The sequence below is a fragment of the Bacillus sp. BML-BC051 genome (assembly GCF_019656175.1).
In the GTDB taxonomy this organism is placed as follows: Bacteria; Bacillota; Bacilli; order Bacillales; family Bacillaceae_G; genus Bacillus_A; species Bacillus_A mobilis.
The window spans coordinates 115,343-173,013 of record NZ_BPLI01000009.1 but is presented as its reverse complement, the minus strand read 5'-3'; the positions used below and the strand labels follow the sequence as shown (position 1 = coordinate 173,013).

General features: G+C 36.2%; 63 protein-coding genes, 1 pseudogene and 2 other annotated features (2 of these 66 running past the window's edge). Of the genes and pseudogenes, 14 read left to right on the top strand and 50 right to left on the bottom strand.

All coding sequences use genetic code 11. The annotated features are described in order from the left end of the window. From K5S59_RS03395 to gpr, 26 genes are all read right to left on the bottom strand, one after another. On the bottom strand, window positions 1–417 hold the 5' portion of the coding sequence (locus K5S59_RS03395) for a pyruvate, water dikinase regulatory protein (RefSeq protein WP_000368939.1). It extends 396 nt beyond the left edge of the window; the window shows 417 of its 813 coding nt (coding positions 1–417); it begins with the start codon at window positions 415–417; its stop codon lies beyond the left edge, outside the window. A gap of 29 nt (window positions 418–446) precedes the next feature. Next, complete coding sequence (gene ccpN / locus K5S59_RS03390) at window positions 447–1,079, bottom strand: transcriptional regulator CcpN (RefSeq protein WP_000583755.1); 633 nt, start codon at window positions 1,077–1,079, stop codon at window positions 447–449. A gap of 107 nt (window positions 1,080–1,186) precedes the next feature. After that, complete coding sequence (recO, locus tag K5S59_RS03385) at window positions 1,187–1,933, bottom strand: DNA repair protein RecO (RefSeq protein WP_000487012.1); 747 nt, start codon at window positions 1,931–1,933, stop codon at window positions 1,187–1,189. A gap of 33 nt (window positions 1,934–1,966) precedes the next feature. Continuing rightward, the gene (locus K5S59_RS03380; protein ID WP_000883924.1) at window positions 1,967–2,110 is read right to left on the bottom strand and encodes a YqzL family protein; all 144 of its coding nucleotides are present in this window, start codon (window positions 2,108–2,110) and stop codon (window positions 1,967–1,969) included. Between the two features lie 176 nt (window positions 2,111–2,286). Then, on the bottom strand, window positions 2,287–3,192 hold the full coding sequence (gene era, locus K5S59_RS03375) for a GTPase Era (RefSeq protein ID WP_001080235.1): 906 nt from the start codon (window positions 3,190–3,192) through the stop codon (window positions 2,287–2,289). Then, on the bottom strand, window positions 3,185–3,583 hold the full coding sequence (locus K5S59_RS03370; RefSeq protein ID WP_001086294.1) for a cytidine deaminase: 399 nt from the start codon (window positions 3,581–3,583) through the stop codon (window positions 3,185–3,187). The genes era and K5S59_RS03370 overlap by 8 nt, the downstream gene beginning before the upstream one ends. Window positions 3,584–3,682: 99 nt before the next feature. Continuing rightward, on the bottom strand, window positions 3,683–4,036 hold the full coding sequence (locus K5S59_RS03365) for a diacylglycerol kinase family protein (RefSeq protein WP_000715483.1): 354 nt from the start codon (window positions 4,034–4,036) through the stop codon (window positions 3,683–3,685). Next, window positions 4,033–4,503: an rRNA maturation RNase YbeY gene (ybeY, locus tag K5S59_RS03360; protein ID WP_000054696.1), complete on the bottom strand. Its 471-nt coding sequence runs from the start codon at window positions 4,501–4,503 to the stop codon at window positions 4,033–4,035. The genes K5S59_RS03365 and ybeY overlap by 4 nt, the downstream gene beginning before the upstream one ends. Further along, window positions 4,500–6,644 (bottom strand): HD family phosphohydrolase, encoded by a 2,145-nt coding sequence (locus K5S59_RS03355; RefSeq protein ID WP_000942638.1) that lies wholly within the window; start codon window positions 6,642–6,644, stop codon window positions 4,500–4,502. The genes ybeY and K5S59_RS03355 overlap by 4 nt, the downstream gene beginning before the upstream one ends. Before the next feature lie 193 nt (window positions 6,645–6,837). Next, on the bottom strand, window positions 6,838–7,797 hold the full coding sequence (locus K5S59_RS03350; RefSeq protein ID WP_000840507.1) for a PhoH family protein: 960 nt from the start codon (window positions 7,795–7,797) through the stop codon (window positions 6,838–6,840). A gap of 3 nt (window positions 7,798–7,800) precedes the next feature. Continuing rightward, window positions 7,801–9,000: a sporulation protein YqfD gene (yqfD, locus tag K5S59_RS03345; protein WP_120450875.1), complete on the bottom strand. Its 1,200-nt coding sequence runs from the start codon at window positions 8,998–9,000 to the stop codon at window positions 7,801–7,803. A gap of 178 nt (window positions 9,001–9,178) precedes the next feature. Continuing rightward, entirely contained in the window at window positions 9,179–9,472 is a 294-nt protein-coding gene (gene yqfC, locus K5S59_RS03340) for a sporulation protein YqfC (RefSeq protein ID WP_000732264.1), read from the bottom strand. Between the two features lie 108 nt (window positions 9,473–9,580). After that, window positions 9,581–10,024 carry a GatB/YqeY domain-containing protein gene (locus K5S59_RS03335; RefSeq protein WP_000054579.1) on the bottom strand — a complete coding sequence of 148 codons (444 nt, stop codon included), beginning with the start codon at window positions 10,022–10,024 and terminating at the stop codon, window positions 9,581–9,583. Window positions 10,025–10,039: 15 nt separating this feature from the next. Further along, window positions 10,040–10,213: a 30S ribosomal protein S21 gene (gene rpsU, locus K5S59_RS03330; RefSeq protein ID WP_000048061.1), complete on the bottom strand. Its 174-nt coding sequence runs from the start codon at window positions 10,211–10,213 to the stop codon at window positions 10,040–10,042. A gap of 361 nt (window positions 10,214–10,574) precedes the next feature. Beyond that, window positions 10,575–11,927 carry a tRNA (N(6)-L-threonylcarbamoyladenosine(37)-C(2))-methylthiotransferase MtaB gene (mtaB, locus tag K5S59_RS03325; RefSeq protein WP_120450876.1) on the bottom strand — a complete coding sequence of 451 codons (1,353 nt, stop codon included), beginning with the start codon at window positions 11,925–11,927 and terminating at the stop codon, window positions 10,575–10,577. A 6-nt stretch (window positions 11,928–11,933) separates the two neighbouring features. Then, window positions 11,934–12,683, bottom strand: a complete 750-nt coding sequence (locus tag K5S59_RS03320; protein WP_120450877.1) for a 16S rRNA (uracil(1498)-N(3))-methyltransferase — start codon at window positions 12,681–12,683, stop codon at window positions 11,934–11,936. A 144-nt stretch (window positions 12,684–12,827) separates the two neighbouring features. Then, window positions 12,828–13,766: a 50S ribosomal protein L11 methyltransferase gene (gene prmA, locus K5S59_RS03315; protein ID WP_000872119.1), complete on the bottom strand. Its 939-nt coding sequence runs from the start codon at window positions 13,764–13,766 to the stop codon at window positions 12,828–12,830. A gap of 28 nt (window positions 13,767–13,794) precedes the next feature. Beyond that, a complete protein-coding gene (dnaJ, locus tag K5S59_RS03310; RefSeq protein ID WP_000043954.1) occupies window positions 13,795–14,910 on the bottom strand; it encodes a chaperone protein DnaJ in 1,116 nt (371 codons plus the stop codon). Between the two features lie 193 nt (window positions 14,911–15,103). Then, the gene (dnaK, locus tag K5S59_RS03305; protein ID WP_000034698.1) at window positions 15,104–16,939 is read right to left on the bottom strand and encodes a chaperone protein DnaK; all 1,836 of its coding nucleotides are present in this window, start codon (window positions 16,937–16,939) and stop codon (window positions 15,104–15,106) included. A 26-nt stretch (window positions 16,940–16,965) separates the two neighbouring features. After that, the gene (gene grpE, locus K5S59_RS03300; RefSeq protein ID WP_000392717.1) at window positions 16,966–17,532 is read right to left on the bottom strand and encodes a nucleotide exchange factor GrpE; all 567 of its coding nucleotides are present in this window, start codon (window positions 17,530–17,532) and stop codon (window positions 16,966–16,968) included. A 114-nt stretch (window positions 17,533–17,646) separates the two neighbouring features. After that, window positions 17,647–18,663, bottom strand: a complete 1,017-nt coding sequence (hrcA, locus tag K5S59_RS03295) for a heat-inducible transcriptional repressor HrcA (RefSeq protein ID WP_120450878.1) — start codon at window positions 18,661–18,663, stop codon at window positions 17,647–17,649. Between the two features lie 133 nt (window positions 18,664–18,796). Further along, a complete protein-coding gene (gene hemW / locus K5S59_RS03290) occupies window positions 18,797–19,936 on the bottom strand; it encodes a radical SAM family heme chaperone HemW (RefSeq protein WP_033656207.1) in 1,140 nt (379 codons plus the stop codon). Window positions 19,937–19,987: 51 nt separating this feature from the next. After that, a complete protein-coding gene (locus tag K5S59_RS03285; RefSeq protein WP_001293536.1) occupies window positions 19,988–20,362 on the bottom strand; it encodes a winged helix-turn-helix transcriptional regulator in 375 nt (124 codons plus the stop codon). A 150-nt stretch (window positions 20,363–20,512) separates the two neighbouring features. Next, window positions 20,513–22,336 carry an elongation factor 4 gene (gene lepA / locus K5S59_RS03280; RefSeq protein ID WP_001030962.1) on the bottom strand — a complete coding sequence of 608 codons (1,824 nt, stop codon included), beginning with the start codon at window positions 22,334–22,336 and terminating at the stop codon, window positions 20,513–20,515. Between the two features lie 210 nt (window positions 22,337–22,546). Continuing rightward, on the bottom strand, window positions 22,547–22,909 hold the full coding sequence (locus K5S59_RS03275) for a YqxA family protein (protein WP_000438979.1): 363 nt from the start codon (window positions 22,907–22,909) through the stop codon (window positions 22,547–22,549). Beyond that, window positions 22,909–24,012, bottom strand: coding sequence for a GPR endopeptidase (gene gpr / locus K5S59_RS03270; protein ID WP_000662642.1), 1,104 nt, complete (start codon window positions 24,010–24,012; stop codon window positions 22,909–22,911). The genes K5S59_RS03275 and gpr overlap by 1 nt, the downstream gene beginning before the upstream one ends. 181 nt (window positions 24,013–24,193) lie before the next feature. Between gpr and rpsT the strand changes: the two genes are divergently transcribed. Beyond that, window positions 24,194–24,451, top strand: a complete 258-nt coding sequence (rpsT, locus tag K5S59_RS03265) for a 30S ribosomal protein S20 (protein WP_001274014.1) — start codon at window positions 24,194–24,196, stop codon at window positions 24,449–24,451. Between the two features lie 83 nt (window positions 24,452–24,534). On the opposite strand, the gene holA is transcribed toward rpsT, so the two are convergent. After that, the gene (holA, locus tag K5S59_RS03260) at window positions 24,535–25,545 is read right to left on the bottom strand and encodes a DNA polymerase III subunit delta (RefSeq protein WP_097843976.1); all 1,011 of its coding nucleotides are present in this window, start codon (window positions 25,543–25,545) and stop codon (window positions 24,535–24,537) included. A gap of 347 nt (window positions 25,546–25,892) precedes the next feature. Here holA and K5S59_RS03255 point away from each other — a divergent pair, with 347 nt between their 5' ends. Next, a complete protein-coding gene (locus K5S59_RS03255; protein ID WP_000997609.1) occupies window positions 25,893–26,027 on the top strand; it encodes a YqzM family protein in 135 nt (44 codons plus the stop codon). Between the two features lie 29 nt (window positions 26,028–26,056). Here the strand turns inward: K5S59_RS03255 and K5S59_RS03250 are convergent, their stop codons facing one another. The 3 genes from K5S59_RS03250 to K5S59_RS03240 form a co-directional block, all read right to left on the bottom strand. After that, window positions 26,057–28,378 (bottom strand): DNA internalization-related competence protein ComEC/Rec2, encoded by a 2,322-nt coding sequence (locus K5S59_RS03250; protein ID WP_000546154.1) that lies wholly within the window; start codon window positions 28,376–28,378, stop codon window positions 26,057–26,059. Between the two features lie 14 nt (window positions 28,379–28,392). Next, the gene (locus tag K5S59_RS03245) at window positions 28,393–28,950 is read right to left on the bottom strand and encodes a ComE operon protein 2 (protein ID WP_000439781.1); all 558 of its coding nucleotides are present in this window, start codon (window positions 28,948–28,950) and stop codon (window positions 28,393–28,395) included. A 63-nt stretch (window positions 28,951–29,013) separates the two neighbouring features. Then, window positions 29,014–29,613: a helix-hairpin-helix domain-containing protein gene (locus tag K5S59_RS03240; protein WP_002073075.1), complete on the bottom strand. Its 600-nt coding sequence runs from the start codon at window positions 29,611–29,613 to the stop codon at window positions 29,014–29,016. 77 nt (window positions 29,614–29,690) lie between these two features. On the opposite strand from K5S59_RS03240, the gene comER reads away from it, so the two are divergent. Continuing rightward, window positions 29,691–30,518, top strand: a complete 828-nt coding sequence (gene comER / locus K5S59_RS03235) for a late competence protein ComER (protein ID WP_001020549.1) — start codon at window positions 29,691–29,693, stop codon at window positions 30,516–30,518. A gap of 171 nt (window positions 30,519–30,689) precedes the next feature. On the opposite strand, the gene K5S59_RS03230 is transcribed toward comER, so the two are convergent. From K5S59_RS03230 to K5S59_RS03195, 8 genes are all read right to left on the bottom strand, one after another. After that, a complete protein-coding gene (locus K5S59_RS03230) occupies window positions 30,690–31,439 on the bottom strand; it encodes a class I SAM-dependent DNA methyltransferase (protein WP_000873065.1) in 750 nt (249 codons plus the stop codon). Beyond that, window positions 31,436–31,792: a ribosome silencing factor gene (gene rsfS, locus K5S59_RS03225; RefSeq protein ID WP_000653203.1), complete on the bottom strand. Its 357-nt coding sequence runs from the start codon at window positions 31,790–31,792 to the stop codon at window positions 31,436–31,438. Before rsfS ends, K5S59_RS03230 begins: the two co-directional genes overlap by 4 nt. Then, entirely contained in the window at window positions 31,789–32,358 is a 570-nt protein-coding gene (gene yqeK, locus K5S59_RS03220) for a bis(5'-nucleosyl)-tetraphosphatase (symmetrical) YqeK (protein WP_061677275.1), read from the bottom strand. The genes rsfS and yqeK overlap by 4 nt, the downstream gene beginning before the upstream one ends. After that, window positions 32,348–32,917, bottom strand: a complete 570-nt coding sequence (gene nadD, locus K5S59_RS03215; RefSeq protein ID WP_120450879.1) for a nicotinate-nucleotide adenylyltransferase — start codon at window positions 32,915–32,917, stop codon at window positions 32,348–32,350. The genes yqeK and nadD overlap by 11 nt, the downstream gene beginning before the upstream one ends. Before the next feature lie 138 nt (window positions 32,918–33,055). After that, entirely contained in the window at window positions 33,056–33,349 is a 294-nt protein-coding gene (gene yhbY / locus K5S59_RS03210) for a ribosome assembly RNA-binding protein YhbY (protein WP_000955226.1), read from the bottom strand. Window positions 33,350–33,354: 5 nt separating this feature from the next. Further along, window positions 33,355–34,188, bottom strand: a complete 834-nt coding sequence (gene aroE, locus K5S59_RS03205) for a shikimate dehydrogenase (RefSeq protein ID WP_098259073.1) — start codon at window positions 34,186–34,188, stop codon at window positions 33,355–33,357. 15 nt (window positions 34,189–34,203) lie between these two features. After that, window positions 34,204–35,310 carry a ribosome biogenesis GTPase YqeH gene (gene yqeH, locus K5S59_RS03200; protein WP_000140793.1) on the bottom strand — a complete coding sequence of 369 codons (1,107 nt, stop codon included), beginning with the start codon at window positions 35,308–35,310 and terminating at the stop codon, window positions 34,204–34,206. A gap of 3 nt (window positions 35,311–35,313) precedes the next feature. Beyond that, the gene (locus K5S59_RS03195; protein ID WP_000765308.1) at window positions 35,314–35,826 is read right to left on the bottom strand and encodes a YqeG family HAD IIIA-type phosphatase; all 513 of its coding nucleotides are present in this window, start codon (window positions 35,824–35,826) and stop codon (window positions 35,314–35,316) included. A 247-nt stretch (window positions 35,827–36,073) separates the two neighbouring features. On the opposite strand from K5S59_RS03195, the gene sda reads away from it, so the two are divergent. Beyond that, entirely contained in the window at window positions 36,074–36,229 is a 156-nt protein-coding gene (gene sda / locus K5S59_RS03190) for a sporulation histidine kinase inhibitor Sda (protein ID WP_000850097.1), read from the top strand. Between the two features lie 148 nt (window positions 36,230–36,377). Here the strand turns inward: sda and K5S59_RS03185 are convergent, their stop codons facing one another. Continuing rightward, complete coding sequence (locus K5S59_RS03185) at window positions 36,378–37,166, bottom strand: phosphatidylserine decarboxylase (protein ID WP_001254990.1); 789 nt, start codon at window positions 37,164–37,166, stop codon at window positions 36,378–36,380. 290 nt (window positions 37,167–37,456) lie between these two features. Further along, complete coding sequence (gene sigK / locus K5S59_RS03180) at window positions 37,457–38,170, bottom strand: RNA polymerase sporulation sigma factor SigK (protein ID WP_000051382.1); 714 nt, start codon at window positions 38,168–38,170, stop codon at window positions 37,457–37,459. Between the two features lie 187 nt (window positions 38,171–38,357). On the opposite strand from sigK, the gene K5S59_RS03175 reads away from it, so the two are divergent. After that, window positions 38,358–39,044, top strand: coding sequence for a hypothetical protein (locus K5S59_RS03175; protein WP_120450880.1), 687 nt, complete (start codon window positions 38,358–38,360; stop codon window positions 39,042–39,044). Window positions 39,045–39,160: 116 nt separating this feature from the next. Here K5S59_RS03175 and K5S59_RS03170 read toward each other — a convergent pair whose 3' ends face one another. Beyond that, a complete protein-coding gene (locus tag K5S59_RS03170; protein ID WP_120450881.1) occupies window positions 39,161–40,660 on the bottom strand; it encodes a YcdB/YcdC domain-containing protein in 1,500 nt (499 codons plus the stop codon). Window positions 40,661–40,747: 87 nt separating this feature from the next. After that, entirely contained in the window at window positions 40,748–40,897 is a 150-nt protein-coding gene (gene rpmG / locus K5S59_RS03165; protein ID WP_001265617.1) for a 50S ribosomal protein L33, read from the bottom strand. Between the two features lie 338 nt (window positions 40,898–41,235). On the opposite strand from rpmG, the gene K5S59_RS03160 reads away from it, so the two are divergent. After that, window positions 41,236–41,886: a GTP pyrophosphokinase gene (locus tag K5S59_RS03160; RefSeq protein ID WP_000456207.1), complete on the top strand. Its 651-nt coding sequence runs from the start codon at window positions 41,236–41,238 to the stop codon at window positions 41,884–41,886. 230 nt (window positions 41,887–42,116) lie between these two features. Here K5S59_RS03160 and K5S59_RS03155 read toward each other — a convergent pair whose 3' ends face one another. Beyond that, window positions 42,117–42,584 carry a hypothetical protein gene (locus tag K5S59_RS03155; RefSeq protein WP_000093890.1) on the bottom strand — a complete coding sequence of 156 codons (468 nt, stop codon included), beginning with the start codon at window positions 42,582–42,584 and terminating at the stop codon, window positions 42,117–42,119. A 54-nt stretch (window positions 42,585–42,638) separates the two neighbouring features. After that, window positions 42,639–44,024 (bottom strand): alkaline phosphatase, encoded by a 1,386-nt coding sequence (locus K5S59_RS03150; RefSeq protein ID WP_000714923.1) that lies wholly within the window; start codon window positions 44,022–44,024, stop codon window positions 42,639–42,641. A gap of 261 nt (window positions 44,025–44,285) precedes the next feature. Between K5S59_RS03150 and K5S59_RS03145 the strand changes: the two genes are divergently transcribed. Continuing rightward, on the top strand, window positions 44,286–45,119 hold the full coding sequence (locus tag K5S59_RS03145) for a GNAT family N-acetyltransferase (RefSeq protein WP_000848978.1): 834 nt from the start codon (window positions 44,286–44,288) through the stop codon (window positions 45,117–45,119). A 15-nt stretch (window positions 45,120–45,134) separates the two neighbouring features. Continuing rightward, window positions 45,135–46,019 carry an alpha/beta fold hydrolase gene (locus K5S59_RS03140; protein WP_120450882.1) on the top strand — a complete coding sequence of 295 codons (885 nt, stop codon included), beginning with the start codon at window positions 45,135–45,137 and terminating at the stop codon, window positions 46,017–46,019. Between the two features lie 41 nt (window positions 46,020–46,060). On the opposite strand, the gene K5S59_RS03135 is transcribed toward K5S59_RS03140, so the two are convergent. From K5S59_RS03135 to K5S59_RS03125, 3 genes and pseudogenes are all read right to left on the bottom strand, one after another. Next, window positions 46,061–46,561, bottom strand: a complete 501-nt coding sequence (locus tag K5S59_RS03135) for a DoxX family protein (RefSeq protein ID WP_000236596.1) — start codon at window positions 46,559–46,561, stop codon at window positions 46,061–46,063. Window positions 46,562–46,825: 264 nt separating this feature from the next. After that, window positions 46,826–47,362: a delta-aminolevulinic acid dehydratase gene (locus K5S59_RS03130; protein ID WP_120450883.1), complete on the bottom strand. Its 537-nt coding sequence runs from the start codon at window positions 47,360–47,362 to the stop codon at window positions 46,826–46,828. Window positions 47,363–47,380: 18 nt separating this feature from the next. After that, window positions 47,381–48,086 (bottom strand): annotated as a pseudogene (locus tag K5S59_RS03125) (histidine phosphatase family protein). Window positions 48,087–48,154: 68 nt separating this feature from the next. Here K5S59_RS03125 and K5S59_RS03120 point away from each other — a divergent pair. After that, on the top strand, window positions 48,155–48,493 hold the full coding sequence (locus tag K5S59_RS03120) for a phosphoglycerate mutase (RefSeq protein WP_120450885.1): 339 nt from the start codon (window positions 48,155–48,157) through the stop codon (window positions 48,491–48,493). 69 nt (window positions 48,494–48,562) lie between these two features. Next, complete coding sequence (locus K5S59_RS03115) at window positions 48,563–48,685, top strand: DUF4023 domain-containing protein (protein ID WP_000071862.1); 123 nt, start codon at window positions 48,563–48,565, stop codon at window positions 48,683–48,685. Window positions 48,686–48,727: 42 nt separating this feature from the next. Here the strand turns inward: K5S59_RS03115 and K5S59_RS03110 are convergent, their stop codons facing one another. After that, a complete protein-coding gene (locus tag K5S59_RS03110; protein ID WP_120450886.1) occupies window positions 48,728–49,966 on the bottom strand; it encodes an eIF2A-related protein in 1,239 nt (412 codons plus the stop codon). Between the two features lie 297 nt (window positions 49,967–50,263). On the opposite strand from K5S59_RS03110, the gene K5S59_RS03105 reads away from it, so the two are divergent. The 3 genes from K5S59_RS03105 to K5S59_RS03095 all read left to right on the top strand — a co-directional run bounded on the left by K5S59_RS03105 (window position 50,264) and on the right by K5S59_RS03095 (window position 55,952). Next, a complete protein-coding gene (locus tag K5S59_RS03105; RefSeq protein WP_212981826.1) occupies window positions 50,264–53,011 on the top strand; it encodes a S8 family serine peptidase in 2,748 nt (915 codons plus the stop codon). Between the two features lie 220 nt (window positions 53,012–53,231). Further along, window positions 53,232–53,460: a binding site (T-box leader), on the top strand. Between the two features lie 50 nt (window positions 53,461–53,510). Further along, window positions 53,511–53,738, top strand: a binding site (T-box leader). Window positions 53,739–53,902: 164 nt separating this feature from the next. After that, window positions 53,903–55,657 carry an aromatic amino acid hydroxylase gene (locus K5S59_RS03100; RefSeq protein ID WP_120450888.1) on the top strand — a complete coding sequence of 585 codons (1,755 nt, stop codon included), beginning with the start codon at window positions 53,903–53,905 and terminating at the stop codon, window positions 55,655–55,657. Next, window positions 55,638–55,952: a 4a-hydroxytetrahydrobiopterin dehydratase gene (locus tag K5S59_RS03095; protein ID WP_000979537.1), complete on the top strand. Its 315-nt coding sequence runs from the start codon at window positions 55,638–55,640 to the stop codon at window positions 55,950–55,952. Before K5S59_RS03100 ends, K5S59_RS03095 begins: the two co-directional genes overlap by 20 nt. A 17-nt stretch (window positions 55,953–55,969) precedes the next feature. Here K5S59_RS03095 and K5S59_RS03090 read toward each other — a convergent pair whose 3' ends face one another. Both K5S59_RS03090 and K5S59_RS03085 read right to left on the bottom strand, forming a co-directional pair. Then, window positions 55,970–56,827 (bottom strand): VOC family protein, encoded by an 858-nt coding sequence (locus K5S59_RS03090; protein WP_000009824.1) that lies wholly within the window; start codon window positions 56,825–56,827, stop codon window positions 55,970–55,972. Window positions 56,828–56,848: 21 nt separating this feature from the next. Continuing rightward, window positions 56,849–57,253, bottom strand: a complete 405-nt coding sequence (locus tag K5S59_RS03085) for a DoxX family protein (protein WP_001071551.1) — start codon at window positions 57,251–57,253, stop codon at window positions 56,849–56,851. Window positions 57,254–57,409: 156 nt separating this feature from the next. On the opposite strand from K5S59_RS03085, the gene K5S59_RS03080 reads away from it, so the two are divergent. Next, on the top strand, window positions 57,410–57,671 hold the start of the coding sequence (locus tag K5S59_RS03080) for a helix-turn-helix domain-containing protein (RefSeq protein ID WP_001020698.1). The gene runs 284 nt beyond the window's last position; 262 of the gene's 546 nt are visible here — the first part of the coding sequence; the start codon lies at window positions 57,410–57,412; the stop codon falls past the right edge of the window.

The following is a 57,671-nucleotide window of genomic DNA, read 5'->3' as shown; positions in this document are numbered from 1 at the left end:
AATACCACGTGCGTCTCTACCATCATCATACTTTACAGCAAACTCAATCGCTTCAATCTTTTTAAAGTATTCTTCATCTAATCTACGAACAACACCCGGCTCATATCTTGGTACTTGCCCTGTAATTTCTTCAATTTGATCGATAAGAGGACCGATAATATCATATGCCTCTACGCCTTCTTTCGCGGCTTCTGTCACTAAATACTGGCGCATGTCAGGCTTTACTAACGTGAAACAAATAAGCGCTTGATTGCTCTTAGCAATTGAAATCACTTCTTTTAATGTCCCTGTATCTTCTACATACGGTACACGTCTAATATCAGGAGCGAATGGGAATTGCCCCATCGCCGCTCGAACAACCAAATCAGCCGTTTCTCCAACAGAGTCAGACACGACATATACGATTTTATTATCCATTACATTACCTCACTTTAAACAAATTACACTTATTCGTTATTTACTAAGTTTACAAACGCACGTGTAATATTTGTTTTTGTAATTCGTCCAATCACTTCTAAACCTTGTTTCGTATCTTTTACAACTGGCATCGCATCAATCTGTCTTTCTATTAATTCCATCGCAATATCATATAAAGAATCTTCTCTACGACACATCGCAATGTTTGGCATCCTTGTCATGATAATATTAACCGGAAGAGAGGTTAAATCCTGCTTTCCTAGGCTAGCTCGTAATAAATCTTTACGAGATACAACACCAACTAATAGAGTCGATTGATCTACAACAAATAATGTACCTACGTCCTCTAAAAACATCGTACAAATCGCATCGTATACTGATACATTTTTATCAATTACAGCCGGTCTAGATTGATAATCTTGTACTTTAATTTTCTTAACAGCTTCAGATAATAGCTGCCCCCCAGTTTTACCCGTATAAAAATAACCTACGCGTGGACGCGCTTCTAAATAACCAGCCATCGTTAAAATTGCTAAGTCTGGTCTTAGCGTTGCACGTGTTAATCCTAATTGCGCAGCAATTGACTCCCCTGTAATAGGACCGTGATCTTTTACAATCTGAATGATATGTTCTTGCCGTTTATTCAGCTCTATGATAATCACCACCTTCAGTGCACAACGAAAAAAGTTATACTATCTCTTAAATATTATATACTAAATATGCTATTTGAAAAAGATAGGATGTAAAAAGGACCGTATACGGCCCCAAATTAAATTTGAAACTTATCAAGTTGTTCTAAGAAACGTCTTGATTTCAAATAAATCCCGCAATATTCATCATAATATGTATTCAATACTAAACGCATTTGTTTTTTTGTGCTATCCTTCACTGATACATTGCCAAGTCTATGTAAATCGAAGTGGTAGAAAAGACGTAATAATTTATGAACAGCTTCCCCCACTGGTATACGATACTGGTCTTGCTCAGCATGACGTGAGCACAGAAAACCGCCTTCCCGAACAGAGAAGGCGACAAAATCTGTTTCTTGATGACAAATCGCACATGTATCAAAATACGGGCGCATCCCTAATACCGGAAGCATTTTCGTTTGATAAATTAGTGATAATACTTCTGAATCAACACCCTCACACATATAATGCAACGTTTGATATAACATTTCAAATAAATATGGATTATGTTTTTTATCTTCTGTTGCTTTATCAGTTAACTCAACAATAAATGATGCATAAGCAGTTAAAAATATATCCTCGCGAATTTCTTTCATAGTTGAAATAATCTCGCCTTGTTGTAAAGTTCCAAGTCCAGATCCCATTTGAATAAGAAAATTACCATGTGTCATAAGTTGCGAAACAGATGCCAACCGACTTTTCGGTTTTTTCGCTCCTCTTGCCATTGCACTTACCTTACCCAATTCTCTTGAGAATATTGTAACAATCTTGTTCGTTTCTCCGTAATCTGTCGTACGGATAACGATGCCCTCAACTTTTTGAAACATGTTCGTCACCATCCAAGGTTTGAACAAAACGGGTCAAGAAATTGGAGAGTCTAGATGCGCTAGCTCCTCTTCATGTTGATCCATCTCATCGTTTACGTCTTTTTCCATTTCTTTCAAAAGCAAGTACGTTTCAATGCTTCCTGTTTTGGAGAAAAACTTCCAGGTAAAATCTAGCATAAGAATCCACCTTTCTCAATAAGCGTAGCCTATAAACCAATTTCCTTTGTTGTTATTAAATTGACCCATTTTGTCCATTTTCATGTGAGAAAAATTTTTCCTAATTTATCAAAACTCATAAAAACCAATAATCAGCGGATGAACAAAACATCCGCTGATTACAGCTTTACTCTATTTTAGTACTCGTCTTCGCGGAAACCAAGGTCACGAAGCTGAGACATTTTATTACGCCAATCTTTTTGCACTTTTACCCATACTTCTAAAAATACTTTAGAACCAAGTAATGCTTCAATATCAAAACGAGCTCGCTTACCAACTTCTTTTAACATCTTCCCTTGTTTTCCGATAATAATCCCTTTTTGCGATGGACGTTCCACAACAATCGTTGCATTGATATAAACTGCCCCGCCTTCGCGTTTTTGAATTGCATCGATAACAACAGCCACAGAATGCGGCACTTCTTCACGTGTTAAATGTAGTACTTTCTCACGAATAAGCTCTGCAATAATAAATCTCTCTGGATGATCCGTTACTTGATTATCTGGGTAGTATTGTGGTCCTTCTGGTAAATACTTTTTAATTGTTCCAATTAAAGCGTCCACATTATTACCGTCTAATGCAGAAATCGGTACAATTTCTGCAAAATCATGTAGTTTGCGGTATTGATCAATTAACTCTAATAATTGCTCTGGATGAAGTTGGTCGATTTTATTAATTACTAAAAATACTGGTTGTTTCGTTTCTTTTAATTTCTCAATGATAAATTCTTCACCACGACCAAATCCTTCAACTGCATTGACCATAAACAGAACAATATCAACTTCTTTTAATGTCGTTTGAGCCATCTTCACCATGAAATCGCCTAATTTATGTTTAGGTTTATGTATTCCTGGTGTATCAATGAAAATTACTTGTGAATCATTTTCTGTATATACGCCTTGAATTTTATTACGAGTTGTTTGTGGCTTGTCACTCATAATGGCAATTTTCTGGCCGATAATACGATTTAAAAATGTAGATTTCCCAACATTCGGTCTGCCAATAATAGAGACAAAACCTGATTTATAACCTTTTCTATTCATGTAAATCCTCCGCTAAAAATGCTCCTGGCAACAATTCTCCAACTGTCGTCTCTTGAACGTCACCATGTAAATTTGATAGGTATACTTTCGTATCCTGTTTACATAATTCTACCATAACTTGTCGACATGCTCCACAAGGAGGTACTGGGCGCTTTGTATCCGCCACAATCGCGATAGCTACAAACTCTTTATCTCCTTCAGAAACCGCCTTAAATAAAGCTGTTCTTTCTGCACAGTTACATAAGCCATATGATGCATTCTCAACATTACATCCACGATATACTTTTCCATCCTGTGTTAATAATGCTGCACCTACTTGAAATTTAGAATATGGTACGTACGCTTGTTTACGCGCTTCGATTGCTTCTTGAATTAATTGTTTACTATTCATATTCCCGCATCCTTCCTGTCCACAGCTGTGAATAGATACACTCTCTGATTAAAGGCCTTTACGGCACTTCCAAAGCTTAATAAAAGCTTTGGAATGCAACTATACCACATACGGTAAAAAGATAATAGCACCAATTATAACGGCTATTATCGCAAACAATAAAACCGCTCCAGCTGCGACATCCTTTGCAATTTTCGCAAAAGGATGTATATCGGTAGTCGCTAAATCTACTGTTTTTTCCACAGCCGTATTTACCATCTCTAAACTCATTACAATTCCTATTACAATAAGTAATACCATCCACTCTACTTTCGTAATATGGAAATAAAAGCCGCAGCATATAACAATGACTGCGGCTAAATAATGAATTTTCATATTTCGTTCATGACGAAGACAAAAGAATATACCTGCTATAGCATATCCAAAACTATTTATAAGTTTTCCTTTTTTCATCGACCTAATCCAAATGCCTCTAAAATTTCTTTTTGTCTTCCAAACATTTCTTTTTCATCCTCTTCTGTCATGTGGTCATAACCAAGTAAATGTAAAAAGCCATGTAACGCTAAAAAGCCAAGTTCACGATCAAAAGAATGTCCATACTCTTCAGCTTGTTCTTTCGCTCTCGGAATAGAAATAATAAGGTCACCTAACATACGAGGCATCTCTGCACCTACAATCTCCATTTCTCCTTCTCCCATTTCTTCCATAGCAAAGGAAATGACATCCGTAGGCTGATCCTTATCTCGGTAATCACGATTAATCTCGCGAATGCGTTCGTTATCTACAAATGTCACTGATAACTCCGCACCATCTTCTATTTTTTCCATTTGAGCTGCTTTTTCTAATATCTCACGAATTAAATTCACATATTCTTCTTTCACATATTCTGTTTCATCAATGAAATCAATTAATAAACTCATTCTTTCTCCTTCTCTTCCGGTAGTTCCGGATATGTAATACGCGAATGGAAAATACCATTTAACGTTTCACATAACGTTTTTCCAACGATTTGTAGTTCCTTAAACGTCAAATCACATTCACTAAATTGCCCATCTTGCAAGCGATCTTTAATAATACTTTGTACTAAATTATTTATTTGATCTGGCGTTGGGTGATTCATAGAACGTACCGCCGCCTCAACACTATCAGCAATACCAACAATTGCCGACTCTTTAGAAGTTGCTTTTGATCCCGGATAGCGGAACATCTCTTCTGTATATTTTTCTTTATCTTCTTTAATCGCCTTATAATAAAAATATTTAAGTAATGTTGTACCATGGTGTTGTCCCGCAATATCGATAATTTCTTGCGGAATATGGTATTCTTCGAGCATTCTGACTCCATCTGTTACATGAGCAATGATAATATCTTTACTCGTCACAGGATCTAATTTATCATGTGGATTTTCAATTCCCATCTGGTTTTCAATAAAGAATTGCGGTTGTACTGTTTTTCCTACATCATGATAATACGCCCCTACACGTGCTAACACACCATTTGCTCCAACCGCTTCACAAGCTGCCTCAGAAAGATTCGCTACCATTACACTGTGGTGATATGTTCCTGGCGCTTCTAACAAAATTCTACGCAAAAGCGGATGATTCGGACTTGATAGCTCCATAAGCTTCATGCTTGATACAATTCCAAGTCCACTTTCTAAATATGGTAATATTCCCATAGCTAAAACAGATGAGATAATTCCAGAAACGGAAGCCATCAATAATTGCGTACCAATTTCAAGAGGTGAAAAATTCCCATTACGTAATAATAATAACGCCGCCAAGACGACTACATTTAAGATAGAAACGAGTATACCAGCTTGCAAAATCATCGTACGACGATTTTTTTCTCGTAAGAAAATACTCACAGACAATGAACTAAGTAACACATAAATACCTACACTATAATTCAGTGTACTTGTTACCCCTTCATTAAACATAATACTTCCGCACACAGAAAAGATCATACTTGTTAAAAATACAAATCGATCACCAATCATTAGTTTTACAAGTATTGTTCCCATCGCAACAGGGACAACATACGCAATTCCTGCATATTCAAGCTTTTGAAACAAACTAATAATTTTCATTAAAACAATCGTGATAGACAATATTGTAATATACGCTAAAATGTACGGTCTGTCTTCTCTTTTACGCTGTAAAAATACTTCAAACTGCTTATGCATAAAGTACAGTAACACACCAATGAGCACCGCTAATCCAACATAAGGCTGAAAACTATTACCTTTCTCTAATAAACCGACTAATTTCAACTGATTATACATATCACTTGAAATTGTTTCACCTTCTCTAACAATAACTTGTCCTTGAAGAATATAAACAGGTGGAACTAGATCTTCTTCCGCTTTCTTCTTCTCTTTCGTTACAGCCGGATCATAAAAATAATTGGCTGTAATCGCATATGATCCTAGCGCATTCACAGCTTCCTTCAATCCACTATTCACATTGAGGCTTTTCATTTCATTAACAAATCGCTCTTTTGCTGCTATTTCTTCGGACATTTTAATATTTCCACCCATAATAACACTAACAGATGTTAGAGCCGCGTTCTTTGCTAATTCTAATTGATCCGGTTCTGCATTAATAAAGTATAATAAATTCTCATCAGATAATTCTTTTGTTAAATTAGATGGTAACTTCTTCTTCAACTTTTCTAATTTATTTGCATCGGTCATCTTTTTTTGCTCTTCAGGTCCAGCAGCTTTCATCTCTTGAATCACTTCATTTACCTTAGCAAAAACATCATTTACAATATCTACTCTATTTTGTTTATATTCACTTCTATATGTATATTGATCCCCAACTTTTTGAGCGGCCTCTTGTTTTTTTCTGTCCGTTATAACCTTATCTTCAATTTTAATAGGAGAATGAATTGTTTTTTTCGCAATAGAATACATATCAACATCTAATTGCTCTGGTTTTACATTATTCATAAGTGCAAAAAACAGCACTGCTCCTAACAAAACGTAAGAAATCCAACTTAGTTTTTTCGAATGTTGTAAATTACGAAACCACTTAGAAATTTCTTGAGCTCTTAACATGATTTCAATACCTTCTCCTCTCCAGAAATAAAGTGAAACTATTTATAGCTTTCATTTCTTCTAGCCAACAATACTTTTAGGTAACATTTTGATACACCAGTACCTATAGTTTATTTCTCTTATCTTTTATGATAGTAAAAAATATGCCGTTCGCCAACCTTAATACAAAAAGAAATGATCCTGACAAATAGGATCATTCCATTTTATCATATGCCTCAATAATACGTTGCACCAGCGGATGTCTCACAACGTCCGTTTGTTCTAATGTAATGAACGAAAGACCTGATACACCAGATAAAATGTTAGAAGCTAGCGAAAGCCCTGATTTTACCCCTTTTGGTAAGTCTACTTGTGAAGGGTCTCCCGTAATAACCATTTTAGAACTAAAACCTAATCTAGTTAAAAACATTTTTATTTGTGCACCCGTTGTATTTTGCGCTTCATCTAAAATAACAAATGAATCATCGAGCGTACGCCCTCTCATATAAGCTAGAGGCGCGATTTCAATTACACCTCGCTCCATCATACGCTGTGTATATTCTTGTCCAAGAATATCGTGCAACGCATCATACAATGGACGTAAATATGGATCTACTTTCTCTTTCAAATCACCTGGTAAAAACCCTAAACTTTCTCCAGCTTCTACAGCCGGTCTCGTTAAAATGATTTTCTTTACATACCCTTGCTTTAAAGCTCTTACAGCCATTACTACAGCTAAGTATGTTTTCCCAGTCCCAGCAGGTCCTATTCCAAATACAACATCATTCTTCTTCATTGCATGAATATATCTTCTTTGCCCCATTGTTTTTACACGAATGGATTTACCTTTTGCCGTTTTAAAGATTTCTTCTTCATATAACTCTTCAAATTGAGCAATATTTCCTTGTTGTGCGAGCTGAATTGCATACGCAACATCTCTTTCTGTAATTGATACACCTTTTCGAATAACAACAAGTAATTGCTGTAAGATTTTTTCTACGAGCGTGACAGTTTCAACTGCTCCAGATGCATGAACAGTTTCACCTCTAGTTATAATCGATACATTCAGTTCCCGTTCAATTACTTTCAAATGAGCATCATTGACTCCAAAAAGAGCGATTGCTTCGTTAGTATTTTCCAATTGTTGGTTCATTTCTACTAATTGTTCTGCCATTACTCAGTCTCCTTGAATATCGGATTCAGATATTGGTTGTGGCTCTGCAATATTTTCGATCACAGTATAATGCAATGTGACTTTTAGTTGATCCGCCTCAACCTGTTTACTCAAAATCTTATCACTTACAATCATAGCATGTTCATCCAATTTTTTCTTTAGTTCTTTTTCAGCCATCTCTTTCGCTACTTTCATTGCCTGTTTTTCTGTATATTCCCGATTCGCTTCTTCCTCTTCTCGCACGATATCTTTTTCGTACGCAATCGGCAGTGTAAAACCAAATAGTTTCACATCGTGTTTTACACTTTCAGTACGAGAGCGTTTATACTTATCATGTTGAAATCCCCATATTTTTATTTTCGTACTCCCAAATGTAAGGTAATGCTCATTATATGCATTGCCAGTATATACTTGAAATTGCGTCTTTAGTGGCACATCCACCTCAGATGTGTACCACGTTTCTCCATATACAATACCTTGGGCCGAAACAATTGTCGGACTCTCCTCATTACCGTATATCCCTGATACGAGAAGCTGCCCTTTTTCGACATGGTCATTTTTCAAGACAACTGGTTTTCCTACTTCAACAAATGTTTTTGTCACAATCGCTTCTTTTTTTGCTACTAAATTTTGCGGCCTTTGTTCCTTTTCTTTTTTCGGCTCGTTCTTTTCAACAATTTTAAAATGGTACGTCGTTCCTCTTATTTCTAGTCCCGCCCAAGTAATCGCATTAATATTGTCTGTCAAGTGACGCTGTACATCTTCTACATTAGGCATCTGGAATTGTAATTTCCCTTTTTTAATACCCATTTTGTCCAATTCTTTCATCAATATATATTCTGTTTCAGGTTTCGCTCCTGTAATTTCAATTTTCCAAACCATATTGGATAATGCAATCATGCCAAAAAAGAAAATTAAAAAACCAATTAAGAATCCACTATTTTTAATTAAACGCTTATTCCAAAAAGGAAAACCGTAACGCCCAATAAAATATAGTTTACATTCATTTTTTCTATAAATTGGTTTTATTTTATTCACATCTCGTAATAACATACAAAAAACTAATGTTTCATCAGCAATCTTCTTAACATCCCAAACTAATAATTTTCTACGCACACATTCGTTAACAAACCGCTCCGCTCCTCTACCTTCAATTCGTACTTTTACATATCCAAGCCACTTTATAAACCATTTATTTTTCATCTACTATCTCCACTACCTTTCCAAAAGTATACACACTACTTTTTTCGCTTTAATTAGCAAAATAGCTCGTACGAAAATGAAATAAAGAGTTTTACCACCCATAAATAGCGAGATAAAATGAATAGTAAGGTCGAATCACGAAAATAACGAAGAAAAACTTCACATATGGAAGTTTCCCTCACTCCTCTTTTTTTTCGTTTTCTAAAAACGTCACTTGCTCAATTATTCCTTCAAGTAAAAGTTCTTCTGGAAGGATTGTTTTAATAATAAAGGATTGCCCTTTAATTAATAATTGACCGTGCTTTAATAACAATCTTACTTCTTTATCTGAAAACACTAATAAACCCCGATGATTTTCTATATAGATATGCACTTGCCCAACAAGCGTGATCCGAGGTAGATCCATTAGCACATCCACTGGCAGGTCTATTTGCTTTGTTAACCAATTCTTCATTTGTTCTAACTTTTTCATCTCAAAAGACCCCCTCTCATCCCATATGTATGAAAAAAGAGCTTGTAATATCACGTCCAAACTGAAAAAAAGCATAAAAAAACGTCTCATACGAAATGAGACGTTTTTTTATGCTAATAGCTGGATAACCAACTTATTCACAAGTGATCCGTCTGTTTTACCTTTTACTTTCGGCATAACAGCAGTCATCACCTTACCCATATCTGCTTTAGAAGTCGCACCAACTTCAGAAATAACTTGCTTAATTACATTCGCTAGTTCTTCTTCTGTTAATTGCTCCGGCAAATATGCGCTTAAAATCTGAATTTCACTTTGCAGTTTATTAACAAGGTCTTCACGACCAGCTTTTTTAAATTCAAGGAGGGAGTCCTTATACTGTTTTACTTCACGAGCTAAAACTGTTAATTCCTCTTCTTCAGTAAGAGTATGTTGCAGTTTAATACCTTCATTTTGTAAAGCAGCCTTAACCATACGAATAACGGTTAATTTTTCTTTTTGTTTATTCTTCATCGCTTGTTTCATATCATCGTTTAAACGACCGAGAAGACTCATAACTTACACCCTCTCTTAGAATTTACGCTTTCTTGCCGCTTCAGATTTCTTCTTACGTTTTACACTTGGCTTTTCATAAAACTCGCGCTTTCTTGCTTCAGCAAGTGTACCAGTTTTAGAAACCGATCTTTTAAAACGGCGAAGTGCATCCTCCAAAGACTCGTTTTTACGAACGACTGTTTTTGACATTCTCTTTCCCTCCCTCCGAAACATCACACTTACATACTAATTTCAGCATGCAAAAAGAAACCCTTCTTCAGCATGTCTTTTACGATTATAATACATTTTATCACTTCAGGTCAACTATTTGGCAGAATAAAAGAAGAATAGATGCCCTTCCCTGTTCAAAAGCTATGTAGATAGCTATTATCCTTTTCCCCTGAAGACAACTATATTTTTATCTTTACACCTTTTTTAATACAAGAAAACATTAAATAACTACTCATTCAACGTACCTGCCTTTTCAGTACTTAACTCCTCCACGAAAAAAAAGCATGCAAATCTTTTCCGTTTGCATGCTTTTTTTTACCCCGCTGATTAAATTTTCACTTTATGCGCTTGCTGATTCTTTTTTTACATCATCTTCAAGAACACGAACAAATTGCGCTTCGTTATATGGATAACCAGCTTTCGTAATTTTCACTTTCACTAGTTTACCAATTAATTCTTCTGATCCTTCAAATACAATTTTCAAGTAGTTATCTGTATAACCTACATATAACCCTTCGCGGTCGCCCTCTTTAAATTGCTCTTCTGGAATGATTTCAAGTACTTCGCCTTCAAACTGTGACGCATACTCTTTCGCTAATTGATTAGATAGTTCAATTAAACGGTGAACGCGATTGTTCTTCACATCTTCAGGAACTTGATCTTCCATACGCGCTGCAGGTGTTCCTGTACGTTTTGAATAAGGGAATACGTGTAACTCAGAGAAGCGATTCTCTTTAATGAAATTGTATGTTTCCATGAATTCTTCTTCTGTTTCACCTGGGAAACCAACGATTACGTCCGATGTAATTGCAAGACCTGGTAACGCTTCTTTCAAACGATCTAAACGCTCTTGGAAAAATTCCATCGTATACTTACGACGCATACGTTTTAATACTGTATTAGATCCAGATTGCAACGGAATGTGTAAGTGACGTACAACTACTTCAGACTTATCTAACACTTCAATTACTTCATCTGAAATCTGACTCGCTTCAATAGAAGAAATACGAAGACGTTTTAATCCGCCTACTTCCGCTTCCATATCACGAAGTAATCCAGCTAAGTTATAATCTTTAATATCTTCACCGTACCCACCTGTATGAATACCTGTTAATACGATTTCCTTATAGCCTGCATCTACTAATTGCTGCGCTTGTTTAATAACTTCTTTCCCATCACGAGAGCGCATTAAACCACGCGCCCAAGGAATAATACAGAATGTACAGAAGTTATTACAACCTTCTTGTATTTTTAAAGATGCACGTGTACGATCCGTGAAATAAGGTACATCCAGTTCTTCGTATACACGTGTTTTCATAATATTGCGGACAGCATTAATTGGCTGACGCTCTTTGCGGAATTCTTCGATGTATCCTAACATCTTTTCACGATCCTGTGTACCAACTACAATATCTACACCTGGAATCGCCATAATTTCCGCTGGAGATGTTTGTGCATAACATCCAGTTACACAAATAACCGCATCTGGGTTTTGGCGAACAGCACGTCTAATAACTTGACGGCTTTTCTTATCTCCCGTATTCGTTACTGTACACGTATTAATAACGTATACATCAGCTTTCTTTTCATATTCAGTTCTTTCATATCCACCTTGTTTAAACAATTGCCAAATGGCTTCTGTTTCATAGTGGTTTACTTTACAACCTAACGTATGGAACGCAACAGTTGACATTGATCATCACCCCATCAATTCAAAATGATACGAAGCAGCACTTAACGCGTATAACGGCGCCGTTTCTGTTCTTAAAATTCTTGGTCCTAAACTACATGGTACAAATTTATGTTCACGAAGCGTTGTAATCTCTTCCTCAGCTAAACCGCCTTCTGGGCCAAATACAATCAATAGCTTTTGACCTGGTTTCATCGTCGTTAAAGCTTTCGCAAAGTTAGATTTCTCGCCTTGTTTTGCTTCCTCTTCGTAAGCAACAAGACAAACATCATACTCACCACTCATCGAAAGCAATTGTTTAAATGATGCCGGAGCATGTACTTCTGGAACTTCACTTCTATGTGATTGTTCCGCAGCTTCTTTCACAATTTTTCTTAAACGCTCAACTTTTTTATCAGCTTTTTTCGCATCCCATTTTACAATAGAGCGAGATGCTTGAAATGGTAAGAATGCAGCTGCCCCAAGCTCAGTTCCTTTTTGAAAAATTAACTCTAGCTTGTCTCCTTTCGGCAGTCCACTTGCAATCGTCACGAAAACAGGAAGTTCACTTGACGCCTCTACCCATTCTACAATAGCCGTATTAATAAATTCACTGGTAATTTCATCAACTGAACATACAGCTGTTTTTCCGTTTACACAGCAATAAATGTGATCACCAGCTGACATACGCATCACTCTTGCGATATGATGTACGTCATCACCTACAATGCGAATACTTGTCTCATTTACATATTTCTCTTCTACAAAATAACGTTGCATATAATCACCTTAGTAGAGTTTCGTTCCTTTCGTAAGTCAATACTTACGAAAAGAACGAAACGTTATCATTTTTCATATAACAAACGGCAAGTCCCTCACTTTATAGTGAGAGACTCCCCTTTTCATTATAGACTAAAATCTATATTACGCATTTCGTGCAATAATTGCTACCCAATCTTCCATTCGTAATACTTCTTCAATTGTAAATCCAGCTTTTTCTAGCGCTTCAGAAATTATCTTTTCCTTCGCTGCGATAATGCCCGATGTAATAAATAATCCGCCCGACTTCACAACTCTTGCTGCATCCTCAGGGAATAAAAGAATAATTTCTGCTAATAAGTTAGCTACGATTAAATCAACAGGACCTTCAATGCCTTCTAAAAGACTATTTTGCCCAACAGACACGATATCATCTGTTTTATTTAAACGTACATTCATTTCTGCACTTTCCACTGCAACCGGATCTAAATCATACGCTTGAACAGAAGACGCACCTAATTTTGCGGCTGCAATACTAAGTACACCAGAACCTGTTCCTACATCAATGATAGTATCACCTGGCTGAACTGTTTTTTCTAAAGCACGAATACACATCGTTGTTGTCGGATGAGTTCCTGTCCCAAACGCCATACCTGGATCTAATTCAATAATTTTTTCTTCCGGAGAAGCTGGTGTATACTCTTCCCACGTCGGCACAATTGTGAATGTATCAGAAATTTGTACTGGATGGTAATATTTTTTCCAAGCAGTAGCCCAATCTTCTTCATTGACTTCGTTAACGGTAATATTTCCAGTACCAATTTCGATGTCGTAAGATGGAAGCATATCAATAGATGATTTTACACCCGCAATCGTTTCCTGTAAAGAATCCGTTTGCGGGAAATATGCTTTTATTAATACACCTTCCGCCGGATATTCATCTGGGTTCAATGCATAAATTTCACCATATTGTTGCTCGCGCTCTTTCGTCAACTCCGCTGGATCCTCAATCGCAACTCCACTAGCACCAGCTTCATGTAAAATATGAGAGACAGCTTCTACTGCTTCTTCTGTTGTATGAATACTAACTTCTGACCATTTCACAATTTACCAACTCCATTTTTCATTTCCATTATTCCCCTTTGAAAGCACGTTTAAGCTTTCCAAATAAGCTATCATCCTGCTCTTCTTGTCCCGCAAATTCACGTAATAACTCTTTTTGATGTGAAGTTAATTTCGTCGGTACAACAACACGAACGACTACATATTGATCTCCTTGACCGTATCCACGTACGTTCGGAGCACCTTTTCCTTTTAAGCGGAATTCTGTTCCTGTTTGTGTTCCTGCTGGAATTTTCAGCTTCACTTTCCCGTGAACAGTAGGAACTTCCACTTCAGCACCAAGTGCCATTTGCGCAAATGTTAATGGCATTTCGCAAATAATGTGATCTCCTTCACGCTCAAAGAATTCATGATTTCTTACATGAACAACAACATATAAATCTCCTGCCGGTCCGCCATTTACACCCGCTTCACCTTTTCCAGATACACGGATTTGTTGACCATTATCGATACCTGCTGGAATTTTAACGTTGATTTTTTTACGTTTACGTACTTTACCAGAACCGTGACATGTCGTACATTTCTCTTTAATCATTTGACCAGTTCCTGAACAATGACCACAAGCTTGACGATTTACGATACGACCAAATGGTGTATTTTGTTCTACACTTACTTGCCCTGACCCTGAACAATGTTTACATGTTTCTTTTGAAGTTCCTGGTTTCGCTCCACTACCTTTACAAGTATCACATGGATCTTCTACTGGAATCTCAACATTTAATTCTTTACCAAAAATAGCTTCTTCAAACTCTAAAGTAACTTGATATTGTAAGTCAGCACCTTGACGCGGAGCATTTGGATCACGACGTCTACCGCCACCGCCGCCAAAGAACGAACTAAAGATATCTTCGAAACCGAAGCCACCGCCGAAGTCTCCTCCGCCGCCAAAGCCACCGAAACCTTGATTTGCACCAGCATGACCAAATTGATCGTATTGTGCGCGCTTTTGGTCGTCGCTTAATACCTCGTATGCTTCTTGTACTTCTTTAAACTTTTCAATTGCATTTTCTTCTTTACTTACGTCTGGATGGTATTTTTTAGCCAAACGACGATACGCTTTTTTTATTTCATCTTTTGAAGCACCCTGGCTAAGCCCAAGGACCTCATAATAGTCTCGTTTACTCATAAATTTACAACCCCCGAATCTTTCACATAAACGTAATTTTAACACCGAAAGAAAGTGCTTTGCAACAAAGTTTCCTCACTTACAGTATGCAAAGTAAAAAACTTAAGAACCTCACACTTTTCTTCTCATTCATGAAAAAAGCCAAAGCCAAGGCACGCTTGACTTTGACTTTTTGTCATCTTACTTATTTATATTACTTATCTTCTTTTACTTCTTCAAACTCAGCGTCTACTACATTGTCTTTCTTCGCGCCAGCATCTTGTGCTCCTTGTGCACCTTCTGCTTGCCCTGCAGCTGCTTGAGCTTGCTCGTATAATTTAACACTTAATTGTTGTACGATTTCTTGTAAAGCGTCTTTTTTCGCACGGATTTCCTCAAGCTCGTTCTTCTCGATCGCAGCTTGTAGTGCCTCTTTCGCTTCTGTTGCTTTTGCAACTTCAGCCGCATCCACCTTACCTTCTAAATCTTTTACAACTTTGTCCGTTTGGAATACAAGTTGGTCAGCTTCGTTACGAAGTTCAACTTCTTCCTTACGTTTTTGGTCAGCGTCAGCATTTGCTTCTGCTTCTTGTACCATACGATCTACTTCTTCATCAGAAAGACCTGAAGAAGATTGGATTGTAATAGCTTGCTCTTTGCTCGTTCCTAAGTCTTTTGCACGTACGTTAACAATACCGTTCGCATCAATATCGAATGTTACTTCGATTTGTGGAATACCACGTGGTGCTGGTGGAAGGTCTGTTAATTGGAAACGACCTAATGTTTTGTTGTCAGCTGACATTGGACGCTCACCTTGTAATACGTGAATGTCTACTGCCGGTTGGTTATCAGCAGCTGTTGAGAATACTTGTGACTTACTTGTTGGAATTGTAGTGTTACGCTCGATTAATTTCGTGAACACACCACCCATAGTTTCAATACCTAAAGAAAGTGGAGTTACGTCTAATAATAGTACGCCTTCTACATCACCAGTAAGTACGCCACCTTGAACTGCAGCACCTAACGCTACAACTTCATCAGGGTTTACACCTTTATATGGTTCTTTACCAGTTTCACGTTTAATAGCTTCTTGTACAGCTGGAATACGAGTAGATCCACCAACAAGGATAACTTTATCCAATTCGCTTGGAGCAAAACCAGCGTCTTTTAATGCACGACGAGTTGGCTCTAACGTTCTTTCAACAAGACCTGCTGAAAGCTCTTCGAATTTCGCTCTTGTTAATGTTAATTCTAAGTGTAATGGACCAGCAGCTCCAGCACTAATGAATGGTAATGAAATTTGTGTTTGTGTTACGCCAGAAAGATCTTTTTTCGCTTTTTCAGCTGCATCTTTCAAACGTTGAAGTGCCATTTTATCTTGGCTTAAATCAATGTTATTTTCTTTTTTGAACTCAGCTACTAAGTGGTCAATAATAACTTGGTCAAAGTCATCTCCACCAAGACGATTGTCACCAGCAGTTGAAATAACTTCGAATGTTCCGTCTGCTAACTCAAGGATAGATACGTCAAATGTACCGCCACCTAAGTCATATACTAAGATTTTTTGCTCTTCATCTTGTTTTTCTAAACCGTAAGCAAGCGCTGCTGCTGTTGGTTCGTTAATGATACGCTCAACTTCTAAGCCAGCGATACGACCAGCATCTTTTGTTGCTTGACGTTCTGCATCGTTGAAGTATGCAGGGACTGTAATAACAGCTTTCGTAACTGTTTCACCTAAGTATGCTTCAGCAGAAGCTTTTAAGTTTTGTAAAATGATTGCAGAAATTTCTTGAGGTGTATAATCTTTACCTTCAACTTCTACTTTGTAGTCTGTACCCATATGACGTTTAACAGACATGATTGTATTTGGGTTTGTAATTGCTTGACGCTTTGCAACTTCCCCAACTTGACGCTCTTCATTTTTGAAAGCTACAACAGAAGGTGTTGTACGGTTTCCTTCTGGATTTGGGATAACCTTTGGTTCTCCACCTTCCATAACAGCTACACAAGAGTTTGTTGTACCTAAGTCAATACCGATAATTTTACTCATGGCGAATCCTCCTACTTTTATGTAAATTATTGATTTACTTTTACCATTGACGGGCGAATCACACGGTCTTTTAGTTTATAACCTTTTTGGAATTCTTCAACTACCGCGTTTGATTCAAATTCACTATCTTCCACTTGCATAATAGCTTGGTGTTCATTAGGATCGAACTGTTTACCAACAGATTCAATCACTTCAACACCTTCTTTAGTCAGCGCTTCTAACAATTGACGATGCACCATTTCCATACCTTGTAACAAGGATTTCGTTTGCTCATCAGTTGCTTCCACTTGCATCGCTCTTTCAAAATTATCAAGAGCTGGCAAAATATCTGAAACTAGACTTTGTGCTCTATATTTTTCAGCAGCCTGTTTATCCATTTGGACACGACGCTTATAATTTTCAAAATCAGCTTGTAGACGTAATGTGCGACCTTCCGTTTCCGTTAGTTTCGCTTGTAACTCATCTACTTTTTCTTGTAAAAGAGCAGCCTCACTTTTTTCTTCTACAGTTTTTTCACTGTTTTCTGTTGTGACAGCTTCTTCAACTTGCGCTTCTTTTACTTCTTCTACCACTTGTTCGTTACGCTCTTCCACAATATTCACCTCCTTAAAAGGTATTAGGTATTATGCTGAACACAATTACCTAAGCATTATATATTACACACAGCAATGAAAATTTCATTACTTGAGCGAATGTATTACTCTCATTTACTTTTTAAGTCCATCAGTAAATTGTCTCGTAAATAACTGTAACAAACTAATTACCCGAGAGTATTGCATTCTTGTCGGACCTAAAATAGCAATTGTTCCAAGTTGCTCTTCTCCAATCGAATAGGTTGCAGAAATTAAACTACACTCTTCCATGGCCGTCGCAGAGTTTTCCCTACCAATTTTCACTTGAATACCTACTTGTTTATGACGCAAAATGTCATAAAACTCGGCTTCATTATCAATCATCGTCAGTAAGGATCTTACTTTGTGAATGTCATGGAACTCTGGTTGCGAAAGCATATTTGCTTTTCCTCCAAAGTATATCTTTTCCGATAAAGGAACTTGAAATGTACCATCTAACATTTTTATTGCACTATCGTAATTATGAACATACCCACGTAAAACTGTAACAATCTCTTTAAAGATTTTGTTATGCAGTTCTGCCATTGGTACGCCCGACAGCTTTTCATTTAAAATATTAACCATTTTTTCTAAATCTGATAAATCAACAGATTCCGGAACGGTAATCGTTTTGCTTTGTACATGACCTGTATCCGTTACAATAATAGCGACTGCAGTTTGAAGATCAAGCGGTACAATTTGTACGTTTTTAAGTTTATTTGTGCTTAACTTCGGTCCAAGAACAATGGCCGTATAATTCGTAAGCTCTGATAAAATTTGAGCCGATTGCTGTGCAATCTTTTCTGCTTCAAAAATTCTTTCAGCAAATAAATCTTTAATTTGTACAATTTCATCGTTTGGTAAGTTTTGCGGCGCTAAAAGATGGTCTACATAAAAACGATATCCTTTTTCAGAAGGAACACGTCCTGAAGAACTATGCGTTTTTTCAATAAATCCTAGTTCTTCTAAATCAGCCATTTCATTTCGAATAGTAGCTGAACTAAACGTAATTTCATCTTTCTTAGCCAACGTCCTCGACCCAACAGGTTGCGCTGATCCAATAAAGTCATCAATAATTGTTTGTAAAATTAAGAGCTGACGTTCCGTAAGCATCTCATCATCACCTCTGTTAGCACTCTTTGTCTTCGAGTGCTAAATCTATTAATAACTTACCAAAATTGACATTCAATTGTCAACGGAAACGTCACGAAATAATGAAACTTTTTCACGTTAATGGAACATTTAATTAGTCAATCAAAAATGATTGGAATACTTCATTCCCTAATAATTTTCCTTTTCGCGTTAAACGAACATACCCATCGCTCTCTTCAAGCAACCCTTGTTCTTGGTTGCTTTGTAACTGCTTCGCGAAAACTTGATCTATTTCCAGATTAAATTTCTTTTGAAACCCTATTTTAGATACACCTTTTGTTTTTCGAAGCCCTAAGAACAACTCTTCTTCCATTCTTTCTTTCTCCGTCACCGCGTGAACATCTAAATACGGAAATCCAGTTTCGTCGATTTTATTGAAATATTGCTTGAGCGGCCCTACATTTTGGATACGCTCTCCATTTACATAACTATGCGCTCCAGCTCCAAATCCATAATACTCTTCATTATTCCAGTATGTGAGATTATGTCTACTTTCATTATCACCTTTTGAGAAATTACTAATTTCATACTGGGTATAGCCGTGTTTCTCCATTTCATCCATTACCATTTCGTACATTCTCGCTTCATGGTCTTCACCTGGAAGTCTTAATTTCCCTTTATTCATTAAGTTATAAAATACAGTCTTCGGTTCCACAATTAATGAATAGGCCGAGAAATGTTGTACACCGAGCGTAAAAGCAATATCTAACGTTTCTTTCACATCTTCTATCGTCTGCCCTGGCAGAGCATAGATAATATCTACATTTATATTTTTGAAGCCCACTTCCTGCGCTTCTCTAATTGCTACAAACGCATCTTTCCTCGTATGCTTGCGCCCAATTTTCTCAAGCAATTCATCTCGAAATGTTTGCACACCAAAACTAATTCGGTTCACTCCACCTTCTAGCAATACATTTAACTTCTCTTTCGGTAAATCACCTGGATTCGCTTCAAATGTTAATTCACAATTCGGAGCGAATGGACGTAAACGACGGTTTATAATATCGAGTAACTTTTTTGTCTGCTCCATATTTAACGCTGTCGGAGTTCCTCCACCAACAAAAATCGTTTTCATACTATCAAATGGGACCTTTTGGACTGTATTTATTATTTCTTTCTCTAAATACTCTAAATATTGATCGACCGGTTGGCGTTCAATAAATACTTTATTAAAATCACAATAGTGACAAATATGCTGACAAAACGGAATATGAATATATGCAGCTTGCACCAAATATAACTCCTACCTTTCTAAAAAGAAAACCTCCGCGCTCGGGAGGCTTCTTTACTTCTCTAACGTATTACGAATTTGCTCCATTCGCATTTTTCCCCAATCATACATCATTTCAACGATTGGTAAAAGCGACATGCCTAATTCCGTCATATAATACTCCACTCGCGGAGGAATTTCTGGGTATACTGTTCTGTCAACAATCCCATCTTCCATTAACTCTTTTAATTGATTCGACAAAACTTTATGAGAAATGCTTGGGAATAATCGTTGCAATTCACTAAAACGATGAGGCCCTTCCACACCAAGATGCCACAGTATCACAACTTTCCACTTCCCGCTAATAATAGAAAGCGTCAATTCCTTTTCACAATTAAAATTGCCATTTTGTATTTTCTCGTGAATATCTTTTCGAATATTTTCGGACATTAACAAACTCCTAACTCTATATGAACTAAAAAGCTCTCTCACTATTGTAAATGAGAGAAGCTACGTTGTCTAAAAAGTAATGATATAAAAAAGAAGCCGTATAGACGACTTCTTTTTTTATATCAATCCGCATGAAATAACAATCAATTATTAGTTGTCATCCATTTTCAGTACAGCCATGAATGCTTCTTGCGGTACTTCTACAGAACCAACAGACTTCATACGTTTTTTACCTTCTTTTTGCTTATCAAGAAGTTTACGCTTACGAGAAATGTCACCACCGTAACATTTTGCAAGTACGTTTTTACGCATCGCCTTAATTGTAGAACGTGCTACAACTTTGTTTCCGATAGTCGCCTGAATTGGCACTTCGAACTGTTGTCTTGGAATTAATTCTTTTAATTTCTCTACGATTACTTTACCACGGTCATACGCTGAATCACGGTGTACGATAAATGATAAAGCATCCACTTGTTCATTATTTAAAAGAATATCCATTTTCACAAGTTTAGATGGTTTATAACCAATTAACTCGTAATCAAATGATGCATACCCTTTTGTATTTGATTTCAATTGATCGAAGAAATCATATACGATTTCTGATAATGGGATTTCATATGTTAATGTAACACGTGTTTCATCTAAATATTGCATATCAATAAACGTTCCACGTTTACCTTGGCAAATTTCCATTACAGCTCCAACATAGTCATTCGGCACCATAATTGAAGCCTTCACAAACGGCTCTTCTACGCGATCGATAGACTGTGGATCTGGCATATTAGATGGATTATCAACAATTACATCTTCACCGTTTGTTAAATACACTTTATAGATAACGCTTGGCGCTGTTGTAATTAAGTCAATTTTAAATTCACGTTCAATACGTTCTTGAATGATTTCCATGTGAAGAAGTCCTAAGAATCCACAACGGAAACCAAATCCTAGTGCTTGAGATGTTTCTGGTTCAAACTCAAGTGCAGAATCGTTTAACTCTAATTTTTCTAACGCATCACGTAAGTCGTTGTAACGCGCAGAATCAATTGGATATAAACCACAGAATACCATTGGGTTTAATTTACGATAACCTGCTAACGGCTCTGCAGCTTGACGCTTCGCATGTGTAATCGTATCACCAACGCGTGTGTCACCAACATTTTTAATCGATGCTGCTAAGAATCCTACATCACCTACAGTTAACTCATCACGTTGCGTAGTCTTCGGTGTAAATACACCTACTTCTGTTACTTCAAATTCTTTACCAGTTGCCATCATACGTACTTTATCGCCAACTTTTACCGTTCCATTTACAACACGGATATAAGCAATTACACCACGGTACGGATCATATAAAGAGTCAAAGATCATACATTGTAACGGCTCTTCTGAATCACCTGTTGGTGCTGGTACTTTTTCAACGATTTGTTCTAAAATATCTTCAATACCAATACCAGCTTTTGCAGAAGCAAGTACAGCTTCTGATGCATCTAAACCTATTACATCTTCTACCTCTTGACGTACACGTTCTGGGTCTGCACTTGGTAAGTCGATTTTATTAATAACCGGTAAAATTTCTAAATTGTTATCAAGCGCTAAGTATACGTTCGCTAACGTTTGCGCCTCAATACCTTGCGCTGCATCCACTACAAGAATTGCGCCTTCACAAGCCGCTAAACTACGAGATACTTCGTACGTAAAGTCGACGTGTCCTGGTGTATCAATTAAGTGAAGAATATATTCTTCACCGTCTTTTGCTTTATACGTTAACTGTACTGCGTTTAATTTAATTGTAATACCACGCTCACGCTCTAAATCCATAGAGTCAAGCAATTGAGCTTTCATTTCACGTTGTGTTAACGCGTTTGTTTTCTCTAAAATACGGTCTGCTAACGTTGATTTTCCGTGGTCAATATGAGCAATGATAGAGAAATTACGGATTTTGGACTGCCTTTTTGCTCTTTCTTCTTTGTTCATCTATGTTCTCAACTCCTAATAGTCTCGCCAATATACACTAGCACTGATTATATCAATAGAGCAGCAAAGATTCAATGAAAACTCGTGCTGCTTACAATACAAATCATTCTATCTATATCTTATGCGAACAAACCATAAGAGACAAACCTTTTTCAAATTAAAAAACGGCTGTCGTACAAAATGGTAAGACAACCGTTCTTCTTGCTACCCTTAACTAAAAATCTCTTTCACTTTCCCAATAACTATATCCGTTCCAAACTTTGTTACTTCATAAGTAGCACTTGCTATTGCCATACCAATTCCTTCTACAACATTAAAACTCTTTAAGCTTTCTAATTGCTTTTGTTTTTCGGTAACGGAAAACGAACCTCCCAAAATTTCTGATTCTGCACCCGCACCCTCTGTTCCTGTCATATGAGCGATTTGTTCATACGACATTTGCTGATAACCTTTCATACTTTTCAAACCATGATTAGCAAGTGCCACCCCTGCTATTATCATAAGTAAACATATGGCCGCACTACATATACACAAAAGTGAAAAGCGGCTTAAATGATTATCGTCTCTTTCCATCAATGTGTATATGCTCCTGTATTATCTTGGTCAATTTGATGATGCAAGGCTGCATTTAAACCACTCGCTATTACATTTGCCATATCCTCTATGAAAGCATCCACTTCTTTCGGAGTCACCATTAAATTATGGCCAAGAGGAGATAACACTTCATAAATTAATTTTCTCTTCTCTTCATCTTCCAGTGTACCTACAGCACCTAAAAACATATTTCGGCTCTTTTCATCCGGCATATCTTCTTCTGTTAACTTTTTCTTTTCTCCAAATGTAAATCCAGCTGGTAACAAAGATCGGGAAGGTTTGTTTCCTTCCTTCATCTCCCGTCCAAAATGTTTCAAAATAAAATCAATTGTATCGCTTGTAATCGAAACGGCATCTACCACAGTCGGAACACCAATCGCAATAACAGGAATACCCAATGTTTCTTTACTAAGTTCCTTACGCTTATTCCCAACACCCGATCCAGGATGAATTCCCGTATCAGAAATTTGTATCGTGCTATTTACTCGTTCAATAGAACGGGCAGCTAATGCATCAATTGCAATGACAAAGTCTGGCTTCGTCTTCTCAATGATTCCATAAATGACATCGCTCGTTTCGATTCCTGTAATTCCCATTACCCCCGGCCGAATTGCACTAACAGGTCTAAACCCTTCTTCTACACTTTCAGGCTGCAATTGAAACAAATGTCTCGTTACCAATACATTTTCTACAACGATCGGCCCAAGCGCATCTGGCGTTACATTCCAATTCCCCAGACCAACAATTAAACAACTCGCTTCTTTCGTAACACCAACCTCTTCTAAGAAATAAGAAAATTCTTTTGCAAAAATACGCTCTACTTTTTGTTGCAGTTCCGTATCTTGTTGGCGTATACCTTGTACTTCAAGCGTTAAATAACTCCCAGGTTTTTTACCCATCGATTCAGAGGCAATTTCATCAATCGTTACTTTCGTAATGGTAATACCTTCTTCTTCCCTCTCTTTTACAATAACCCCTTGTATCCCCTTTTGTTCTTCTTGACTCTCTTGCAGCATTTGATGTGCCTCTACAGCAAGGTCAGTTCTAACACTATATTTACTTAAATCTAATGGTTCTTTCATCGTATCTCCTCCGTAATTCATAGTAAATATCGTTAGATTTCCCAAAGTTATATAAGGTCATTCTTTCCTTTACGTGAAATTTCATTGATATACTATTGCAATTCTCTTCACCGTTTGATAGAATATCACTTGTTCTATGTTAAGAATCGAGTCATTCGATTGCACCAGGGAGGTGAAAAGTATGGCAAACATCAAATCTGCTATCAAACGCGCTAAACTTAGCGAAGAGCGTCGTTCACATAACGCTTCTATCAAGTCTGACATGCGTTCTGCTGTTAAAACTGTAGAAGCTTTAGTTACTAATAACGATCTTGAAAATGCTAAAGAAGCTTTCAAAACTGCTTCTAAAAAACTTGACAAAGCAGCTCGTAAAGGTCTTATCCACCAAAACGCTGCAGCTCGTCAAAAATCTCGCTTAGCGAAACAAGTAAACGCGTAAGGCGTTTAAAAAACGATCCATTTGGATCGTTTTTTTATATACAAAAAAGTTCACGTGCTTAGCACGTGAACTTTTTTGTTTCATCACATATGATTTAACCGCATTAAGAAAAATTCAAGCACAAGTTTCTTATCCATTTTTCCAGTCTTCATACTATAATCAGCTTCTGCTAATTCTATAATCACTTTTTTTAATTCTTCAAAAGAGAAAAACTTCGTTTGATTCATCGCTAACTTTACACGATACGGATGCACACCAATATGAGACGCAATTTGATTTTGTCCATAACCACGCTGCTGTAACTCTTTCACTTGATGCAGCAAGCGGAATTGACTTACTAATAATGCAAGCAATTTAATGGGTTCCTCTTGCTGCGTAAATAATCCATCCAAAATTTGCATCGCACCCGCGATATCTTTTTTTACCACTTTTTCTGTCAAAGCAAACACGTTTTGTTCAACCGATTTTGGCACAAGCTCTGCAACAAGTTTCGGGCTAATCTCTCCGCCCATACCGACGTATAACGTTAACTTGTCCATTTCCTTCGCCAACATCGTTACATTACTTCCCACAAGCTCTAACAACAAACTAACAGCTGCATTATCAATATGCACATGCACCTCATCTGCACGAGCAACAACCCACTTCTGAACATCCTGCACTTGCATTGCATTCGCTTCTACTACGTCCGCTGTTTTCTTTAATAGTTTTGTAATTTTTTTTCGTTCATCCAGTTTTTCGTAAGGCGCAACAAAAACAAGAATAGAAAATGGAGAAGGCTCCCCAATATATTCTTCCAAAATTTTTATATTTTGCTCTAATTTTTCTTTTTGTGAAGTTAAAAATAGTGGTGATTTTATTAATAACACTTTACGTTCTCCAAAAAAAGGAAGCGTACGCGCATCCTCAATCACATCTTCTAAATACGCTTCTTCTAAATCATATGTCACAACATTAAACTCGCGATCTTCCTCTTCAAGCGCTTCTGTTGTAATAAGCTTTATCGTTTCATTTATAAAAAACGCTTCCGTTCCATACACTAAATACAACGGCGCAAACTGCTTCTTTTTAATCTTTTTATGTACATCACTCATACTTTTTCCTACTCCCTAACTTGGCAATATATATTTATACTAATGCCCTAGCTTTTGTTTTACAAGTACAAAGGAACAGGCTGTATAACCCGTCCCTTTATTTATATTAAACGCCACGCAATAAGTCCCGGGTTTCTTATTGGTGTGCGGTAATCACCTTCCCTTTATTATTCACAATAAAAATTCGAGTATAAGTGCCAACTGTTAACATGCTTGGAAACAAAAAACTCACGTTCCTTCATGATCTAAAAGTAGTAAGAACGCTCGATTTCTCTTCACACTGGAAATTGTAGATTTTTTTCTGACAATATTTTATACTAAAGTGGAATGTTGGGGAGGGATTCTAAATGAATGATTTTGAACAAAACGTTCAAAGTAAACGCAATGACGCTATTGATTCAGGGGTAGGATTTATCGTCTCATTTGGTTTTTTCGCAACACTTTTCATCATTGCAACTGTTATTAAATTTATCGGTTCTTAAAGACTGCTGCTTACTGGCAGTCTTCTTTTTTATCTATTATGTGTTTCATCATATGTGATTTTGCTACGAAAGGTTCCGTGTTCCGCTTTAAAAACATAGGAAATAGCGCCTTGCTTATCTGTACGCCATATTTCAATCCCCATCTTCTCAAAACGCTCTATAACTTCCTTATGAGGATGCCCATACCTATTACGCTCACCGGCAGAAATAATCGCTACATCAGGCTGTATAGCGCTCAAAAAAGGCGCTATAGATGACGTATTACTCCCATGATGAGCAACCTTTAAAACATCCGCCCGTAAATCTGGATACGTCGCTATTAAAAACTTCTCTCCTTCTTCTTCTAAATCACCTGTAAACAGCCACGTTAACCCTCCTAATTTTGCCCATATTACAATTGAAGCGTTATTTTCACTCCTTGCTTTTCCTGTTGGAGCTAACACAAAAAATTCTGCCTCATTTACGCTCCAACTCTCCCCTTCCCCCATTTCACTTATTTTCACTTCCTTTTCTAATGCCTGTTTCTTTAACACTTTTTCTAATACCGCCTCTTGTTCTTTTCGGCCAAATACAACTTCTTTTACAGTTATATTTGATAATAACTCTTGCGCAGCACCTATATGATCCGCATCTCCATGCGTTATAATTAATTTATCGATTGTTTTAATCCCTTCCTTTTGTAAATAAGGGATTAAAATATCATTTCCAACAGAAAATTCATGCTTTTTCCGCTGCCATTCTTCCTTATTTACACGAATTGTTCCACCAGTATCAATAAGATAAATCTCTTTGTCATACGGGAGGCGAATTAATATTGCGTCTCCCTGTCCAACATCAAGAAATGTCACGCTCCCACTTTCTCGAAAATACGGATATACATAATGACATGTACAAACAAAAAGAAATATACCCGAAGCTATGAACATAATTTTCTTCGACACTCGCCTTTCCCAAACCATCAATATACTAACAATACTCGCGCAGTATAGAGCTACAAGAAGTAAAGGCGTTTGCCCGAAAACGAAGCGAATAAACGGGAAATTTTCACAATAACTCAGAAAATCATTAGAAAGATTCAAACCTATTGATAGTACATTCGCAAGTCCTTTTGCAAGAAATGGGACGATCGGTATGCATACCAAAATAATAATACTACACGGCAATACAATGAGAGATAAAAAGGGAACGTATAGGATATTAAGAAAAATACTATATGGGGAAAAATAACCGAAGTGATATAACAAAACCGGAGTACTAACAAGCTGTGAAATAAGAGAAATATAAATGGAATTTCGGATCACTCCATTACTACTCTCTAGTAAAAGCGGGGCTGACAAAAGTAAGGCGAAACTACCAACGAAAGAGAACTGAAAGCCAATATTAAAAACAAGATACGGATCAAATATAAGCATGCATATAGCTGTAATACTTAAAGCATCTAAGCTAGATAAACGAATAGAACATATGAAAGCAATCAACATTAAAACTCCTGTTATAGAAGCTCTTATAACAGACGGTGATGCTCCTGCTAAAATCATATATAGAGGAATACAAAAGATAAGACATACTGTCGCTACCTCTCTCGTCACACCACTTCTTAGCAAAATAAAATACACAATCACCATTAACAATACGATATGCGATCCTGAAATCGCCAACAAATGTACAAGACCAAATTGCTGATATTGCTCTTCAACTTCAAATGTCATTTGTTGTCTATCACCAAATACTAACGCATTCATAAAAGCACCTGATTGCGCTGGAAACATTTCTGTAACTCCCGAGATCGCTTGTTGTCTCAAAAGAAGAATCCATTGCACGAGTGACAATGATGTTTTATGACATTCAGAAATATATGTAGCATCTAATATGAAATGAATATTTTGCTTATACAAATAATCACGATAATTAAAACCATGAAAATTCCGAGCTATTGGTGGTTCTTTCCTCTCACCTTCGAATACACATGATACTCCTGCATGTAATTGTCGCAGTTGTTTCTTTTCCGAGGCTGATTTAATTTTGTAACTTAACTGCACTATATTTTTATTCTGATCTTCAATTTGAAATGATAGGCGATCCCCATTAATAAGAGGTGTATTATGTATCACCCCTCTTGTAACTTCGTAGGACTCTCCTAGAGGCTTGTTTTGCTCTTGAACATACGTAGTGTACATAGCGCCGCTAAAGCACGCTATCATACAATAAAGAAAGGTTTTACGCGAAGTACGATATAAATAAAAGAAAACATACATAACGAGACAACAAGTCAGTAATAAAACTGAAGTGGAAAAGGCAATTGCAATCCCTATTATAAATGAGATTGCAACATAGCCCCATTGTCCATGCAACTTATACTCACTCCTTATAGCATCATTTTTGCTTTCGTGAATACATGCTGTAATTCTTCCATCGATAAATTCTCTTTTTCTAAAGATGCAAATAGTTCTTTTAACTCCATATGACGCTTTTGATCCTCTAATGCTGCAATATCATATTCTAGCGGAACGTGTTTTACCTTTACATTCGCTTTTTCAAATAACTCTACTGCATATGGATGATTTTTATAATCCTGCGCATAATAAACTGCCGTAATACCACTTTGAATAATCGCCTTACAACATTGCAAACAAGGGAAATGCGTAACATAAATTTCCGCTTCCTCCGTTTTCACACCAAACTTTGCACATTGTAATAAAGCATTCATTTCTGCGTGAATTGTACGAACGCAATGATTATCAATAACGTAGCACCCGTCATCTATGCAATGCACGCCACCTTTAATTGAGCCATTATATCCACCAGCAATAATTCGTTTATCACGAACGATTGTCGCTCCTACTGCAAGCCTTGTACATGTACTACGTAAAGATAGCAAATGGCTTTGCGTCATAAAATATTGATCCCATGAAATTCGTTCCATCTTTTTCACCTACTTTTTTGTCTACTTGTAGTGTAGCGAATGAAGAAAAACTTCGTCAATCTTTTACGGAATAATAATTTGATCTTTTATTTTTTCCAATGATTTCACACCGATCCCATCAATCTCTAACAAATCTTCTATTTTCTGAAACGGACCATGTTCCTCTCGATATTTTAAAATACTTTCTGCTTTCCGAGAACCAATGCCTGTAATTTTTTCAAGTTGCTCTTTAGAAGCTGCATTTATTTGAACTTTCCCCTCTCCCTGTGAGGCAGCAGCTGCTTCTTGCACTTGTTCGTTTTTATTCGGTACATAAAGGATCATTTGATCTTGTACCATTTGTGCTAAATTTACCTTCTTCCTATCTGCCTCAGGTAAAAAACCACCTGCCTTTTCAATGGCATCCTTGACCCGGTCCCCTTCTTTCATTTCATACACCCCTTCTTTAACAACAGCCCCTTTTATATCAATTACAATTATTTTTTTCTGCTCTTTTGTATCCGATATTTTCGGTTTACTTTTTTTCTCTATCTCTTTCGATTGAACATCCGTAGCAATGACTGACCGCTCTGTATGCTGGTTCGTTTTCCAAAAAAGAAGAAAAAGTACAATTCCAATAATAGCTACTAACCCTAACCATTTCTTCGGAAAATCCCACATCATTTTTCACCTCTAATCATAAATTTATAACATCATTCATATTGTTTAGGAGAAAGCTGTTACGAAGGAGGGATGAAACATTGAACATAGGAATTATAGGGACAGGGAACATGGGGAATATACTAATCGACGCATTTTTAGAAACCCGTGCTGTCAAACCTTCGTGCCTTACAATCATTAATCGAACGCCCGCCAAAGCATATCATATAAAGGAAAAATACCCTTCTGTTCATATAGCCAAAACTATCGATGAGGTAATCGAACGATCACATCTTATTTTTATTTGCGTAAAGCCGATAGATATATACCCAATCCTACAAAAATATGCTGAACATTTTTCTGATGAAAAGTGCTTAGTTTCTATCACAAGTCCAATATCTCCATCACAATTAGAGACACTTGTACCTTGCCACGTTGCCCGTATCATTCCGAGTATTACAAACCGTGCCCTGTCTGGCGCATCACTATTTACATTCGGAAGTAAATGCTCTGAAGAGTGGCAACAGAAACTATTTCGCCTATTCAAAAACATTTCTACTCCCCTTGTAATAAAAGAAGATATAACTCGCGTTTCATCTGATATAGCAAGCTGCGGCCCTGCATTCTTTAGTTATTTATTACAATGTTTCATTAACGCTGCTGTAGATAAAACAAATATTACACATGAAGAAGCCACTACTTTAGTAAGTGAAATGGTCGTTGGAATGGGGAAACTACTTGAAAAAGGGATCTTCACATTGCCTACTTTACAAGAAAAGGTATGTGTTAAAGGCGGCGTTACAGGAGAAGGCATTCGTGTTTTAGAAGAACATGTTGGGGATATGTTTCATAAATTAATTGAGCGGACACACGAAAAATTTGATGAAGATTTAAAATGCGTTGATCAGCAATTCAATAAACACACATAATAAATACGTCATCGTCATTCCAAATCCTTTTTATAAATAATTACTTTTTCACATTACATTTTTACTTAAACTAGCATTTTCACACTTCACGTATATCATCTTCTTATTATGCTAGAACGAAAAGTACATCTTCTTTACAAAACAAAAGCAACCTTCTCGGTTGCTTTTGTTTTATCCGTTTTTCTTCGCCATGAAGAAAATACGCTCTGTTTGTTCTGTAACTTCAAGTCGCTCAAAGTCACCGGTCACGCGAAGCACTGTAAAACCAGCTTCTTCAAGCCATTTTGTTAACTCTTCAACCGGATATGCACGTTGCACGTGACATTCGTCAAAACGATGGTACACATCTTCTTCTGGGTCTTGAACAAAGAATGTTAAGTCATGTTCTACACTATTTGATTCTTCACCAGGGAAGCAATTCCAAATAAGAGATATTTCTTCTCCATTCACTGTGTATGTTTCATTTTGAAATACATGATGTATTTTATATAAAGAATGTACATCAAATAAAAACAAACCATCTTGACGTAAATGGTGAAACACTCTTCGAAATGTTTCTTGTACTCCATCTTCTTGCAATACATAATTTAATGAATCACAAAAGATCGTTACACAGTCGAACTCACCCGGAACATCAAGCTCTCGCATGTCTTGTTGGTAAAAAGGAATAAAATGTCCTTCTCCGCCTAGTTTTTGCTGAGCGACCGTTAACATTTCTTCTGAAAGATCGACACCGATTAAATCGTAACCCTTTTGTACAAGCGGAAGTGTTACATTACCAGTACCGCATGCTACATCAAGAATCTTCGCCTCTTTCATATCCGCTTGTTGTAAACTTTCCTCTGTGAATTCCACCCATTTATCATAAGGAACATCATTCATTAGTTCGTCGTACAACAATGCAAATTGTTCGTATTTCATTGGTCTAGCTCGTCTGTAATATCTTCACGCGGCACATCGCCCCAAAGACGCTCTAAATTATAATGATTACGCTCATCTTTATGGAATACATGAGCAACTACATCTCCAAGGTCAACTAATACCCAACGTGCTTCGTCAAAACCTTCCATACGTTGTACGTCGATTTGGAACTCATGTGCTTTTGATTTAATTTCACGTGCAATTGCTTGCACTTGCTTATCTGAGTTACCGTGACAAATAATGAAATAATCTGCAATTGGTGAAATACCTTGCATATTTAGGACAACCATATCTTCTGCTCTCTTATCATCAGCCGCTTTTGCTGCTAATACTAATAAATCTTTATCTTTCATTTACTAATTTCCTCCTTGATAACTGCGTTGTATGTTTGGAATGTTAATGGATAAATCGTTTGATTTTTTTCCATTAAAAATTGAATTGTTCGCTTTAACGCAAATAATAAAGCTTGATTTATATCCATATATGCGAGTTTACGAGCTTCCTCCACACCTGGAAACTTTCGCCCAGGCTCAATGTAATCAGCTACATAAATTACTTTATCTAACATCGTCATGTTCTCATGACCACTTGTATGATATGTAATAGCTTGCAGGATTTCGGGATCCGTAATGCCTACTTCTTTTTCTACTAAGTATGCCCCAACAGGTGCATGCCATAACTCTTTGTTATAACAAAGTAAATCTTTCGGCAAATCTTCACTTTTAATAATCTCTTCCATCTCAGAAATCGCTCTACACTTCGCATAATCATGGAATATAGCTGCAACTTCAGCCTTTTTTTCATCCACACCGTATAACTTAGCAAGTTCAATTGCTGTCTCCATTACACCAATTGTGTGTATATAACGTTTTTCATGCATTTGTTGTTTGACAATATGAAGTGCCTTCTCACGATTCATACAACCCATTCCTCTCGATATACACCTGTACTTTTTCAGGAAGTAAATATTTACATGTTCTATTCTCTTTATATCTCTCACGCAATAAAGATGAAGAAACTGCAAACTCCGGAATTTCCACAGTAGTGATAGGATAAGGTGTACGCAATGTATAACCAGGTCTTGCAACCCCAACAAACGTCACAAGATCGAGTAACGCTTCAATGTTATACCACTTCGGTAAATACTCAACCATATCTCCACCAATAATAAAGTGAAACTGCACATCCGGATACTTCTTCGTCAATTGTAACATAGTGTCATACGTATAAGATGGGCCCTTCCTGCTTAGCTCTTCTAAACAAATAGAAAAATGTTCCTCTGCCTCAGTCGCAAGCTCTAACATTTGCAAGCGATTTTCTACACTTGTAATATTCCGCCCTTGTTTATGCGGTGGAATTTGGTTCGGTAAGAACCATACTTCTTCTAAATTCAAAGCATGATATACTTCATTTGCAATTAGCAAATGACCATAATGTGGCGGATCAAACGTACCGCCAATGATGCCAATTTTTCTCAAAAGAAACGCCCCTTCCTTTTACGTACAGCAACTCTCTTCATTCCTATCCGAAGAGAGTTCACTGTTAATAAAAGTTCAATTGGTTTCGCTCTCTACATCATTACGCACTAACGATAAAAATAGCGTATGCTAGTCTTTTTATCGTGGAAGTTTAATTTGTTTATTTTCTCTAGATTCTTTGTATAAAACAATCGTACTTCCAATTACTTGAACGATTTCAGCACGTGCGCCTTGTGCAAGTTCTTCTGCAACTTCACGACGATCGAATTCACAGTTTTGTAGCACACTTACTTTAAATAATTCACGAACTTCTAAAGTATCTGCAATTTGTTTAATCATATTTTCATTTACTCCGCCTTTTCCTACTTGAAAAATTGGTGTTAAATGATGTGCTTGTGCACGTAAAAATCTTTTTTGTTTTCCTGTTAACATATATGTTAGCCTCCAAGCTTTCTTATAACTAATTGTTTCATTCTATCGATATTCGGTACACACCCTGTCCACATTTCAAATGCAAGCGCTCCTTGATAAACAAACATATCAATACCATTTTGAACCACTGCGCCTTGCTCTTTTGCCTCACATAAAATTTTCGTTTCAAATGGATTATAAATGATATCTGATACAATCGTTCCTTTTTTTAACGAAGAAATTTGTAATGGCGTATGTTCAACGCGTGGATGCATACCTATTGTTGTCGTCTGAATGATAATATCATAATTTCCTTGTTCTTCTGTTGCTTTTTCTAACGATAAAGCAACAGAATGAACAGTAGCCGTACACGAAGCAATAAGTTCTTTCGCCTTATCTACTGTACGATTAGCTACATCAATCTCTTTCACACCTACATCAGCAAGAGAAAAATAAATAGCTCGACTAGCACCACCTGCACCAAGCAATAAAATACGTTTCTCTTGAAGCGGTTCACTACTAATTGACTGCAGCGCTCGGACAAAACCAATTCCATCTGTATTGTAGCCAATCAATTTTCCATCCTTATGAACCACTGTATTTACTGCACCAATTTGTTTTGCTAGTGGGTCAATCTTATCCAAATAATCCATAATAGCAACTTTGTGCGGAGTTGTTACATTAAATCCTGAAATACCTAATGCTTTTAAACCTCTTACTGCTTCCCCTAGCACTTCCTCTTTAACAAGAAATGCATGATAATGGGCATCCATATTCAAGTGTTCAAATGCATCGTTATGCATAACGGGTGATAATGAATGTCCAATTGGATTTCCGATTACACCATATAATTGTTTCATAAATCCCTCTCCATATTAAATTAAAGATTTACGCAATGAAACACTTACTCCTTTTGGTACGTGTGCAACAATTTTTGCTCCCGATTCGTTTACCGTAACCCATCCTAATCCAGAGAATACAACATCCGTTTTTGGTTCACGAATATTAAATTCGTATTTCACTAAATCTGGCATATTTTCTAATTCTTCTGGTGTTGGCGGGCTTAGTAAATCTCCAGCATGATTTTTATACAATTCATCTGCTTTCTCAAGCTTTGTACGATGGATTGTTAAACGATTCGAGAAGTGACAAGTAAACGCACGACGACCACCACTTACATAATCAAAACGTGCCAATCCACTGAAGAATAATGTTTGTTCTTCATTTAATTGGAACACCATTGGCTTAATTTCTTTTGTTGGTGTAATAAGCTTTAAGCTTTCTTTTCCAACATAATGAGCCATTTGATGGTGATTAATAATACCCGGCGTATCATATAAAGAAGATTCTTCGTCTAACGGAATATCAATTAAATCAAGTGTTGTTCCTGGGAAATGAGATGTTGTAATTACATTTTCAGTCTCATCACTAAATTCTTTAATCATGCGATTAATAAATGTTGATTTTCCTACATTCGTACATCCAACAACATAAACATCTTTTCCGCCGCGGTAATACTCAATAGCATCTGCCAGCTCAGCAATCCCTTGTCCCTTTGCTGCACTAATTAAAAAGACATCTTCCGGCTTTAATCCTAGCTGCTTTGCACTATAGCGCATCCAATGCTTTACTTTATCATGTTTTACTGACTTAGGAATTAAATCAGCTTTATTTCCAACAAGTAATACTTTATTATTTCCCACGAAACGATGTAAGCCAGGTAACCAGCTACCATTAAAATCAAAAATATCTACAATCTTAACTACTAATGCATCTGATTTTCCAATTCCGTTTAGAATACGTAGGAAGTCATCATCTGTTAATGATACATCTTGAATTTCGTTGTAATGCTTCAAGCGAAAACAGCGTTGACAAATTACTTGTTCTTTCTCTAAAGATGAAGCAGGAGCATATCCTACTTCATTTTTATCTTCTGTTTGAATTTCTACACCGCAACCAATACATTTAATTGTTTCAGTCAAACTTTATTCCTCCCAGTTAATTAAACCTTTTTTCTTCATATTTCTCATAATTCTTCGTTCAATTTTTCGATTAAAGCGCGTTACTAATCCGTCCGTTTGTGCTACCGGTACAACTAAAATCGTATGAAGTCCCACTCGGTTTCCACCTAAAACATCCGTTAGTAACTGATCTCCAATTACTACAACTTCATCTGGTTGCAGATGCATCTCTTGTATCGCACGCTTAAATGCGCGAACAAATGGTTTGCGAGCACTATGAATAAACGGAATACCTAATGGATCAGCAAAGTCTTTCACACGTTGCTCATTATTATTTGAAACGACCGTTACTTGAATGCCTTGCTCTTTCATTTTCAAAAACCATTCTTCAAGTTGTGGCGTTGCATTTGGACGATCCCATTCAATTAACGTGTTATCTAAATCAGTAATGACACCTTTAATTCCACGTTTTTTCAAATCTTCTGGTTGAACATGATATACATTTTTCACATATTCATTTGGTAAAAATAGCTTCAATTTCTTTCACCTCTTTGAGGAGTTTTCATAAAAATTTTTCGACAACATATTTCGATATATGACCTGTGGATAAAATTGTACACATTTTCCACATTAATCTTTCAGTCAATTTGGAATTTACTAACAATCTATACACATTTTATCCACCTAGGTATGTGGATAACCACTCGTTTGTGACTGTCATATTTTTTTGGTACATTAAATGCAACAACGAATCAATCCTTAAATTATTAGGAGGTGACTCACCTTGAAAACAAAACATATGGAACAGTTATCTACTGAGTTACTCACTGAGTCTTATTATAAAGCAAAAGAACTAAAATTAAATCCCGACTTCATTTTACTAATAAAACAAGAAATGATTAGACGCTCATTAGAGGACAAGCTTGTCAAATCGTCTTGATTACATATAAAGTGAAATTTTAACTAGCTAACTTGTAAAAAGAGCCATCCTGCGATGGCTCTCGAATAAACAAGTACTCCCATCTAGGGAATTTCATCATTAAGCATCTTTGTCCATAACTCTTACTTACAGTTATAAAATGTTTTCTTTACTTATGAGCCAATCGAGTAGCAATTTTTTCACCAAGACGAAGCTCTTGTCCACTCTTCAAATTCTGCACTACTTCTATCATATCTTTTTCAAACAATAACACAACTGTTGAACCAAATGTAAAGTATGCCATTTCTTCACCTTTTTGAACAGTGTCTCTTTCATGCAGCAGCTCAATACTATTAACAAACATAGCCCCTACTTTTACAAGCGCCATATGTTCACCGTCACTATTTACTTCTGTAACAGAGCGATAATTTTTTGACAATGGCTCTTTCCCGTATTCCATACCAGCTGCATTTACCGGATATGATTTTCTACCAAGTACAAATCTTTCAGTCACGGAACCAGAAAGCGGACTATGAATACGATGATAATGACTTGGGCTTAAATAAATAACCATGTATGTACCACCTGCATATCGCTGTGCACGTTCTTCATTGCCTAGCATATCCACAATTGAATAACGTTTTCCTTTAATATCAAATGTTTTTGTGTCCTCAATAGGACCGTGATCAGCAAAAACACCATCAACAGGACTAACGATACTCAATGCATCTGTATCAATACTACGCTTTCCTTCTTTTAGCTTACGCGTAAATAGTTCATGCAATGTTCTATATTCCTTCAAACCCTTTTCCATCTCATCTTGATTAATTTGAAAAACTTTCGCATACGATGGAATAATGATAGAGCTCAAACGAGATTGTGCAAATTTACGTAATATATAAGAAGTAAAACGACCATTTGTAAGTTCAATCATAAGTCGATATAATGTACGTCGCAAATTGCGAAACCTCCTAATCAGTCTATAACTTTAGCTTCCCCTTCTTTTCCTTCTATATCATATGTAAAATTGGTTCTTATTCCCACATATCATATAGAACTGCCATATTATACATGCAGAAAACTAAGTATGGTATTATTCTTAAATTGTTTAGCACCCTCTAATATTACAGATAGAATCCGTCATTTTCAACAGTGAACATAGATTTCTTCTGAACACAACTCTTTTTCTTTCCTTATTTCCAAAAAGAAAAGCAGCCCATTTTAAAATAAGGCCGCTTGTAATATACATTATTCTTTCGCTTTTTTCTCTTTCTCTGCCCTTACAAATTCATGGAACATTTTCATTAAAGCGCGCTTTTCAATTCTTGATACGTAGCTTCTGGAAATACCAAGTGCCTTGGCAATCTCTCGTTGCGTTTTCTCCTTATCAAGCCCCAGTCCAAAACGCTTCACAATTACTTCTTTCTCTCGTTCGTCTAAAATATCGATATACTCTTTAATCTTTTCTAACTCCATACTAAGCTGGATCATATCAATTACATCTTCAGACTCTGATTTTAATATATCAATAAGCGATATTTCATTCCCCTCTTTATCTTGCCCGATTGGATCATGAAGTGAAACGTCTTTTTTCGTTTTTTTCAGTACACGTAAATGCATCAAAATTTCATTTTCAATACAGCGCGCTGCATACGTCGCAAGTTTTGTGCCTTTTCCTGCCGAATAGCTCTCGATTGCTTTAATAAGCCCAATTGTACCAATTGAAATTAAATCTTCTGCATCTTCCCCTGTGTTTTCAAATTTTTTAACGATATGAGCTACAAGCCGTAAATTATGTTCAATTAACAGATTTCTCGCTTGAGCATCACCTTGCTCCATTAACTCTAAGTACTTTCTCTCATCGTCTGATGATAACGGCTGCGGAAACGCATTATTCTTCACATAAGAAACAAAGACAAACACTTCTCGAACCATATATCCAATTGCGGCGAATAGACTCAAACCTTTCACCTCCGCCAAAATAGTGGTCTTTACTATGTGTATGTGGGCTTGAGGTTGTTTGTGTCTGTACGATATAAATATGGAATCTTTAGCTTTTTGTCGAACGAAATAAGTCTTTCATACCTTGAATATTTTTTCCAATGTATTACAATATGTAAGGTTCCAAAATTTTGAAAGAGGTGTTTTCATGCAATACTTTACTTCACAAATAAAAAAACTAGTAGTACTCACACTATCTTTTTTCTTACTGTCAGCTTGTGGACAACAAACTTCGCCCACAAAAACTGAGACGACTAAACAGGATACTGCCGCATCCAAAGATAGTACAAAAACTGAAGATAGCCAAAAAGCTGAAGACAGTGTAAACACTGAGGAAAATGCAAAAAACGAGAATAACTTAACTACTGAAAACAACACAGCACCTAAAACTAATACAAAAACTGAAAGCAACGTAACAGCTAAAAACAGCACAAAAACTGAGAACAACACTACTACCGAAAACAAAAAAAACACTGAAAATAACGAAACAGCTACAAATAATACAAAGCCTGAAGCAGAATCGAAAAATACACAAAAAGAGCAACAACCAGCTAAACAACCAAATAAACAAACTGATACTATTACATTCACAAGTGAAGATGCTGTAAGAGTTCTAGAAAAAAGAATGGGAGCTCGATCAGCTGACATTCATTACGTCTCTGCGGAAGACCAACTAATCGGCACAGTAAATGGCATTAAGCTATATGACGTTTTATACACACGTGGTGACGGTGAACATCAACGCGCTTTCAATTTCGCAGTAGGATCCGATGGGAATTTATATGAGTGGTCAAAAGCTCAAGATGGTATTCTTCAACCACTTAACGGCAATTAATAAAGTGAAACTTTAATCAGTGGGGTTTTTCTTCATGCCCTACTGCTTCATTAAAGCGGGATAAATAATTCTAAGAACATAGTAAAAGCCAATCGATACGTATCGATTGGCTTTTACTAATATTCGCTCCAAATTTTCTCCCCAGTGTGCGCAGCAATATAACGAATTTTTCGACTATAGACGAAAGGTGCTTTATGATTTTCATCTGTCGTTTGTTTATACAGTAGTTCGTAGTTCGTTTCCTCTACGTCATTTTCTAAAAACCATTCTAAATGAACTCGCATGGCCCCTCTGTATATTTCTAACGCTGTTTCCTTTGTTACTTTTGGTGTTGTTTCATATGTAAGCAATTCTTTTATAAAGTTGCTAGATTCTCCTAAATAATGTATCACCGCACCATTTTCTGCATTGATATTGACCATAAATTGCTTATACTCTGCTGGAATACCATTCACATATACGGAAAAGGTAAATCTTTCAATCCCATCTTCTGATTCTTCACGTTCTTCCCAAAGACGTAGATATTGTGTGACATCTGGAATAACTTGTTCCAAAAATTGAAGTGCTTTTTGTAAACATTTCTCTCTAGACAGTATTTGCTTTGCTTCTTTGTCTTCTGTCAGTTTTAAAAAGCCAATTAATTCATTGGTATATTTATCAACCGTAATTCCAATTAAATTATTATATTTTAACATTGATAAATGCTTTTTAAAGAATTCATTCATTAAATATGGATTCTTTTCTTCTTTCTGTTTTTGTAATTCCTCTTTCGGAACAAATTTCATCCTTACTCCATCTTCATTTTCAGTCTCAGCTACTTTTGTAAAACTTTCTTTATCCCAATCCAACAAATCGAATATATCATCTTGTCGGCTACCTTTTTTCGGTTTTTTAACAGCTATAGTTGGAGGCCACTTATAATGATCTGGTCCAAACAAATCTTTACCTGTACTTGCATTAATAAACGCATGACTAGGTTCTGGTTCATATACAAGATGGTACCCTTTTACTTCTTCTCCATTTTCATACTCACATGAAGAGTGTGTTAAATCCACAAATACAAGTCTCATATCTTGTCTAACTTTCAAATTTTCTAAGATGACGTTCTCCTCAACAATTTCACTTGGCCATAACGGTTTTTTCTCGATAGCTTTTTGTCCATTATACCGAAAATGCACAACATTACCTGAAGGACGAACTCGTACGACACACCCTGTATTCGGCAATGGATAGCCATTCACTTCTTGCATATAATGTACTTCTTTCCGACCACACCAGTCATCTTTAACCGTTACATATGTATAAAATTCATATCCTTCTTTTGTATATTTTTTTAAGAATACATTTGCAACCTCTCTTGTTTTCTTTTCCTCTATCGCTTCCTTATCACTCGAAAAATAATTTTCATCATCTATCCTAAACTCTATTAAATTACCAGTGTGTCTATTCAACGTAATTTGTATCGTTCTCTCCTCATCCTCTTTATGCTCCCACCATAATAGATGATATGGGTCATCCACGCCTTCTTCATCATCTACAACAAGCCTATAATCATCTGGAATGTCAATCATATGAGCCACTTGCTCTTTTCTTTCTTTATTTTTTTGATTCATCATACCCCTCCTTTATTACAATTTAAGGTAATTATAACAAATAAAACTAAATAGCTATAAACAAAAAAGACTAGAGATATCTCTAGTCTTCTACTTCGTCTCACGATGTAGCGTTACTCGCTTTAATCGTGGACAATATTTTTTTAGTTCGATACGCTCTGGATTGTTTCGTTTATTTTTTTTAGAAATATAATTACGATCACCGCACTCTGTACAAGCCAATGTAATATTTACACGCATATGTAATTCTCCTTTCTTTTAAAGATCGCAAACTAAAAAGTAATGATTACGATTTATATGTTATATAACTTTATTCTATTTGTCAATTGCAAAAAAAAGACAAAAATCTGAAACAATTAGTTCATACGAAATTCACACGAATCTATTACTATAGGAATTGTACATAGTGAATTTATTAACAATCACGTTTATTCATATAGAATCTTACTTGAAAGGAGTTGAAAGTATGAAAACTAAATATCGTTTTATGATTTCATCATTTGCTGCTTGCGCTTATATGCTTTGGTATTTAGTATAATAACAACCTCACTTGTAAATAGGAAAAGGTGTGTATATAAATGGAATATAATCAATCAACAGTTAACTACTGGAAAGCTTTTGTACTACCATATACATTTGCTTTAGAAGAGTTAAAAACTAAATTTGAAATTATGAACCGGGAAGCCCAATTTTTAGAGGATTACAACCCGTTTGAACATATAAAAACAAGATTAAAACAACCTGAAAGTATTATTAAAAAGCTTGAGCGTAAAAATTTATTACCGACAATTGAAAATGCGCAAACGCATTTACAAGATATCATCGGCATTCGTATTACATGTTGCTTCGTAGAAGATATTTATCATTTAAAAGAAGTCATTCAAAAGCGTGAAGATATGGAAATCATAGAGGTAAAAGATTATATCGCTAATCCAAAGGGAAACGGCTATAAAAGTTTACACATGATTATTAAGTATCCTTTATCACTGAATTCTGGTACAAGAGAAGTCTTTGCAGAAATTCAGTTGCGTACACTCGCAATGGACTTTTGGGCAAGTTTAGAGCATAAACTTTACTATAAATATGAAGGGAAAATACCTGAGTATTTAAAAGATGAACTACATGATGCAGCAATGAAAGCTGAAGACCTCGATAATAAAATGGCAACAATCCGCCAAGATATTGATGATATCGAAGCATGCTCAAATCAAATTATGTTACCACTATAAAGTGAAACTTTAATCAGTGGGGGTTTTTGTTCATCCCCACTGATTATTAGTTGAACCAATCGGACGTTTATGGACAGTTGATCTCCCACCTAACTTCTTTGCTCCAACTGAATTTTGAGGTGGGAGTTTTACTGTCCGTTAACGCGGGATAAAAAAAGGTTCTCGCCAATGAGAACCTTTTTTTATTTAGCTATTTACAGACAGGAAGACGCCCTGATTAAAGTTTCATTTTATTTCTTCCCTATCGTGCGAACCTCTTCAATTTTCCATCCATCCTCTTCTTTTCCAAGCGCATACTGTACTTTCTTCTGAAGAGTGATCTCTCCCTCTATTTCCTTTTCCTTTGTCTCAACAACAACATACCCTGCTTTACTAGCTTTCATGTCTATATGTTCCAATTCAATTTTCTTATTTCCCTTTTGAAAAGCTGCTTCTTTTTGTGTTTTTAAGTCTTCAGCACTAGGCATCTTCTTTGAGAATAAGTCCATATGTTCAGCAAGATTTTTTTCATTTGTCGTCCGTACAAATTTCTCCATCACATCTTGAATCGATTTCTCTTCCTCTTTCGTTATTTGTACCTTTTCCTCAGTTTTTGTAGTAGTAGATTTTTGTTCTATATGATTCTCCTTCGATTGACATCCCACTAGCAATAATGCCCCTATTAGAAGAGATCCTATCCCTCTGAAAAAAGAACTCATTTTCCCATCTCCTAAAAAGAAAAGTGAGGCATTTTGCCTCACTTTCATTTATAATTAGCGTCTTCCTTTATTCGGATCGCCACCGCCAACAATATCAAAGACACGTTTAGCGATATTTGTATTCTCTTGAACGCCAGAGAACAAGTATTTACCAGGGCCAAATGCATATACGTTTACATCTTCCCCTGTATGTCCACCTGTTGTCCATCCTGTAACCGAACGCTTATTGAAAATATCCTCAATCGCGTTATCAATCTTTGTTACATCTTTTGAAGGAGCAATATCATTCACCGCTTTAATTTCTTCTGGTGTTAATTGTAAATCAATATATTTTTTCAATGTTTCTTCTACATTTGCACCTTTTGCAATCTCATTTGCCATGAAGTCTGGTGTACGTTTTGCAGCTTTAATTGGATCTACTTTAAAGTTATACTCGCCATTCGCACCTAAAGATAATCCGCCAGTAGCGTGGTCTGCCGTTGCAACGACTAACGTATTTTTATCTTTTTTCGCAAACTCAATCGCTGCTTTAAATGCTTTTTCAAAGTCTTCCATTTCACTCATTGCACCAACGATATCATTATCGTGTCCAGCCCAGTCGATTTGACTTCCTTCAACCATTAAGAAGAAACCATTTTTATTTTTGTTCAAACGTTCAATTGCTGCATTTGTCATTTCTTCTAATGAAGGTGTTTTATCGGTACGGTCAATCATTTTATCTAAACCGCCTGGCGCAAATAAACCTAGAATTTGATCATTTTTATCATTTAACAATTGATTGCGATCAGTTACATAGCTATAACCAGATTTCTTAAATTCTTCTGTAAGATTACGATCTTTTCTAACAAAGTTATTTACTCCGCCGCCAAGCATAACGTCTACTTTATGCTTCCCTTTAATTTTTTCATCAAAATAATCATTTGCAATTGCGTCCATATTTTTACGACTAATGTCATGCGCACCGAAAGCAGCTGGTGTTGCATGTGTAATTTCAGAAGTAGCAACGAGTCCCGTTGATTTCCCTTTTTCTTTCGCTTGTTCAAGAACAGTTTTCACTTCTGCTTTATCATTATCAACTGCAATTGCTGCATTATATGTTTTAATTCCTGCTGACATAGCAGTTGCTGCAGATGCAGAGTCTGTAATATTTTCATGTTCATCTTCCGGATATGTTTTTTGCGTTCCTACAAGATGCTTATCAAATTCTGTAGATTCCATCTCAAAAGTTTTTGGATTATCTTTCATATAACGGTGAGCCGTCATATATGAAGGTCCCATACCATCCCCAATTAATACGATGACATTTTTAATCTTTGCATTGCTTCCGCTCTCATCTGCATTAACCTCACTAGAACGAGTAAAATTCCATGTTGCTACCGAAGTAACAGCTAACGATGCCACAACTGCAAATGGCCATGCTTTTTTTACAAACTTTTTCACTATATTGTCCCCCTAATTAGGTTATTCATTTCCCACTATCAAATTTAATAGAAGACTATTAAGAGAAAATTAGTTATATGTAAATTTTTTGTTAACTTATGTAAATATCAGTTATAATTTGTATAACTTTGTCTTTTCATACCAACCTTCTCCACCTTTACAATCAAAATATAAATAAGTTGGATTTCATTTAACATACATCTCTTATTTAACACTTTCAATCTACTTTTATGAAAATTAATAGAAATGTGGTGAACATTTATGAAAACAATAAAGCTAGATGAAACTTTTATTTTTGATTTACTCGACCTTTGCAAAGCTATTGGATGGTTACAAGATAAAGCATTTATGAAAAAACAATTCGAATTGTATCTTTCTCTCGGCACACTGATCGGTTATATGCATGAAAATAAACTGATTGCAGCTGGAGGAGTCTTTCCTTTTAAAGATAGTTTTTCTACTATTGGCATGTTAATCGTCCATCCTAATTTTCAAGGCCGGGGCATCGGACGTATGTTGCTTAATCGCTGCTTAGAACACACCTCCCCAAAACAACCAATTGCACTTATTGCAACAGAAGCTGGCGAGCCTCTTTATACATCTTGCGGATTTAAAACAGTAACGACGATTCATCGTTTTGAAAAACAAACGACTAAGACACATATTACTCATACACAACAAGTGAAAGAACTGGATCTTGTATCACTTATTTCTCTCGATCAAATTACAACTGGTTCTAATCGTTCTTTACTTTATTCGTTACTCTTACCGAGAACGAGCCACTCTTTTAAAATTGAGAGAAATAACTGTATAGAAGCTTTTTCCTTATGTGTACAAAAAGGTAATATATTATGCGTCAATCCACTTATCGCAAAGCAAGAGAAGGATGCTATTCAATTATTCAAGAGAATCTGTGAATGTTGGAATGGCACAGTAAGGATTGATGTCCCACATTCACAATTTTCATTTCGTCAATTTCTTCAAACAGAAAATTTCCAAGAAACGCTCCTTTCACCTCTTATGATAAAAAATGGTAGCCAACTTCCTGGAAATCGTAATATGCTATTTGCTATGATAGATACAGCGTTATGTTAGAAAGGGGACACCTCATTGAAGCGATTTAGCTATTTTATGGTAGGTTGTCTTACTCTTACACTATTAGTAGGATGTAGTGCAGCAGAAAAGCCAGTAGAACAAGTAAAACAAGTTAAAAATACACTTACAGCGAAACTAGCTACCGAGGAAAAAATGGTAGAAATAGATGGGCAAACCATTTACTTTAAAAAGATTGGTAATGAAAAGCCACCTTTACTTATGATCCATGGATTTGGAGGATCGTCAGATGGTTTTCAAAAGATTTACTCAGACTTAGCAAGAGATCATACAATTATTTCTATAGATGCTTTAGGCTTCGGGCGCTCATCTAAGCCGATGGATTTTTATTATTCTTTCTCAACTCATGCAAATTTATATTATAAATTAATGAAAAAACTAGGTTATGATTCGTTCGCGATACTGGGACACTCAATGGGCGGAGAAATTTCTCTTAATTTAACATATTTATATCCTGAAGCCGTTACCCACCTTATTTTAACTGATGCTACAGGTGGTCCTCATACATTCGTTAATAAACAAGGCTCACCAAAACCACAGTTGTCGACGGATTTAAATACCGTTTCTGCTGTTGCAGATTATGATGAAAGTAAAGTGAAATTTAAACGTAATGATGAAGAGCATTACAATAAAATGAAATTATGGCCTAGACGTCTTCAAATCAATGCAAATGAACTGAAACAACCAACCTTAATTATATGGGGAAGAAATGATAGTAGCGTTTCTTGGAAAGAAGGAGAAACGTATCATCAATTCTTAAAAAATAGTACCTTCCATATTATCGAAAAAGGTTATCATGCACCATTTCGTCAAGAGCCAAAAGAATTTGTAGGTTATGTAAAAGAATTCTTTAAGAACAATCCAATAAAAGTTGAAAAATAACATAAGCGGGTATCTCATTTTGAGATACCCGCTTTCATATATTAAGCAGCTTGCTTTTGGCGTTTTTGAGTTTTTGATCCTAGTACTTTCGGAATAACGAAACCATCTATTCCAAATTTACCAGCATTCATACTAGAGACTAGAACGAACATTGATAGGATAACCATTTCAGGGTTTACACCAATTGACCCACTAAGCATATAGGAAAAGTTCATTACAAGGCCGAAAAAGACCGCTGTTTTTGTTAAACAGCCTACAATTAAACCAATTCCGACTAAAATCTCTCCCCACATTACAAGTGAATTAAATAGATCAACGTTTGGAATTGCGAAATCTTGTAAAAATGATGCCCACCAAGATTGAACAGCCGGTTGTGCTCCTTTAGATTTTTCAATTGCACCTTGTAAATAGCCAGTTGCATCGAATCCTTTTCCTTGTAATTTACCGATTCCAGCCATTAACCATGTGTAACCAAGATATACTCGAATTACTGCTAACACAAAAGAAACTGCTTTATTTTCTCTTAAAAATTGAATAACCATATCTTCCTCCTAAAGTTGTAATTAAGTTAGTTACAGATAATATAATAACATTAGTTACTTATTTTTCAAATGTCAATTACGAATAATTTGTGACATGTGTATGAAACATTGAAAACTAACGTTTATATAGTAACTTCTATTACCTGTAAAAACTTGAACATATCATACCATAAGTGATAATGGTTTTCATTGAAGAAAATGTAAAAAAAATGTGAGTTAAATGTGAAACACATTTATTCGAATATAGAACAAATGTGTTTCGCACTACTTATACAATTGAAATGTATGTGTCTCTTTATCAATTAACCGTGCTTCTTCAAAAGCCTCTCCCAACTTTTTTTCATGGTTAATAAGCCCGTAAAATAAGCGTATTGTAAACATAAGTGCTGCATTCCCATCTACATAATCTATCGATCCAATATACGATTTCGCCCCACTACGTAAGAAAGATTCTGCTAGTTTTCGATCCCCTAACGTACACCCACTATTTACAATATGTGTATTATGCAATTTTGCATATTTATAAATTTCTGCTGCACCAAAGTATCCCCTCGGTTCATCTTGTTCATATATATCTTCACCTAACTCTTCCATGACAAACTTTCCTTCCTCACCATGAAAGCAAAAGACAACATAATTAACATCATTGTATAAACTCTTTCCAGAAAGAATATCGATGAACTCTTTCGGTCTACCAATCCAGTATGTTATAACTTTTGCCCCAAAATATTCAAGCGATGCTCGAATTGATTGCGCCTCTAAATCGGAATTAAAGCCAACTACTAGTGCAACATTCAACATATACTCTCAACCCTATCATTAGATTTCATCAATCAGACTTTTATGGGATACCTCCATTTCATATATACCCGTTTCTTTCAAAAAATCAGATCTAGTTAACACGACTTTCTGCAAATATTGCCTATAGGCAGTAATTGTCCCGTCGTGAGATACAATACAAATTCTTTCCGCACCTAGCTCATAACACCAAAGAAGAAATTCATCTACTATTTGCTGAAAGCTATTCTCTGAAATAGTATTTATACCTTCCGTCCATAACTGCTTATTTGTACTTTTCTCTATCGAAAAATGTGGAAATAAATTTGTTATTATCCCCTGATTTACTATGTGATCACATGGTAATGTTTTCGCTCCTTCTCGATAAGGAAAAATACGCGGGGATACATATGGATGGACGATTTTTTGGCAAGCTACTTTCTCACTCCATATTGTCGCCGTTTGTAAAGTTCTAATTGTAGGGCTAGCAACTAATATATCCGTTTCTTGCAATGGCACATTGCATTGAAGTAATTTAGCCTGATTCCTTCCTTCATCCGTTAATGATGGATGCAATACTTTTAAAGTTGACGGCAAATCTTTTGTATGTTCACCTTCTCCATGCCGAACAAAAACGAGTTTCATATCGATCCTCCTCTCTCTATGAAATCCTTCAACATAATTCCTTCCCTATTTCATCCATTATTCCTGCTATATAAAAAACTAATATGTAAAAAACATTTGACATAACATATTAGAAAACATTACAATTTTATGTGTAAAATACTTTTTACAAGAGAGAGGGGAATCACAAATATGAAATGGCTAACCATCTTAATTGGAACGATTATATGGGGATATATAAACGGATTTTTCAGTAGTGATAAAACTGCTAATCCTTGGATTACAGATGATGAACGCGAAACAAAAATTAAGCAGAAGGCAATTATTGCAAGCTGGTCTGGTGTTTTTATGTTTTGTACCATTAACCTCTTAAACAAATGGTTAGGTATAGGAACGAGCGATACATCCCCTTACTTACCATCTTCTGTCTCAACTATTTTAAAAGAAAATGTAGAGTTACAAATTTTATTTATGCTATTTATTACATATGGAATATTTTATATATATTATCGAAGAAAACTAAGTGCTTAACTTTTATCTCATGATTATCCTCCTAAATGGTTATAGTAATTAGGACGAAATGAAAGGAGCGATATAAAAATGAGTAACTCGAATGATTTTTTAGATACACTGCATGAAAAACAAGTAAAAGATGAACAAAACAGAAAGCGTCAAGGAAACGGAAACCCAGCGAAAAAAAAGCCAAATAAAACACATAAATAACAATAAAAAAACGTGCCTAAAATTGTCTTTTAGGCACGTTTTTTATTCCTCTTTCACCGAGATAACATTTTCCCAATTCCATTTCTCATAATACCACTCTGGTACATCTATATTTTCAATCCACTTCTTTTCCTGTTTTCCATCACTATTGGCAAGCCATACATTGGCTTTCTTACGGTCTGAACGTATCCATATTAATTGATTGCTCTTCTTCATAAAAATCGGATGATAATCACCTAACTTATGAGATGGCTTTGTGATTCGCTGTTGTATATCGCTTGTACGATTGATCTCATATAAAGATGGCAGTGGCCTTTTTTCTGGCGGAGTTTCTATCCCTGCCTCTTTTGCCCGTGAAACGATAATTACTTTATCATTCTTCCATGCAAAATCCCAATCGACATATCCTTTCGGCGTAAATGTGTGCTGCTGAAGTGCCGGCAGTTCTTTTACTTTTAAATGTTTATTCTCTAACGCAACTCTCCCGCTCCCTTCAATATAAGCTAATATATTGTTGGATGGCGCCCATTTGAACCATTGTGGGTTTAATAACATTTGATCTACTTTTTCAAACCGACTGCCATCTGCTCGAACTAAGCAAAGCGTATTACTATCAGCTGACCATGAAGCTGTCGGTACCGCTAAAAATGAAATCCACCTTTGATCTGGTGACCACTCAAACCCACTTGCAACTAGCGCTAGAAAATCATCATGTTCATTTGGTAATGCATACAAATGCTTCATTTTGTGAGGATTCATATGTGCATCTTTTTGCACTTCATATAGCTGAGCTCCTGTCCATCCTGTTGGAAGTATGTGTGCTTCAGAAGATACAAGAAACTTCTTTCCATCAGGGTACCATGCATAATCACCTACACCCGCTGATACATTTTCAAAATCTGTATTCTTTTTTTTGACATCAAACGTATTTAATGTATTCATAAATACAAATGCAATTATATTCTCTTTCGGTGACCATTGATAATTCGATACTTCAGATTGCGATGGCTTAACTTTCTTTCCATCTTCCAGTTGGTACAACTCCAAGGTGTTTTGCTTCTTTCCTTTAGCATAGGCAAGCCATTCTCCATCATGGGACCATTTCGGCCCTGTTATGTACTCACCTTTTGTTATTTGTTTTTCTTTCCCATCAATTTTAATCCAGAGGTCATGATGACGAATAAAAGCAACTTTCATCTCATTATGTTCCGCTCTAGTACTAAAAACTGAAGATAGAAAAATAAACAAAACCACACTACTACTCACGATATTTTTTTTCATACGTCCCTCCATTTTTCTTATAGCATTCCTCATATTCCGCTTACTATATGCGAATTTCACTCCAGATTAATTGCACAATTGTTGTGGATTTATGCCTAGTAAGGATGGGCCTCCCCACACTGAATATTATCCATTCGACATAATACCAAAAAATTTCCCAAGAAATTTTTAATTCAAAGAGGATTGGTATGAATTATGTCGAAAGTATAGTTTAGCCAACATTCAATTTTATATTTCATAACAAAAATGTAAGATAACTTTTCGGAATATTGGAACTTTTTATTAGAGGGAGTTTCAATGAAAAAAACTACATCTGCACTATTAAGTATGGCGCTTGTTTTTTCTAGTTTTGGAGCTTTAAGCGCGCATGCTGAATCGCTGCAAAAGGAGAAGCAATTTAGTCCACAGTTAAAAGCCAATATTGAGCAATGGGGAGAAAACAAAATCGCGCAAAATGTTGAAACAAAAACAGCAAAAGAAATTTCAGTCATTGTAGAATTGCAACATGCTCCGCTCGCTTCACAAAGTAACATTCAGCATGCTCCAGATTTAAAAAATGGAAATGTGCAATCATACCATGCACAATTAAAAAAGGCACAAGAGGATACAACAAAGAAAATTAAAGAAAAAGCACCCAAAGCAAAGATAAAAGAAACGTATAGTACGTTATTTTCTGGATTTTCTATTTCTATTCCAGGAGATCAAGTTGCTGCTTTAGCTTCTTTGCCTGAAGTAAAAGCTGTTTATCCGAACTTAACATATAAATTGCATGAAACAGCAAAAAGCACTACTAATGAAGAAGCGCCAAATGTCGGTGGACCGACAATCGGTGCACCTGAAGCATGGAATTTAAAAGATCCATCTGGCAAACCGCTTGATGGAAAAGGTATGAAAGTCGCTATTATTGATTCTGGCGTAGACTATACACATCCTGATTTACATGCAAACTATATCGGTGGATATGATACAGTCGATGAGGATAATGATCCGATGGATGGCAATGTACACGGTACTCATGTAGCTGGCATTATTGCTGGTAACGGAAAAATTAAAGGTGTTGCTCCAAATGCATCTATTCTAGCTTATCGTGTAATGAATGATGGTGGCACTGGTACGACGGATGATATTATTCAAGGTATTGAGCGCGCTATTCAAGATGGCGCTGACGTTTTAAATTTATCTCTCGGTCAAGATTTGAATGTCCCTGATCAACCTGTAACAATGACGTTAGAACGTGCAGCAAAACTTGGTGTTACTGCAGTCGTTTCAAATGGAAATGATGGACCAAAGCCTTGGTCTGTTGATGCTCCTGGTAACGCGAGTAGCGTCATCTCTGTTGGTGCATCTACTGTTTCTATTCCATTCCCAACATTCCAAGTAGCTGGTTCTAATAAATCTTATCAAGGATTACCGTTATCAAAAGCGGACTTCCGAGTAGGAAACGATGCTCAGCTTGTCTATGTTGGCTACGGTAATTCAAGCGATTACGCTAAACAAGATGTGAAAGGTAAGTTCGCCCTTGTTTTACAAGGAACTTCGAGCACGTTAGTAAAGGCAGAACAAGCAAAACAAGCTGGTGCTCTCGGCGTGCTATTAATTTCTAACGAAAAAGAAATTAATATTATGCCCGAATATTTTGGACGTGAAGATATAACTCTTCCAGTTATGCAACTATCAAATACAAATGGCGAAGAGTTGAAAAATTTAATTACAAAACGAAAGAAAAATATAAAGATTGGACAACCAAATAAAACCGAACTGATTGGTAACTTCAGTTCAAGAGGACCATCACAAGGGAGTTGGCTCATAAAACCTGATGTTGTTGCACCTGGCGTAAAAATTACTAGTACGGTACCAAGAGGTGGCTATGAATCTCACAACGGAACAAGTATGGCTGCGCCACAAGTAGCAGGAGCCGTTGCCTTACTACGTCAAATGCATCCTGATTGGACGACAGAACAATTGAAATCTGCTCTTGCCAACACTGCAAAAACATTAAAGGATGTCAATGAAAATACATATCCTGTCATGGCACAAGGATCAGGTTTAATTAACATTCCAAAAGCAGCTCAAACGGATGCGTTAGTGAAACCGAACAACGTAAGCTTCGGTCTTATTAAACCGAATAGCGGCAAACTGAAACTAACACAAAATATTACGTTAGAAAATCTTTCTAACAAAAAGAAAAACTTTTCAACTCGTATTGAATTATTAAATACAAAAACAAAAATCCAGACTTCTTTCCCTTCTTCTATTAGTATGAAACCAAATAGTAATATTGAAAAACCTTTTACTATTACTGTAGATAGCTCCTTACCACAAGGCGTATATACAGGGAATCTGTATGTAAAAGAGCAAGGGAAAACTGAAGAGATGCGTATTCCATTTACATTTAGCATCGATCCGAAAGAATACAAGCGTATTGATGGCCTTGAAATCGTTAATTCTACTTTCAGTCCAAATAATGACAAAATACTAGATGACAACCTAATCAATTACTATTTAGTTACACCAGTTGAAGATATAGCGTTTCATGCCAATTTAATTACGAAAGACCGTGTGACATATCAAGGCACTGTATATCAAGGTAAAAACGAAACACCAGGTTATAAGTCTTTCAAATGGAATGGTACAAGAACTGACGGATCTCCGTTGCCTGATGGCTTATACCAAATCGAAGCTGTTGCTTCTAACTCTGGTGGAGAAACGAAGCAAACAGGAGCTGTGTTTGTTGACCGAACAGCACCTAAGTTAACGCACGAAGTTGATCAAGAAAATCTCATAATTAGAGGAAAAGTTGACGATATTCTACTAGATTGGATGACAGAATCCGGTTGGATTGCGCCTGGTATTCCAGTGAGAATGCAATATGAAATTAACGGAAATGGTGTATGGGAAAGTGCATTCCTAAACATTTGGGATAAAAACTACGAAATTTATTTCGATCGTAATCAATTACAACAAGGAAAGAATACAATTCATATTGTTGCAACAGATGCAGCTGGAAATACAACTAATTTAAATGTTGATTTAGAAGTGAAATAAAGTGAAACTTTAATCAGTGGAGATTTCATTCATCCCCACTGATTATTAGCCTTCACCAATCGGGGTTCACGAGTAGTTAGTCTCCCATCTAACTTCTTTACTCCCACCGAATTTTGAGGTAGAATTTTTACTGCTCATTAACATGAGATAAAAAATTTTTATTGACAAATTTTTTAATATAGTTTTATAATACAAAACATAGTTTAGTTGAACGAATTATATATCGGCTTTGAAGGAATACTAGTAGCGACTTATATCACTGTCTCAGAGAACTGATGGTTGGTGCGAATCAGTACATATACAAGCGTGAATTACAATTCTGGAGCTTCTTTCCCGTAATGCTTTTTATGCATGAAGAGAAAGACGGATCTTTCCGTTATCGTAAAGTGAGTGGTAAACAATTAGTTGTTTACAAATAGGGTGGTACCGCGATTTTTATCGTCCCTATCGGATTTTCCGATAGGGACTTTTTTGCGTCCAACCTCTTACACAACTTCATATATACGCGTTGAAAGAATCGCAGTAGTATCTTATATCCCTGTTACAGAGAGCTAATGGTTGGTGGAAATTAGCACATATATAAGTATGAATTACAATTCTGGAGCTTCTTTTTCGTAGTGCTTTTATGCATGAAGGAAAAGACGGAATTTTTCCGTTATCATTAATTGAGATGTAAGTATATTTTCACTTACAAATAGGGTGGTACCGCGATTCTTTCGCCCCTATCGGATTCTCCGATAGGGGCTTTTTCTATTTCTCACAGAAACAGATGTTAAATAATTCCGAATCTTATGATAAAATTTTATAAGCGCTTACAAAAAAATGAAAGGAGGTGATACAAGCTATACGAAATCGATATTCAATTTTATTGAAAAAAAGGAGGATGTCTAAATGACAAAGAAAACAGAAATTCCATCGCATTTAAAACCATTCGTATCCACACAACATTATGATCAATACACACCGGTGAATCACGCTGTGTGGCGTTATATTATGAGACAAAATCATAGCTTCTTAAAAGACGTTGCTCATCCAGCCTATGTGAACGGACTACAATCATCTGGTATTAATATAGATGCAATTCCAAAAGTAGAAGAAATGAATGAATGTTTAGCACCAAGTGGCTGGGGCGCTGTAACGATTGACGGACTTATTCCCGGCGTAGCATTCTTCGATTTTCAAGGACACGGATTACTACCGATCGCAACAGATATTCGGAAAGTAGAAAATATCGAGTACACACCAGCTCCAGATATCGTACACGAAGCAGCAGGACACGCACCGATTTTACTTGATCCTACATATGCAGAATATGTGAAACGTTTTGGGCAAATTGGTGCAAAAGCTTTCTCTACAAAAGAAGAACATGATGCATTTGAAGCTGTTCGTACATTAACGATAGTAAAAGAAAGCCCTACTTCTACTCCTGATGAAGTTAAGGCTGCTGAAAATGCTGTAATTGAAAAACAAAACTTAGTTTCTGGTTTATCAGAAGCTGAACAAATTTCACGTCTTTTCTGGTGGACAGTAGAATATGGATTGATTGGAAATATAGATGATCCAAAAATATATGGTGCTGGCCTCCTTTCTTCTGTTGGCGAAAGCAAACATTGCTTAACTGACGCTGTAGAAAAGGTTCCATTTTCTATCGAAGCATGTATAGGGACAACTTATGACGTAACAAAAATGCAACCACAACTATTTGTTTGTAAATCCTTTGAAGAATTAACAGATGCGCTTGAAACATTTTCTAAAACGATGGCCTTTAAAACAGGTGGAAAAGAAGGTTTAGAAAAAGCAATTCGCTCCGAGAACTATGCAACAGCTGAGCTAAATAGCGGATTACAAATTACTGGTACATTTAGCGAGACAATTGAAAACGATGCAGGTGAATTAATTTACATGCGAACAAATTCGCCAACGGCATTAGCGCTTCATAATAAACAGTTAGCGAATCATTCTACTTCTGTACACAGTGATGGATTTGGAACACCGATTGGATTACTCACTGAAAATATTGCATTAGAAACTTGTACAGACGAACAACTACAATCATTAGGAATTACAATTGGAACTATCGCTGAGTTTACTTTTGCAAGTGGTATTCATGTAAAAGGAACAGTAACAGATATTGTAAAAAACAATAAGAAAATTGCTCTTATTTCCTTTATCGATTGCACAGTTACTCATAACACCCGCGTTTTATTTGATGCTTCATGGGGCACATTTGATATGGCTGTTGGCTCACAAATCACTTCAGTATTCCCAGGTGCCGCAGATGCAGCAACATTTTTCCCGATGGATGAAGAAGTTCAAGAAATTCCTGCTCCACTTGTACTGAATGAACTTGAACGTATGTATCAAACAGTTCGAGATATTCGAAGTGAGGAGATTTTACACGACGCGCATATCGATCAATTAGTAGCAATTCAAGAAGTATTAAATAAATTTTATGCGAAAGAATGGTTGCTGCGCCTTGAAGTATTAGAGTTACTTTTAGAGCATAACAAAGGGCATGAAACATCGGCAACATTACTACATCAACTTTCTACTTTCACAACTGACGAAGCTGTAACACGCCTTATTAACAATGGTCTTGCGTTACTTCCAATAAAGGATGTGAAAAATGATGCTAAGATTAACTGAAGAAGAGGTTCACGAGGAATTATTGAAGGTAGATAAATGGATGGTAAAAGATGAGAAATGGATTGAACGAAAATATATGTTTTCCGACTACTTAAAAGGAGTCGAATTTGTCTCTGAAGCCGCCAAACTATCAGAAGAACATAATCACCATCCATTTATCCTTATCCAGTATAAAGCAGTCATTATTACTTTGTCATCTTGGAATGCTAAAGGTTTAACGAAACTAGATTTTGAGCTTGCAAAGCAATTTGATGAACTATTTTTACAAAACGAAAAAGCAATTATAAGAAAGTAAAAAAAGAGAAGCCTTTTTTAGGCTTCTCCTTTCATTTTGAAATGAATACAATGTCCAAATGGGTCCTCAACTTGTAATATTCCATCTTTGTACGTAGCGACTTTGCCAATATTTTTTAAGCTTTCACATACTTGCTCTTTTTGTTTTTCATCCGCTAGTACAATTGTGAAATATTTCAAGCCGACGGAATTTGGCATTTGCGGCGGTATTTCTTCACCTTGCCACGTATTTAAACCGATATGGTGATGATAGCCACCTGCCGATACGAACAACGCTCCATTACGAGCTGGGATTGTTACTTCAAAACCAAGACCATCCACATAGAAACGTTTCGCTTCTTCCAAATCAGCTACATGGAAATGAATATGTCCCATCACAGTACCCGCCGGAAACCCATTCCATGTACTTCCTTGCTGTAATAGTTCTTCACCAGCTAACGGGTTACTAACAAATGGTAGTTCTCCATTCTCATCACGCCAAACTTCTTTTTGGCGATCATGATAAATTTCAATCCCGTTTCCATCTGGATCAGCTAAATAAAGGGCCTCACTAAAGTAATGGTCGGCTCCGCCGTGCAGTGGATATACCATTTCTACAAGATGACGAAGAATATTCGCTAAATCCTGTCTGCTTGGTAATAAGATTGCGTAATGATATAACCCCGTTCTCCCTCTTTGCTTTGGTAGAGCTTCTTTCTTTTCTTCAATGATAAGGAGTGGTTCGTTATTTTCATTCCCAAATGTAACAACCATTTCATCTTCTTTTAGTACTTTCATACTTAGTACTTCTGTATAAAACTCTAGTGATTTCTTTATATTTGATACATATAAATGAACAACATCAAGTGTTGTGTCGGGATGAAGTTGAAAACTCATCTTGTTAGCCTCCCATTTAATTTAGTTCTTCTTTAACATTCTCTCTTTTAAGAAATTATCTACAAAACCGTCTGCTTTCGCAACAAATAAGTACGCACCCATCGCTAACAATGCAAGTTCTAATTCGAAGCCAGGATTTTTTCCATCTCCTAATAAACCAGCTGACCATTTTACTTTTACAATTGCTCCAACCATTACAAGTGCAAATAATAATCCAATATATCTTACACCTAAACCTAGAATTAACAATATACCACCAACTACTTCCGCTGTTGCTACACCGTATGCAAGACCTCCTGGTAAACCAATGCTTGTAAACCACCCTGCAATATTGTCAATCCCCGATTGGAATTTTGTTAAACCGTGCATAAAGAATGTTACCCCTAACACGATACGAATAATTAAGTTACCGATATGTTGATTCATTTCATTCTCTCCTTTATAGTTTTCTTATACAAAACTTTTATTTACATTACAAAACATACACTACTTTTTTTTATTCGTCAATTCATTTTCACTGGGAAAATATATATTTTTTTTGCTATGATACAAATAGTTGTTTACAAAAAGGAGCTTGATTTTATGAATATTGGTTCTGCAATACGTGAAATTCGTCAACGTAGAGGCATAACAATCGCACAAATTTGTGAGGGAACAGGTCTTTCTAAAGGATTTATGAGTCAGGTCGAAAATAATAAAACTTCACCATCTATCTCAACTTTAGAAACGATCTCCAATTTTTTAAACGTTCCTCTTCCCTATTTATTGTTAGAACAAAAAGATCGGTTGAAAGTTGTCAAAAAGGTAGAACGTAAATACAGTGTATACGGAAAAGATGAACAAA

Bases quoted from the DNA above. Each gene is read 5' to 3' on its own strand.
- K5S59_RS03120 (WP_120450885.1), top strand. From the start codon at position 48,155: ATGAAATGGCTAACCATCTTAATTGGAACGATTATATGGGGATATATA.
- K5S59_RS03155 (WP_000093890.1), bottom strand. From the start codon at position 42,584: ATGAGTTCTTTTTTCAGAGGGATAGGATCTCTTCTAATAGGGGCATTA.
- K5S59_RS03110 (WP_120450886.1), bottom strand. From the start codon at position 49,966: ATGAAAAAAAATATCGTGAGTAGTAGTGTGGTTTTGTTTATTTTTCTA.
- yqfD (WP_120450875.1), bottom strand. From the start codon at position 9,000: ATGAAAAATAAATGGTTTATAAAGTGGCTTGGATATGTAAAAGTACGA.
- dnaJ (WP_000043954.1), bottom strand. From the start codon at position 14,910: ATGAGTAAACGAGACTATTATGAGGTCCTTGGGCTTAGCCAGGGTGCT.
- K5S59_RS03245 (WP_000439781.1), bottom strand. From the start codon at position 28,950: ATGGAACGAATTTCATGGGATCAATATTTTATGACGCAAAGCCATTTG.
- yhbY (WP_000955226.1), bottom strand. From the start codon at position 33,349: ATGTTAACAGGAAAACAAAAAAGATTTTTACGTGCACAAGCACATCAT.
- rsfS (WP_000653203.1), bottom strand. From the start codon at position 31,792: ATGAAAGATAAAGATTTATTAGTATTAGCAGCAAAAGCGGCTGATGAT.
- K5S59_RS03115 (WP_000071862.1), top strand. From the start codon at position 48,563: ATGAGTAACTCGAATGATTTTTTAGATACACTGCATGAAAAACAAGTA.
- yqeK (WP_061677275.1), bottom strand. From the start codon at position 32,358: ATGAATCGTGAGAAGGCACTTCATATTGTCAAACAACAAATGCATGAA.
- K5S59_RS03355 (WP_000942638.1), bottom strand. From the start codon at position 6,644: ATGTTAAGAGCTCAAGAAATTTCTAAGTGGTTTCGTAATTTACAACAT.
- K5S59_RS03365 (WP_000715483.1), bottom strand. From the start codon at position 4,036: ATGAAAAAAGGAAAACTTATAAATAGTTTTGGATATGCTATAGCAGGT.
- K5S59_RS03090 (WP_000009824.1), bottom strand. From the start codon at position 56,827: ATGAGTTTTCAACTTCATCCCGACACAACACTTGATGTTGTTCATTTA.
- rpsU (WP_000048061.1), bottom strand. From the start codon at position 10,213: ATGTCAAAAACAGTCGTTCGTAAAAACGAGTCTTTGGAGGATGCACTT.
- K5S59_RS03135 (WP_000236596.1), bottom strand. From the start codon at position 46,561: ATGGTTATTCAATTTTTAAGAGAAAATAAAGCAGTTTCTTTTGTGTTA.
- K5S59_RS03145 (WP_000848978.1), top strand. From the start codon at position 44,286: ATGAAAACAATAAAGCTAGATGAAACTTTTATTTTTGATTTACTCGAC.
- K5S59_RS03240 (WP_002073075.1), bottom strand. From the start codon at position 29,613: ATGATGTGGGATTTTCCGAAGAAATGGTTAGGGTTAGTAGCTATTATT.
- K5S59_RS03335 (WP_000054579.1), bottom strand. From the start codon at position 10,024: ATGAGTCTTCTCGGTCGTTTAAACGATGATATGAAACAAGCGATGAAG.
- K5S59_RS03105 (WP_212981826.1), top strand. From the start codon at position 50,264: ATGAAAAAAACTACATCTGCACTATTAAGTATGGCGCTTGTTTTTTCT.
- K5S59_RS03160 (WP_000456207.1), top strand. From the start codon at position 41,236: ATGGAATATAATCAATCAACAGTTAACTACTGGAAAGCTTTTGTACTA.
- K5S59_RS03275 (WP_000438979.1), bottom strand. From the start codon at position 22,909: ATGGAAAGAGACGATAATCATTTAAGCCGCTTTTCACTTTTGTGTATA.
- dnaK (WP_000034698.1), bottom strand. From the start codon at position 16,939: ATGAGTAAAATTATCGGTATTGACTTAGGTACAACAAACTCTTGTGTA.
- K5S59_RS03230 (WP_000873065.1), bottom strand. From the start codon at position 31,439: ATGAAATACGAACAATTTGCATTGTTGTACGACGAACTAATGAATGAT.
- K5S59_RS03175 (WP_120450880.1), top strand. From the start codon at position 38,358: ATGCAATACTTTACTTCACAAATAAAAAAACTAGTAGTACTCACACTA.
- lepA (WP_001030962.1), bottom strand. From the start codon at position 22,336: ATGAACAAAGAAGAAAGAGCAAAAAGGCAGTCCAAAATCCGTAATTTC.
- K5S59_RS03255 (WP_000997609.1), top strand. From the start codon at position 25,893: ATGAATGATTTTGAACAAAACGTTCAAAGTAAACGCAATGACGCTATT.
- K5S59_RS03100 (WP_120450888.1), top strand. From the start codon at position 53,903: ATGACAAAGAAAACAGAAATTCCATCGCATTTAAAACCATTCGTATCC.
- K5S59_RS03085 (WP_001071551.1), bottom strand. From the start codon at position 57,253: ATGAATCAACATATCGGTAACTTAATTATTCGTATCGTGTTAGGGGTA.
- recO (WP_000487012.1), bottom strand. From the start codon at position 1,933: ATGTTTCAAAAAGTTGAGGGCATCGTTATCCGTACGACAGATTACGGA.
- K5S59_RS03170 (WP_120450881.1), bottom strand. From the start codon at position 40,660: ATGATGAATCAAAAAAATAAAGAAAGAAAAGAGCAAGTGGCTCATATG.
- K5S59_RS03380 (WP_000883924.1), bottom strand. From the start codon at position 2,110: ATGCTAGATTTTACCTGGAAGTTTTTCTCCAAAACAGGAAGCATTGAA.
- K5S59_RS03095 (WP_000979537.1), top strand. From the start codon at position 55,638: ATGATGCTAAGATTAACTGAAGAAGAGGTTCACGAGGAATTATTGAAG.
- ybeY (WP_000054696.1), bottom strand. From the start codon at position 4,503: ATGAGTTTATTAATTGATTTCATTGATGAAACAGAATATGTGAAAGAA.
- hrcA (WP_120450878.1), bottom strand. From the start codon at position 18,663: ATGCTTACGGAACGTCAGCTCTTAATTTTACAAACAATTATTGATGAC.
- yqfC (WP_000732264.1), bottom strand. From the start codon at position 9,472: ATGAAAAAGTTAGAACAAATGAAGAATTGGTTAACAAAGCAAATAGAC.
- aroE (WP_098259073.1), bottom strand. From the start codon at position 34,188: ATGAAACAATTATATGGTGTAATCGGAAATCCAATTGGACATTCATTA.
- K5S59_RS03130 (WP_120450883.1), bottom strand. From the start codon at position 47,362: ATGTTGAATGTTGCACTAGTAGTTGGCTTTAATTCCGATTTAGAGGCG.
- rpmG (WP_001265617.1), bottom strand. From the start codon at position 40,897: ATGCGTGTAAATATTACATTGGCTTGTACAGAGTGCGGTGATCGTAAT.
- K5S59_RS03350 (WP_000840507.1), bottom strand. From the start codon at position 7,797: ATGGCAGAACAATTAGTAGAAATGAACCAACAATTGGAAAATACTAAC.
- K5S59_RS03285 (WP_001293536.1), bottom strand. From the start codon at position 20,362: ATGTCCGAAAATATTCGAAAAGATATTCACGAGAAAATACAAAATGGC.
- mtaB (WP_120450876.1), bottom strand. From the start codon at position 11,927: ATGTCAACTGTTGCGTTCCATACGTTAGGTTGTAAAGTAAACCACTAT.
- K5S59_RS03320 (WP_120450877.1), bottom strand. From the start codon at position 12,683: ATGCAACGTTATTTTGTAGAAGAGAAATATGTAAATGAGACAAGTATT.
- era (WP_001080235.1), bottom strand. From the start codon at position 3,192: ATGAATAGAAAAGGTTATAAATCAGGTTTTGTCTCTATTATTGGCAGA.
- gpr (WP_000662642.1), bottom strand. From the start codon at position 24,012: ATGAAAGAACCATTAGATTTAAGTAAATATAGTGTTAGAACTGACCTT.
- holA (WP_097843976.1), bottom strand. From the start codon at position 25,545: ATGAGTGATGTACATAAAAAGATTAAAAAGAAGCAGTTTGCGCCGTTG.
- K5S59_RS03370 (WP_001086294.1), bottom strand. From the start codon at position 3,583: ATGAATAGTAAACAATTAATTCAAGAAGCAATCGAAGCGCGTAAACAA.
- rpsT (WP_001274014.1), top strand. From the start codon at position 24,194: ATGGCAAACATCAAATCTGCTATCAAACGCGCTAAACTTAGCGAAGAG.